Annotated in this window: 51 protein-coding genes and 1 pseudogene (1 of these 52 running past the window's edge); 13 read left to right on the plus strand and 39 right to left on the minus strand. The window is 60.3% G+C overall.

Features of this window, described 5'->3' with window-relative positions; genetic code table 11:
• Positions 1-673: 673 nt before the first annotated feature.
• The 7 genes from C4E04_RS17785 to C4E04_RS17815 all read right to left on the minus strand — a co-directional run bounded on the left by C4E04_RS17785 (position 674) and on the right by C4E04_RS17815 (position 7,836).
• Complete coding sequence (locus C4E04_RS17785) at positions 674-1,651, minus strand: ABC transporter ATP-binding protein (protein WP_174219293.1); 978 nt, start codon at positions 1,649-1,651, stop codon at positions 674-676.
• Complete coding sequence (locus tag C4E04_RS17790) at positions 1,651-2,661, minus strand: ABC transporter ATP-binding protein (protein WP_109599563.1); 1,011 nt, start codon at positions 2,659-2,661, stop codon at positions 1,651-1,653. The genes C4E04_RS17785 and C4E04_RS17790 overlap by 1 nt, the downstream gene beginning before the upstream one ends.
• A 4-nt stretch (positions 2,662-2,665) precedes the next feature.
• Complete coding sequence (locus C4E04_RS17795) at positions 2,666-3,583, minus strand: dihydrodipicolinate synthase family protein (RefSeq protein WP_109599564.1); 918 nt, start codon at positions 3,581-3,583, stop codon at positions 2,666-2,668.
• Positions 3,584-3,606: 23 nt separating this feature from the next.
• Positions 3,607-4,488 (minus strand): ABC transporter permease, encoded by an 882-nt coding sequence (locus tag C4E04_RS17800; RefSeq protein WP_109599565.1) that lies wholly within the window; start codon positions 4,486-4,488, stop codon positions 3,607-3,609.
• Between the two features lie 2 nt (positions 4,489-4,490).
• Positions 4,491-5,450, minus strand: coding sequence for an ABC transporter permease (locus tag C4E04_RS17805; RefSeq protein ID WP_109599566.1), 960 nt, complete (start codon positions 5,448-5,450; stop codon positions 4,491-4,493).
• Between the two features lie 66 nt (positions 5,451-5,516).
• A complete protein-coding gene (locus tag C4E04_RS17810; RefSeq protein ID WP_109599567.1) occupies positions 5,517-7,100 on the minus strand; it encodes an ABC transporter substrate-binding protein in 1,584 nt (527 codons plus the stop codon).
• A 13-nt stretch (positions 7,101-7,113) separates the two neighbouring features.
• On the minus strand, positions 7,114-7,836 hold the full coding sequence (locus C4E04_RS17815; RefSeq protein ID WP_109599568.1) for a FadR/GntR family transcriptional regulator: 723 nt from the start codon (positions 7,834-7,836) through the stop codon (positions 7,114-7,116).
• 116 nt (positions 7,837-7,952) lie between these two features.
• Between C4E04_RS17815 and C4E04_RS17820 the strand changes: the two genes are divergently transcribed.
• The 3 genes from C4E04_RS17820 to C4E04_RS17830 are packed head-to-tail and all read left to right on the plus strand — an operon-like array spanning position 7,953 to position 11,596.
• Positions 7,953-8,924, plus strand: a complete 972-nt coding sequence (locus C4E04_RS17820; protein ID WP_109599570.1) for a Gfo/Idh/MocA family protein — start codon at positions 7,953-7,955, stop codon at positions 8,922-8,924.
• Positions 8,921-9,922 carry a Gfo/Idh/MocA family protein gene (locus tag C4E04_RS17825; protein ID WP_109599572.1) on the plus strand — a complete coding sequence of 334 codons (1,002 nt, stop codon included), beginning with the start codon at positions 8,921-8,923 and terminating at the stop codon, positions 9,920-9,922. The genes C4E04_RS17820 and C4E04_RS17825 overlap by 4 nt, the downstream gene beginning before the upstream one ends.
• A 39-nt stretch (positions 9,923-9,961) precedes the next feature.
• Positions 9,962-11,596 (plus strand): putative N-acetylmannosamine-6-phosphate 2-epimerase, encoded by a 1,635-nt coding sequence (locus tag C4E04_RS17830; RefSeq protein ID WP_109599574.1) that lies wholly within the window; start codon positions 9,962-9,964, stop codon positions 11,594-11,596.
• Between the two features lie 135 nt (positions 11,597-11,731).
• Here the strand turns inward: C4E04_RS17830 and C4E04_RS17835 are convergent, their stop codons facing one another.
• The 5 genes from C4E04_RS17835 to C4E04_RS17855 all read right to left on the minus strand — a co-directional run bounded on the left by C4E04_RS17835 (position 11,732) and on the right by C4E04_RS17855 (position 14,083).
• The gene (locus C4E04_RS17835; protein WP_162559453.1) at positions 11,732-12,058 is read right to left on the minus strand and encodes a hypothetical protein; all 327 of its coding nucleotides are present in this window, start codon (positions 12,056-12,058) and stop codon (positions 11,732-11,734) included.
• Positions 12,059-12,350: 292 nt separating this feature from the next.
• Positions 12,351-12,917, minus strand: coding sequence for a DUF488 family protein (locus tag C4E04_RS17840; protein WP_109599578.1), 567 nt, complete (start codon positions 12,915-12,917; stop codon positions 12,351-12,353).
• Positions 12,918-12,926: 9 nt separating this feature from the next.
• Positions 12,927-13,136, minus strand: a complete 210-nt coding sequence (locus C4E04_RS17845) for a DUF2945 domain-containing protein (protein ID WP_109599580.1) — start codon at positions 13,134-13,136, stop codon at positions 12,927-12,929.
• Positions 13,133-13,552 (minus strand): hypothetical protein, encoded by a 420-nt coding sequence (locus C4E04_RS17850; protein WP_210204582.1) that lies wholly within the window; start codon positions 13,550-13,552, stop codon positions 13,133-13,135. Before C4E04_RS17850 ends, C4E04_RS17845 begins: the two co-directional genes overlap by 4 nt.
• Before the next feature lie 144 nt (positions 13,553-13,696).
• Entirely contained in the window at positions 13,697-14,083 is a 387-nt protein-coding gene (locus tag C4E04_RS17855; protein WP_245416149.1) for a PRC-barrel domain-containing protein, read from the minus strand.
• 499 nt (positions 14,084-14,582) lie between these two features.
• Between C4E04_RS17855 and C4E04_RS17860 the strand changes: the two genes are divergently transcribed.
• A complete protein-coding gene (locus C4E04_RS17860; RefSeq protein ID WP_109599584.1) occupies positions 14,583-15,011 on the plus strand; it encodes a hypothetical protein in 429 nt (142 codons plus the stop codon).
• Positions 15,012-15,519: 508 nt separating this feature from the next.
• Here the strand turns inward: C4E04_RS17860 and recA are convergent.
• Both recA and C4E04_RS17870 read right to left on the minus strand, forming a co-directional pair.
• A complete protein-coding gene (gene recA, locus C4E04_RS17865) occupies positions 15,520-16,593 on the minus strand; it encodes a recombinase RecA (RefSeq protein WP_371682009.1) in 1,074 nt (357 codons plus the stop codon).
• 311 nt (positions 16,594-16,904) lie between these two features.
• On the minus strand, positions 16,905-17,261 hold the full coding sequence (locus tag C4E04_RS17870) for a DUF1801 domain-containing protein (RefSeq protein WP_109599587.1): 357 nt from the start codon (positions 17,259-17,261) through the stop codon (positions 16,905-16,907).
• Positions 17,262-17,385: 124 nt separating this feature from the next.
• On the opposite strand from C4E04_RS17870, the gene C4E04_RS17875 reads away from it, so the two are divergent.
• Positions 17,386-18,036 (plus strand): ABATE domain-containing protein, encoded by a 651-nt coding sequence (locus C4E04_RS17875; RefSeq protein ID WP_109599589.1) that lies wholly within the window; start codon positions 17,386-17,388, stop codon positions 18,034-18,036.
• Between the two features lie 27 nt (positions 18,037-18,063).
• Entirely contained in the window at positions 18,064-18,888 is an 825-nt protein-coding gene (locus C4E04_RS17880; protein WP_109599591.1) for a DUF2066 domain-containing protein, read from the plus strand.
• Between the two features lie 140 nt (positions 18,889-19,028).
• Here the strand turns inward: C4E04_RS17880 and hdhA are convergent, their stop codons facing one another.
• Positions 19,029-19,796: a 7-alpha-hydroxysteroid dehydrogenase gene (gene hdhA / locus C4E04_RS17885; protein ID WP_109599594.1), complete on the minus strand. Its 768-nt coding sequence runs from the start codon at positions 19,794-19,796 to the stop codon at positions 19,029-19,031.
• A gap of 177 nt (positions 19,797-19,973) precedes the next feature.
• On the opposite strand from hdhA, the gene C4E04_RS17890 reads away from it, so the two are divergent.
• A complete protein-coding gene (locus tag C4E04_RS17890) occupies positions 19,974-21,299 on the plus strand; it encodes a serine hydrolase (RefSeq protein ID WP_109599596.1) in 1,326 nt (441 codons plus the stop codon).
• Between the two features lie 14 nt (positions 21,300-21,313).
• Here the strand turns inward: C4E04_RS17890 and C4E04_RS17895 are convergent, their stop codons facing one another.
• The 8 genes from C4E04_RS17895 to C4E04_RS17930 form a co-directional block, all read right to left on the minus strand.
• Positions 21,314-22,405 carry an NADH:flavin oxidoreductase/NADH oxidase gene (locus C4E04_RS17895; RefSeq protein ID WP_109599598.1) on the minus strand — a complete coding sequence of 364 codons (1,092 nt, stop codon included), beginning with the start codon at positions 22,403-22,405 and terminating at the stop codon, positions 21,314-21,316.
• A gap of 31 nt (positions 22,406-22,436) precedes the next feature.
• The gene (locus tag C4E04_RS17900; RefSeq protein WP_109599600.1) at positions 22,437-23,174 is read right to left on the minus strand and encodes an SDR family NAD(P)-dependent oxidoreductase; all 738 of its coding nucleotides are present in this window, start codon (positions 23,172-23,174) and stop codon (positions 22,437-22,439) included.
• Positions 23,171-23,917: an SDR family NAD(P)-dependent oxidoreductase gene (locus C4E04_RS17905; protein ID WP_109599602.1), complete on the minus strand. Its 747-nt coding sequence runs from the start codon at positions 23,915-23,917 to the stop codon at positions 23,171-23,173. The genes C4E04_RS17900 and C4E04_RS17905 overlap by 4 nt, the downstream gene beginning before the upstream one ends.
• A complete protein-coding gene (locus C4E04_RS17910; RefSeq protein ID WP_245416151.1) occupies positions 23,910-24,686 on the minus strand; it encodes a polysaccharide deacetylase in 777 nt (258 codons plus the stop codon). Before C4E04_RS17910 ends, C4E04_RS17905 begins: the two co-directional genes overlap by 8 nt.
• 121 nt (positions 24,687-24,807) lie before the next feature.
• Positions 24,808-26,406 carry an ABC transporter substrate-binding protein gene (locus C4E04_RS17915; protein WP_109599606.1) on the minus strand — a complete coding sequence of 533 codons (1,599 nt, stop codon included), beginning with the start codon at positions 26,404-26,406 and terminating at the stop codon, positions 24,808-24,810.
• Positions 26,407-26,435: 29 nt separating this feature from the next.
• The gene (locus tag C4E04_RS17920; protein WP_109599608.1) at positions 26,436-28,046 is read right to left on the minus strand and encodes an ABC transporter ATP-binding protein; all 1,611 of its coding nucleotides are present in this window, start codon (positions 28,044-28,046) and stop codon (positions 26,436-26,438) included.
• On the minus strand, positions 28,043-28,885 hold the full coding sequence (locus tag C4E04_RS17925; protein ID WP_109599610.1) for an ABC transporter permease: 843 nt from the start codon (positions 28,883-28,885) through the stop codon (positions 28,043-28,045). Before C4E04_RS17925 ends, C4E04_RS17920 begins: the two co-directional genes overlap by 4 nt.
• Entirely contained in the window at positions 28,882-29,853 is a 972-nt protein-coding gene (locus C4E04_RS17930; RefSeq protein ID WP_162559510.1) for an ABC transporter permease, read from the minus strand. The genes C4E04_RS17925 and C4E04_RS17930 overlap by 4 nt, the downstream gene beginning before the upstream one ends.
• Positions 29,854-30,077: 224 nt before the next feature.
• Here C4E04_RS17930 and C4E04_RS17935 point away from each other — a divergent pair, with 224 nt between their 5' ends.
• A complete protein-coding gene (locus C4E04_RS17935; protein WP_245416152.1) occupies positions 30,078-30,869 on the plus strand; it encodes an IclR family transcriptional regulator in 792 nt (263 codons plus the stop codon).
• 28 nt (positions 30,870-30,897) lie between these two features.
• Here the strand turns inward: C4E04_RS17935 and C4E04_RS17940 are convergent, their stop codons facing one another.
• Positions 30,898-33,267 (minus strand): penicillin acylase family protein, encoded by a 2,370-nt coding sequence (locus C4E04_RS17940; RefSeq protein WP_109599616.1) that lies wholly within the window; start codon positions 33,265-33,267, stop codon positions 30,898-30,900.
• A 474-nt stretch (positions 33,268-33,741) separates the two neighbouring features.
• Between C4E04_RS17940 and C4E04_RS17945 the strand changes: the two genes are divergently transcribed.
• The gene (locus C4E04_RS17945) at positions 33,742-34,296 is read left to right on the plus strand and encodes a rhodanese family protein (protein ID WP_109601133.1); all 555 of its coding nucleotides are present in this window, start codon (positions 33,742-33,744) and stop codon (positions 34,294-34,296) included.
• Positions 34,297-34,306: 10 nt separating this feature from the next.
• Positions 34,307-34,519 (plus strand): annotated as a pseudogene (locus tag C4E04_RS17950) (TSUP family transporter); the annotation flags it as partial.
• Between the two features lie 5 nt (positions 34,520-34,524).
• Here the strand turns inward: C4E04_RS17950 and C4E04_RS17955 are convergent.
• From C4E04_RS17955 to C4E04_RS17985, 7 genes are all read right to left on the minus strand, one after another.
• On the minus strand, positions 34,525-36,111 hold the full coding sequence (locus tag C4E04_RS17955; protein ID WP_162559454.1) for a hydantoinase B/oxoprolinase family protein: 1,587 nt from the start codon (positions 36,109-36,111) through the stop codon (positions 34,525-34,527).
• Between the two features lie 23 nt (positions 36,112-36,134).
• On the minus strand, positions 36,135-38,195 hold the full coding sequence (locus C4E04_RS17960) for a hydantoinase/oxoprolinase family protein (RefSeq protein WP_162559455.1): 2,061 nt from the start codon (positions 38,193-38,195) through the stop codon (positions 36,135-36,137).
• A 90-nt stretch (positions 38,196-38,285) separates the two neighbouring features.
• Positions 38,286-38,954 carry a GntR family transcriptional regulator gene (locus C4E04_RS17965; protein ID WP_109599622.1) on the minus strand — a complete coding sequence of 223 codons (669 nt, stop codon included), beginning with the start codon at positions 38,952-38,954 and terminating at the stop codon, positions 38,286-38,288.
• Positions 38,955-39,096: 142 nt separating this feature from the next.
• Entirely contained in the window at positions 39,097-40,263 is a 1,167-nt protein-coding gene (locus tag C4E04_RS17970) for a M20 family metallopeptidase (protein ID WP_109599624.1), read from the minus strand.
• A complete protein-coding gene (locus C4E04_RS17975; protein WP_210204583.1) occupies positions 40,260-41,207 on the minus strand; it encodes an ABC transporter permease in 948 nt (315 codons plus the stop codon). Before C4E04_RS17975 ends, C4E04_RS17970 begins: the two co-directional genes overlap by 4 nt.
• The gene (locus C4E04_RS17980; RefSeq protein WP_109599626.1) at positions 41,204-42,181 is read right to left on the minus strand and encodes an ABC transporter permease; all 978 of its coding nucleotides are present in this window, start codon (positions 42,179-42,181) and stop codon (positions 41,204-41,206) included. Before C4E04_RS17980 ends, C4E04_RS17975 begins: the two co-directional genes overlap by 4 nt.
• A gap of 57 nt (positions 42,182-42,238) precedes the next feature.
• On the minus strand, positions 42,239-43,873 hold the full coding sequence (locus C4E04_RS17985) for an ABC transporter substrate-binding protein (RefSeq protein ID WP_162559456.1): 1,635 nt from the start codon (positions 43,871-43,873) through the stop codon (positions 42,239-42,241).
• A gap of 207 nt (positions 43,874-44,080) precedes the next feature.
• Between C4E04_RS17985 and C4E04_RS17990 the strand changes: the two genes are divergently transcribed.
• Both C4E04_RS17990 and C4E04_RS17995 read left to right on the plus strand, forming a co-directional pair.
• Positions 44,081-45,793 (plus strand): ABC transporter ATP-binding protein, encoded by a 1,713-nt coding sequence (locus C4E04_RS17990; protein WP_109599631.1) that lies wholly within the window; start codon positions 44,081-44,083, stop codon positions 45,791-45,793.
• Between the two features lie 83 nt (positions 45,794-45,876).
• Positions 45,877-47,196 (plus strand): hypothetical protein, encoded by a 1,320-nt coding sequence (locus C4E04_RS17995; protein ID WP_245416153.1) that lies wholly within the window; start codon positions 45,877-45,879, stop codon positions 47,194-47,196.
• A gap of 232 nt (positions 47,197-47,428) precedes the next feature.
• Here C4E04_RS17995 and C4E04_RS18000 read toward each other — a convergent pair whose 3' ends face one another.
• From C4E04_RS18000 to C4E04_RS18035, 8 genes are all read right to left on the minus strand, one after another.
• On the minus strand, positions 47,429-48,670 hold the full coding sequence (locus tag C4E04_RS18000) for an FAD-binding oxidoreductase (RefSeq protein ID WP_109599633.1): 1,242 nt from the start codon (positions 48,668-48,670) through the stop codon (positions 47,429-47,431).
• 67 nt (positions 48,671-48,737) lie between these two features.
• Positions 48,738-49,622: a MurR/RpiR family transcriptional regulator gene (locus C4E04_RS18005; RefSeq protein ID WP_109599635.1), complete on the minus strand. Its 885-nt coding sequence runs from the start codon at positions 49,620-49,622 to the stop codon at positions 48,738-48,740.
• Positions 49,623-49,700: 78 nt separating this feature from the next.
• Entirely contained in the window at positions 49,701-50,726 is a 1,026-nt protein-coding gene (locus C4E04_RS18010) for an ABC transporter ATP-binding protein (protein WP_305777681.1), read from the minus strand.
• On the minus strand, positions 50,723-51,709 hold the full coding sequence (locus tag C4E04_RS18015) for an ABC transporter ATP-binding protein (RefSeq protein WP_109599637.1): 987 nt from the start codon (positions 51,707-51,709) through the stop codon (positions 50,723-50,725). The genes C4E04_RS18010 and C4E04_RS18015 overlap by 4 nt, the downstream gene beginning before the upstream one ends.
• 2 nt (positions 51,710-51,711) lie before the next feature.
• The gene (locus C4E04_RS18020) at positions 51,712-52,590 is read right to left on the minus strand and encodes an ABC transporter permease (RefSeq protein ID WP_109599639.1); all 879 of its coding nucleotides are present in this window, start codon (positions 52,588-52,590) and stop codon (positions 51,712-51,714) included.
• 1 nt (position 52,591) lies between these two features.
• A complete protein-coding gene (locus C4E04_RS18025; RefSeq protein WP_109599642.1) occupies positions 52,592-53,533 on the minus strand; it encodes an ABC transporter permease in 942 nt (313 codons plus the stop codon).
• 157 nt (positions 53,534-53,690) lie between these two features.
• Positions 53,691-55,301, minus strand: coding sequence for an ABC transporter substrate-binding protein (locus tag C4E04_RS18030; protein WP_109599644.1), 1,611 nt, complete (start codon positions 55,299-55,301; stop codon positions 53,691-53,693).
• A 67-nt stretch (positions 55,302-55,368) separates the two neighbouring features.
• Complete coding sequence (locus C4E04_RS18035) at positions 55,369-56,832, minus strand: M81 family metallopeptidase (RefSeq protein ID WP_109599646.1); 1,464 nt, start codon at positions 56,830-56,832, stop codon at positions 55,369-55,371.
• A gap of 655 nt (positions 56,833-57,487) precedes the next feature.
• On the opposite strand from C4E04_RS18035, the gene C4E04_RS18040 reads away from it, so the two are divergent.
• Positions 57,488-57,500 carry the 5' portion of a peroxidase-related enzyme gene (locus tag C4E04_RS18040; protein WP_109599648.1) on the plus strand. The gene runs 566 nt beyond the window's last position, so 13 of the gene's 579 nt are visible here — the first part of the coding sequence; it begins with the start codon at positions 57,488-57,490; the stop codon falls past the right edge of the window.

Consider the following 57,500-nt stretch of genomic DNA (forward strand, 5'->3'; position numbering starts at 1 on the left):
ACTCGCAAAAGTGGTTAAACTCTTGCGATACTCCAGTATCCAGCAATCAGGATTGCTCGAACACTTGCTCAATTGTTACAGAGGAACCTCAGACCCGGCCCGAAGACCTTCGCCCAAGGCTCATGCTCACAATCCGGACTCTTGACGGTCCCGATCCGGCGCAACCGCCAAACCGAGCTCCGAAGAACCCGGCCCTGCGCACGCCTGTTGAGAGTGAAGCTCGCCAGACCAAAATCCGGCGGGGCCGCGGATATGTCCCCGCCCGATCCAATTGTCAACTCCAATCCGCAACCAAAGACGAACAACACAACCCAGACCAGCCAAGGGCCCGCGATAATCCTCGGCAACCATGGAGGAGAGAGGCGCAGCGGAAAGTTGGACGATATTGCATAACCTTGCGGTGTGAGTGCTCTTCGCTGCACGCGCCGTCCTAGCTACTCGCCTCCGCAGTCGGAAGGACGGTACATTCTCTACTGAGCAGGACGTCATCCCGGTTGGCTAGAGACGAGTCAGCATAAAAGATGCTGTCGAGTTTCGAGGAGCGCCCTGGGATTCGCTTTGTGCTGTCGCGGCAAATTCGAGATACCCTGTCACAGGCCTAGTCTGTCCAAGTCTCTTAATCTTGCAGCCTCTCATCCCTCGTCCGGTTCGTCGCATTTAACGACGTGACGCCTTATTGGTCGCCGCCGCCAAGGGACCGGATACAGGCCTTAAAATGCCCCGGCGAAACCTCCTCAAGTGGCGGCACAACGCGTGCGCAGTCGTCAATGGCATGAGGGCAACGGGTCCGGAAGACGCAACCCGAAGGCGGGTTAGCCGGGCTGGGAATATCGCCTTTCAGGATCTGGCGGGTGCGGCCCCGGCCGGGTTCCGGCGACGGAATGGCCGACAGCAGCGCGCGGGTATAGGGATGGCGCGGATCGGCATACAGCGCCTCGCTTGGCGCGATTTCCATGATGCGCCCGAGATAGAGAACGATCACTGTATCGCAAATGTATTCGACGACCGCGAGGTCGTGCGAAATAAACAGCATCGTCAGGCCGAGACGCTTCTGCAGATTGCGCAACAGATTAACGATCTGGGCTTGAATGGAGACGTCGAGGGCGGACACTGGCTCGTCAGCGACGATCAGTTGTGGTTCGAGCGCAAGAGCACGGGCAATGCCGATGCGCTGACGCTGGCCGCCTGAGAACTCGTGAGCATAGCGGTCAAAGGCATCGGCGGGCAGGTCAACAGCCTCTAATGCCTTTTTGGCCCTCCCTACCCGCTCCGCCCGGGTGCCAATGCCCTGTATGTCGAGGCCCTCGGTAAGGATCTGGCCGATGGTCATGCGAGGCGACAGGCTTCCGAAGGGATCCTGGAAGATGTATTGGAGGTTTCGGCGTTGCCGACGCATCTCCGCCGAGGAGAGTTTCGTCAGATCGGTGCCGTTGAAGCGCACTTCCCCGGACGTCGGCTCAATCAGTCTCAGCACCGAGCGTCCGATGGTGGTCTTACCGCTGCCGGATTCCCCCACGAGGCCGACGACCTTGCCGCGCGGAACGTCGAAGGAAATGTCCTCGAGCGCATGCACGACCGGGCCGCGGGAAAAGCCAGTAGGCCTGAAGTGCTTGGTCAATCCTCTGACAGAGAGCAGCGGCTCTTCCATCACTATATCTCCTCCCATCTGATGCACCGGCTCATCTGGCCACCGCCTGTCTCGAACAGAGGCGGCACGGCTGCGCGGCACGCGTCGACGGCATGGGGACATCGCGGGGCGAAGGAGCAGCCTTTAGGGAGCTGGACAAGGCTGGGAACGGAGCCCGCAATGGTCGGCAGCGGGATATCCTGGCGCCTCAGGGCCGTGGCCTCTCCCAGCTTCGGTACCGAACGCATGAGTCCGGTCGTATAAGGATGCCGTGGATGGGCAAAGACCTCAGCGACACGACCGGTCTCGACGATGCGCCCGGCATACATGACTGCCACCCGATGGGCGACCTCCGCGACAACGCCGAGATTGTGGGTGACGAATAGGATCCCCATTCCCCGCTCCTCCTGCAGTTTGCGCAGAAGATCGAGGATCTGGGCCTGAATTGTGACGTCGAGCGCCGTGGTAGGCTCGTCCGCAATCAGCAGGACTGGGTCACAGGCGAGCGCCATCGCGATCATCACGCGTTGGCGCATGCCCCCCGAGAGTTCGTGCGGATACTGCCTGGCGCGCCGCTCGGGATCGGGAATGCCGACATCGGCCAGGAGCTTGATCGCCGAGGCAGCGGCCTCCCTATGGCTGCGCCCAAGATGGATGCGCATGGGCTCTGCGATCTGCTCCCCGACCGTATAGACCGGATTGAGGCTCGTCATGGGCTCCTGGAACACCATTGCGATGTCGTTGCCCCGGATACACCGCAGCGCCTCGTCGCCGATGCTGGCCAGTTCCTGAACGTCGCCGGACTTACCCCGAAACAGGATGCTGCCTTCCTCGACCTTCCCGACCTTCTTCGGGAGAAGCCCCATGATAGAAAGGCTCGTCACGGACTTGCCCGACCCTGACTCCCCCACCAGAGCCAAGGTCTCCCCTGGCGCGATGGACAGGTCCAGGTCCTGGACGGCGGCAACCTGCCGTCCGCCGATGCGGAACACCGTCTTCAGACCTGAAACGGTAAGGATCGGGCGGCTGCTCATAGCGTTAGTTCAGGAGCCCGGCCGCGCGGACGATTTCCTCGATCTTCCCGGCCTCCTCCGCGTTGAGGGTGCGCTGAGGCCGCGCCATGGTGTTGGTGGCAATAACCCCGAGGCGGCGCATGGCGGTTTTGAAAGCACCAACCCCTGCCGAACCGGCGCTGGTACGGGGCAGCGAAACCCAGACCATCTCGAACAGCCGGCAGAGGCGCTCCTGCTCCTTGCGGGCCGCCTCCCAGTCGCCTGACTGGGCATGGTTCCAAAGCTGGACATAGCCTTGAGGGTCCACATTTGCGAGACCCGGTACGACGCCGTGCGCACCCATCTGGAGGGCATTGTCGACCACGATCTCGGACCCAGTCATCAGGAAGAAGTCGGGCTTGGTCTTGAGATCGAGCAGACAGAAACGGAAATTGCCGTCATCGCCGCTCGAATCCTTGAGACCCAGGATGGTTCCCTCATGCGCCAAAGTGACGGTGGTCTTGCGTTCAAGCTTGGTGTGGACACAGACCGGGATGTCGTAGGCGATCACCGGTATGTCGAGAGCCTCGCGCACATAGCGGAAGTGATCGATAACCTCAGGCTGGCTCGTACGGGTATAGAAAGGAGCGGTCACGACAACAGCATCGACACCGATTTCCTGCGCGGCTTTCGCATGGCCGATGACCCGGTCAGTGGTCGGATCGATGACGCCGGCCAAGACCGGCAGGCGGCCATTCACGACCTTTACCGTGTGCTCCAGGATTTTGCGCCGCGTCGCCGCGTCGTGGAAAATCACCTCGCTCGTCGAGCCGAGCACGAAAAGACCATGCACACCACCGGAGATCAAATGCTCCAGGACCCGCGTATAAGACGGATAGTCCACCTCGTAGGTCTCGGTGAGGGGGGTAACGACGGGAGGAACGACGCCGTAGAAGGTAGTCATAGGAAGCCTTTATCGTTGAGCTATTAAAGTTCGGAGCGAGGGTCGAACGCATCGCGCAGACCATCGCCGACGAAATTGATCGCGAGCACGGTGATGACGAGCGCCGCACCCGGGAACATCCACTGCCAGACGTATTGCTCCAGCACGACCGTGGAACGCGCCGCGTTGAGCATATTGCCCCAGCTCGCCTCCGGCGGGGCAATACCAAGCCCGAGGAAGGAGAGGCCGGCCTCCAGCAGGATCGCATTAGCGATCTGGAGCGTCGCATAAACGACGAGGATATCGATGCAGTTCGGGAGGCCATGCCGGAACAACAGGTGGCCCATACCGGCCCCCATGCCGCGCGCCGCGATCACGAAATCGCGCTCGCGCAGCTCAAGAAGGCGCGCACGCACCATGCGCGACAGGACCGGCCAGGAGAGGAGCGAAATGACGAGAATCGTCGGTAGGATGCCAGTGCCGGCGATCGACGCGAGAACGAGCAGGAAGATGACCGGCGGCAACGTCATGGCGAGGTCGACGAGACGCATGACGGCACCATCCACCACGCGTCCGCCGAAGGACGAGACCGCGCCGACAAGAAAGCCGATGATCGTCGAGATCGCGACCGACGTCACGGCAACGAGGAGCGAAATGCGCCCGCCTTGCATGAGTCGCGCGAAAACGTCGCGGCCGACACCGTCCGTACCGAACCAATGGCTGGCGCTCGGCCCCTTGTTGAGGGCCCTCAGATCGATCTGGTTCGGCGCATAGCTCCACCACAAGGGATAGGTCAGAACCGCCGCGACGATGACGACGAGCACGATGAGCCCGACCAGGGCCACACGATTCAGGGCGAAGCGGCCGAGGGCGCGGGCGATGGGGCCCTTGCGGACAACGGTTGCTTGGATTGCTGCTGCGCTCATCGTCAGGCCACCTGGATACGCGGGTCGATCGCCGCATAGACGATGTCGGTGAGGATGTTGACCAGGATGACGCAGGCGCCGATGATCAGCGTCGCGCCCATAATTACAGGGTAGTCCCGGGTATCGACGGCATTCACGAGCAGAAGGCCCATGCCGGGCCAGTTGAAAACGCTCTCTATGAAGATCGCGCCACCCACCGCAATGCCAATGGTCGAGCCGATAAGGGTCACGACCGGCAGAAGCGCATTGCGGGTCGCGTGCTTGATGATAACCCAGAACTCCTTCACACCCTTTGCGCGGGCGGTGCGGACGTAATCCTGGTTCAGAACCTCGAGCAGAGAGGCCCGCATATAGCGCATGATCAGCGCCGCGTGACCGATGGACAGGAGACAGGCCGGAAGAATCAGATGGGCGAGCAGATCACCGACCGTGAACGGCGCTCCGGGCGTCAGCATCCCGCCCGAGGGCGCCCAGCGCAGCACCACAGAGAACATGTAGAGCCCGAGGATCGCCGTCAGAAAGGCCGGGCTCGAAATGCCGAAAAAGGCCGCCACCGAGAGGCCGAGATCGGTTGCGGAATTGCGCCGCACGGCACTGACAATTCCGGCCGCAATGCCGGCCATGATGGCAATGGCCAGGCCTGCCGCCATGAGCAGGATGGTCGGTCCTATGCGCTCGAGCACAAGGGGAAGGACCTCTACGCCATTGCGCTGTATCGAGAAGCCTAGGTCGCCGGTCACAGCGGCACGCAGCCAGGCAAGATACTGGATGGGCAGGGGCTGGTCGAACCCAAGCCTCGCACGCAACGCATCCATCTCCGCCTGCGACATGGCGACGTTCGGGTTGATATAGGCGTCGATCGGATCACCGGGTGCCAGACGCAATAGGGCAAAGACGAGCATGCTCAGGGCAACGAGCATCAGCAGACCAGTGGCGAGGCGCCGCGAGATATATGTCAGCATGAGCACGCTCAAAGAATCTGGGAGGCGGCCCGGCGGGCCGCCTTGTTCAGATGCATGACGGATCGGCTATTTCTCGACCGACCATTTCTCCGGATGGGCGTTATAAGGCCCGCCGGCGGGAGCCGGCACCCAGACGAAGTCTTTCAGCTTCGTCGAGGCGACGCCGTAGCGGTTGGCGACCCACATGGTGGCCCAGGGGAGATTGGCGTTCATCGCTTTGCACACGTCCTGGTAGCGGGCGCTGAGTTGCTTCTGGTCAGTCTCCGCGAGCGCAGTGTCCAGCGCCTTGGTCACCTCCGGCATCTCGATACGCAAAAAGTTCGCTCCAGCCGGGGGCTTCTGTGCGGCGTTCAGGCCGATATTGAGGCCCGAAGGATCGGGTCCGTTCTGAAGGCCTGCATAGACAAGCGGGAACTGGCCGAAATCCGGATTCGCCGCATAGATAATGCTGTTATAGGTCGGCGTGTCGACCACCCGCGGCACCACGTTGATGCCGACTTGCGCGAGCATTGCCTGCACGGCCGCCATCACATTGGCCGCCTGGGGCGTGTTGTAATAGGTGAGCCAAGTGATCGGCTTGGTGCCGTTGACCTTGTCCCAGCCGGCCTCGGCCAGCAGAGCCTTGGCCTTAGCCGGATCGTATTTGTAAGAATCCAGCCCTTCAGGCACGAGCTGTTTGGCGACATAGCCGCAATTGGCAACGGTTGCCGCACCGCCATAAAGGCTGTCGATGATCGCCTGACGGTCGATGGCATGCATCACGGCTTGGCGGACACGAAGGTCTTTCCAGAGGGGGACCTGCTGGTTGAAGCCCAGATAGTTCACGACGAAGGACTGTCCTTCGATCACCTTGAAGGCATTGTTGTCCTTGAAGGTCGGGACATCGTCGGATTCGACATAGGTGAACTGGATCTCGCCTGCGCGAAGCGCAGCTACAGCCGCGGCAGTGTTCTTGAAGTAGCGGTTGATGACTCGGTCGACCTTCGGGCGACCGAGGCGGTAATCTTCGTCCGCGACCAGTTCGACATACTGGTCGGTAACGTATTGCTTGAACTTGAAGGGGCCGGTGCCGATGGGCTTGGTTGCCCACCAAGTGCTGGTCGCGAGCTCCTTCGGCGTGAAGCCAGAGAGCGCATGCTCGGGCAGGATCATTAGCTTCGTTAATGTCGCGAGGAACCCGGAATCGGGCCGCGAAAGCTTAATGACCACCGTACGCTCGTCGGGCGTCTCGACTGCAGAGACGGCTCCAAGACGGGCGGCAAAAACCGTCCCAGTCTCGCCATTTTTGGCCAGATCAACCGTGAACTTCACATCCTTCGACGTGAACGGCTTGCCGTCGTGCCATGTCTCCCTGGCGAGCTTGAAGGTATATTCGGTCTGGCCGGCATTAACGGAGAATTCTGACGCGAGAGCGCCCTCGATCGCGGTCAGATCGGCGTTGTAATTGACCAACGGCTCGAAATAGACGTTGAGCCAAGTGAAACCGCCAGTGGCTGCGAGCGGATTGAAGTTGCCCTGAAAACCGCCGGGACCGACATCGAAGCCGCCTGTGATTGTCTTCTGTTCCTGGGCCGTCGCCGGAAGTGTCAGTGCGGTCGTTCCAAGGAGCGCCGTCACAGCGAGTGCCAGGGTCAAGGGTTTCAGTCGCATCGAATTCCTCCCGTCAGGATTTGTACGGCTGCTTGTTGTTTGCGATGACTTGCAGAATGCCTTCGTAATGTTCGTCGAGCCTCTTACGGGCTCGTTCGACGTCGCGGGCCGCAATGGCTTCGACGATCTCGTGGTGATCGCGCCAGGTCGACAGCGGATCGGAATTGTCCAGATTGGCGAAGTTGGAGGCCTTGTAGAAGGCGCGCCAGAAGACCTCGATCAGCGCGGTCAGCATCCGGTTGTTCTGGCAGCGGAACAGCAGGCGGTGAAACAGCTCGTCCTCTTCGGCGAAGCTCTCGTTGCGCTCGGCGCGCTGACGCATCCGCTCCGTGACATCGCGCAGGGCCGCAAGGTCCTCCTCGCCGATCATCTCGATCGTCTTGTCGATGAGGCCGACCTCGAGAACACGGCGCAGCTCGCGAAGCTCCTCGACGTCCCGCAATGTGTCCCCGAGCCCATAGGCCAAATTGTCGAGCAGCGGTTGGAATGAAAATTCCTTCACGAAGACGCCGATCCCACGGCGGGTCTCCAGAATTCCTAGGGATTCGAGGGCCTTGATGGCCTCGCGCACCGAGTTTCGGCCCACGCCAAGCTGCTGGGCCAGGAACGATTCCGGTGGCAGGGCGTCGCCGGCCTTAAGCTTGTTGACCTCTATATAGCTGCGCAGGCTTTCCTGCACGGTGACATGCAGCGATGGCGGCCGGCTCAAGGGCTTCAGGTCTTTAAAGGCGGACATCCTTCGCTCCCGCTCACCACATCGACCGATCCAGCCAGGACGATCCATGATCTGACTTGTAGCATATCAGCTTGTAGGATATCCTGCAAGGAGACAGGAAGCCTGGACCGAAACCCATGAAGATTGCCCTGCTGGGTGTCAGCCATTGGCACGCTGACATGCATCTGGATGCCGCCATTTCCTCAGGCGGCGAAGTCATTGCCGTTTGGGACCAGAATGGCGAGATCGCGGCCAGATTTGCAGCGGACCACGGTCTCCGCGCCCGATCGAACGTCAGGCACGTCATCGACGACGAGCCCGATCTCGTGGTCGTCATGGGCCATCCCCATGCCGTTCCGGATCTCGCCCTCGAGATCATGGCGGCCCCTTTGCCGATGATATTGGAAAAGCCGGCAATCACGTCCACGGTCGGTCTCGCCCCGCTCGTAGACCAGGCCCGCAAGCGCGACAGCTTCGTCGGAGTTCCACTTCCTAACCGCTTTGGGCCGATCTTCCGGGAGATGGCCCGGCTCGACGCAGCCGAACGGCTCGGCAGCCTTGCCCATGGACATTTCCGCATCATCAACGGCCCACCGCAGCGCTATCGCGACGATGGCGTGAGCTGGCTGCTCGATCCGATGGCCAGTGGTGGCGGCGCGCTGCGCAACCTCGGCATCCACGGCATCGACGCGGCCCTTAGCCTGGCACAAGGAGCCTTACGGGTCACGGCCGCCACAATGGGCCACCGTATTCACCGAGAGCCGGTTGAAGATCATGCCCTTGTCACTCTCGTGGACGAGGCAGGAGCGCTCTTCACGGTCGAGGCCGGCTACACCTATGCGTCCATGGCACCCGGCGGCGATTTCGAATGGCGGATCGCCACCAGCAACGCCTATCTGGTCGACCACGGCGAGACTGCCCGGTGCGCAACGCTCGACGACGGGCATACCCGTGCCCTGGAGCCCGAGCACCCCGCTACACGCTACCGTCTTTTCATGGCCGATACACTCGACAGGCTTCGCGCGGGGGCTCCGCCGACTGTCGGCATCGAGGATTATCAAGCCGCCATGCAACTGATCGATGCAGCATACGAGAAGGCGAATCCATGATCGGTGTGGGAATCATTGGGGCCGGCCATTTCGGCGCGGTCCATGCGCGCGCCATGAAAGGGGTCAAGGAGGTCCGGCTTGTCGCATCTTGCCGTGAGAGCAAAGATGCAGCCGCGGCTTTTGCTGAGGAACATGGCGGCCGGAGTTACGGGGACTGGCGCGCTTTGCTGGACGATCCGACAGTTGATGCCGTGGTTATCGCGACGCCGCATCATCTGCACGAGGAGATCGCCGTCGCGGCTGCACGGGCTGGCAAGCATGTCCTGCTCGAAAAGCCCATGGCCCCTAGCCTCTCGTCCTGCGACGCCATCTTGGCGGCGGCCGATGCGGGTGGCGGCAAGCTGATGATCGGGCATGTGATGCACTTCGCCCTGCCCTGCCTCAAGGCTAAGGAAATTATTGATTCCGGAGCGCTCGGGGCGCCTGTCCTGGGTTCGAGCTGGATGATCAAGCTTTGGATGGAAAGCAACCGGCGCTCCTGGCATCTCGATCAAACCTGTGGCGGCGGCATGCTGATGACGGCCGGCATTCATGCCCTCGATCGCCTGATCTGGCTGATGGGGCAGCCCGTAACCGGCATCACTGCGATGACGGGCACCTATTTTCACGATCAGGAGGCAGACGATTCCGCGCTCCTCGGGTTGCGCTTCGCCAATGGCCGGATCGGCCAAGTCGCCAGCGTCGGCTACCGGGACGGCGCGGTGTCCTTCGCCATGGATCTTGTTTGCGAAAAAGGTACGATCCGTATCGATTTCGATCATGGCGTGTTCGTCGGGCAAGAGGGTGTCTGGGCTCCGGTCCCCCATTCCCTCGAGCCGAACTGGATGGACAAGGCCGTCATGCGCGAATGGCAGGCCATGGCGGCGAGCATCGCTAATGACACCCCCTCCCCCGTCAGCGGCGCTTACGGACGCCATGTCGTCGCCTGTATCGAGGCCGCTTACCGCGCCAATGCCGAGCGCCGCGAGGTACAGATCGTTGACGCTACATTTATGTAACCCGCTCCCCGACAACGACACGAAAATCCGGAACCGGTCATGAACTCGCAGCTGGCGACCGCCGCACTCCTCAACAGGCTAAGAGGGGGCCTCATCGTTTCATGCCAGCCCGTCCCCGGAGGCCCGTTCGACGACCCTGCCTCGGTCGTCCGCTTCGCACTGGCGGCTCAGGCAGCTGGCGCCAGGGGTCTTCGGATCGAAGGCGCGGCCAATGTTGCTGCCATCACTGCTGTCTCTTCGCTTCCGGTCATTGGGCTTGTGAAGCGTGACCTTGCGGATACGCCGATCCGGATCACGCCTTGGATTGAGGACATTAAGGCACTATCCGAGGCTGGCGCCGCGATCATAGCATTTGACGCTACAGACCGGCCCAGGCCCGTCGCGATTCAGACCCTGGTCCATGAAGTGCGTGCGCTCAATCGTATCGCGATGGCTGATATTGCGACGATCTCCGAGGCAAGGAATGCCATCGCACTCGGCGTGGCTATCATTGGCACGACAATGTCCGGCTATACGCATGCGGGGCCGCCTCCCCGCATGCCGGACATCAATCTGGTGAGGGAATCCGGCGCGCTCGGCGCGCCGGTTTTCGCCGAAGGCCGCTACAACGAGCCACGTCTGGCGGCCGCAGCCATGCGGGCAGGAGCAACGGCGGTGGTGGTAGGCTCCGCCATTACCCGTCCGGAGCATATCACGCAGTGGTTCGTCGAGGCTGTCACGGTCGAAACAGCCCCACCGAAACCCGTCCTGGCGATCGATATCGGCGGCAGTAAGACCGCCGTCGCGCTCGTTCTGGAGAATCGAATTGTCGAGCGGCGGCAGGTTCGCACAACGCCTGCCGATGGAGCGGAGGCATGGCTGAGATCGGCCGCGGAGGCAGCACGGGATTGGCATGGTCAATATGCCGGTGTCGCTGCCGCCGTGACGGGCCTCGTGCATGACGGGTGCTGGACAGCCGTCAATCCGGCGACTCTGCCCGTTCCCACGGGTTTTCCGCTCGTGGCGCGCCTGGCTGATCTCTTTGCCTGCCCCGCTATGGCATTGAATGATGCTCAGGCGGCGGCTTGGGGCGAATATCGCTTTGGAGCCGGACGCGGGCGGGACCTTGTCTTTCTGACCGTATCGAGCGGGATCGGCGGAGGTGTCGTTGTAGCTGGGCGGCTCCTGCAGGGATCGAGCGGCCTTGCCGGGCATGTCGGCCAGATCCCGGTGCCAGCTCCCGGGGGCCATTATTGCCGCTTGGAAGATCTGGCGTCCGGATTTGCCATTGCGGCAGCTGCCCAAGCTGCCGGGCGTGCAGCGGATGCCAAAGCCGTTTTTTCCGCGATGGAGGCGGGTGAGAATTGGGCCGAACACATCATCGCTGAAGCTGTGAACCATCTCGCCCTGGCACTCCCGGGATTGCAGGCGCTCCTGGATCCGCAAGTCATCGTGATCGGCGGCGGCGTAGGTCTCGCGGACGGCTTCCTCCCTCGGCTCGAGAAAGCACTGTCCCGCTTTCCTTCTGCTCTCAGACCCTCCCTGGCATCGGCTCACCTTGGGACGGACGCGGGGCTTCTAGGGGCAGCAGACCTCCTGAACAGGCAAATGTCCGAAATTCATGACATGGAAATGGCTGCAGCCCATGGTGCCTCCACACCTATGGGTAGCCACCGTTCGTCTGCAGAGACCTGATATCCGAGAACCGATCTCCCAGAGCGCTTGAGTATGGGCACAAGAATGCTGCGCAAGGCTCGAGAGGCGCCTTAAGTGACCATGTGCAAGCTTCAGTCTCGCACAAGCCTCCTTAAACTAGCCCCTCGGGCGCTCCTAAGGACCCTGTACCGTCTGAAGGTTCAACTCATCGATGATCCTGTCACGGCGATCTTCGCAGGCTCGGGCAGTCGCGGAGATCTGCTCGAGGGTGCTCCGGCCCGACCCATAAAAGCCTGCTCCAGCAAGTGTGGAGGCAATCCCGATCACGAGCACAATAGGCGCTGATCCGAACAGTCCGAAGAGGAGGCCCACGAGCAGCAGAATACCTGCTCCAACCGCGACCTTCGCCACGATCATGCTCTTTCGGCATTGCGTTGCAGCCTCAGACAACGCCTCGATTTCGGCTTCGAGATCAGCGATCTGTTTATGGAGGTCCATCATACCCATGTTCTAAATGCGAAACTCGCTCTCAGAAAGGGGGCCATACCTACCCTGGTCGTCCGTTTGAACGATCGAACCGGAAGGTGTTCTGGCTATACTGGACTGCCGCCTTCGATGGACTTCAAAATTCAAGTGAATTTTGACTGCAATGAGTACGCCTTCGAAGAAGACACCAGGAAGAGATCGTCTCTAAGCTGTCTGAGATCGGCCCATCGACTGAGTTGTGAAAGACGCCAATATCGGGGGGCCCCATTATTGCTGGCATACTAAGCGCACGGCTTTGAGCTGAACCTCAGCTAAGCGTTGCAACTCCGCTTCCCGGTTTATTTCCAGCTGGATAAATAACGCTTCGATCGGGTCGAACGAAAGCACCCTGTGTAAGCCGAGCCGGTTCCAAACGGCCTTTTCCCATAATGTGAAACACGGCATTGTCCCGAGCTATCAGATTGTCGGCTATAAGGCGACGATGGCACCGCCACCATACGGCCTCGGAACACATGATCGCGCAACGCCGCCTATGCCCCTCCTCAATCAGACGTCTAAGTCCTGCCTGAAACGGCTCCGACAGCGCATAGTCGGCATAGTTATGGAAGCTCTTGTTCGTCCACATTCCGTTGACGTCTAGAGGCATGGCTTTGGCTTTCCCGCGAAGACCGCCCAGCTCCGGGATATGCTCATAAGAGATCTGGTAGGCTGCTAGCGCGTGCGGGAGCGTATCCTTGTTGAACTGCGGATTGGCTCTCGACATCGGGACTTTTCTGACGTCCACGAGATGTTCAATCCGGAACTCCTGCAAAAGCTCGACAAGCTCCTCAAGGCTCCGGTTGGAGTGGCCGATGGTAAAGAGTGGCAGCGTCACACGTTGCCTTCACGCGCGATCGAGCGCGCTGCCTTTATGTGCAGCGATATGGTTAGTTCTGTCGCTCTTGATCTCGTACTGAGGGTCATCCTCCGAGGCGTGATGTGTGTATCCTTTGTAATCGAAATCGCGGGTATGGACCTTGACGATTCTCCCGGACACGCGTCCCGCCTCGGAATTCCAACTTACATGATCGCCGACATTGAATTTGTGGGTCATTTTACCTCCGACGCTCCAATTGAAAATGCTCCTCTCAATATAGAGACATCCATTCCTCCATCGAGCATCATGCAGATGCTGCGCTCCGCCGCTTCGCGGATTGCCGGCCAGTTGCGCCGGCTACTTGTCAATACAATACGCTCCGGAGCGATATGCGCGAAGGTCAGGCAGGCCGCGTGAACCGTTTGGGCTTCGATGGGAATGAAAAGCGCAACGATATCGCCATTATATCCGGCGGAGCGGTTGACGTGGCCACTCGGTAAAAGGCTGCCATAGAGTGGCTTGGCCGCGTAGTGCCCCCGGAGCCCGCCCTCAGTTTTCAGCTCGCGGAAATCATGACGATGCAGCGGATAGCGGAAGTAGTAAGAGATCCGCGGGACCCGCCGCAATTCGCCAAGATCAAGATCATCGACCATTACCGCCCGATCTTCCGTCTGATCGCTCGACCCTGGGGCCCGGGCCCAAAGGCAGTCACGGGATATAATCCACTCCTGTCTTTTCTGAGCGGAGAGGCGAAGAAGGCTGACATCATCAGCCTTCGACAGGGACGGGAATCGAACTCAGATGCCCCAGTAATATGGCACCCGCCAGTAATCATGCAGTTCCCGCTCACGCTCCCGTTCCGTCCAGTCGTAGTCACTCCGCTCCCGATAGAATGTAGGAGCGCCACGAAGCTGCTCCTCAGTAATGTCAGTACGGTACCCTCCTAGGCTCGTGTCGTAGGTCAGCTTGCTCCAGGGAATCGTGTGCTCGTCTTCTCCCATACCCAGAAAGCCGCCAAAGCTCATCACTGCGTATGTGACTTTGCCGCTCATCTTCTCGATCATTAGCCGCTTGATTGAGCCGAGGTGGTTGCCCTGCGGATCATAGACGGCGGTGCCCTCAACCCGGTCACTCTCGATCAAGGGTTTCCCGGTCATCACACCCGGAGCATCGCTCTGCGTCATCGTTTCCTCCATTAGGTTCGCATGGCATGCAGGAGCCATCGTCCTCCTGACAGTGAGGTAACTCGCGCTCAAAAGCCTCGTTCCCGTTTGCGGAAGCCGGAACGGTTCGCCTGACCGGAGCCGTGAAGGCCACGCTTGATTCCCGGCGGCTTCGGATGATATTTCATCGAGCCTCTTCGTGTTCCATCCACCCTCCAGCCTTAGTCCTGGATACGGCTTCTGATGTGCGCTCGGGGAGGTGAAAATCACGAGGAAGATTCACTCGCGATCCCAAGATGGCGACGAGGACAGGCTTTTGCTTAGCCCGGAGTAGCCGAGGCGCCTGTTTCCAGCAGTCCGCCGGGAACAGTTCCAGGCCCTTTTAACCTGATCGTCTGATGGGGCAGCTGGCAGGATGAGGCCCTTCCCGCCCGGGACACCTTGCCAGACTCGTAGCGGCGCTGGGGAAGCCCAGGCAGCGCGCCAAGGGATTGCTGTCCCTTGACCTCCATAATGTTCTATGTTTGTTCTCATTCATCTCGAACAGGAAGGTCAACAGACAGTGAGCCGCGCAGGAACAACCCAACGACCAGCGGAATGCCACGACCTCGAACAGCAGTTGAGGGAAGTGAAGAGACTGCTCGCGAGAGCTGAGCAGCAGATCAGGAAACAGCAAGAGAAGGTCGGGAATCAGAAGCAGCAGATTCGCGAGATCCAGGCCCAGGCAAGGCAGGAGGCGAATCTCGCTGCCGAATGTGAGGAGCTGAAAGCAGAGGTCCTTGAGTTAAAGGGCGAGATCCGGGAACTGACACGTGCCAACCGTGAGCAAATTACGAAAAACGAGGCCCTCCAGGCTGAAATCATGAGGTTGAAACTCGGGACCAAAGCTCAGAAGTCGAATGGGATGCGGATCGGAGCGAACCTCCGAGGCTTGCCTGCAATCTCCTGATTGCAGGAGCCCACAAACCCTTCAGGGTCTTCTAGCGGACACAGCCTGAACAGGGAGCGTCTGCGCCGGGGAGTTCGTCGCGATCGCGTCTTGTGGGTTCGAGGCGGGGCCGCATGTCTCAGTTGCTGCGCCCCAACCCACAGATGCTCCTGGTCTGGCATTCAAGGGCCTCGGTCCCGCCAAGGAAGAGGTTGGGCGGGTTTGGCACGCTTGACCCTATCGTATGCGACGGCCGGCACTTTCGCGGGATCGACCTGCCAGTTTATGAGCATGAACCCGGCAGTCTCCCTCCAGCTGCTGGTTGCGATCATCCATGGCTGCCTCCTTCGGATCAGATAAGCCATAAGTCATGTGTCGCAGAGGGGCCGGGCAAGAGCTTAGATGGGGATGGTGAGGTTGGTTTTCATATAACGAAAAGGCCGCCCACATAAGGGCGGCCTTGTTATTTCGTACACAAGCGATCCTATCTGGGACGCTGAAACATTCAGATTTGTTTTTGAGAGACCCCTCAGGCAGCATCCTCCGATGTACTCACATCGTCATTGCCCTGCAGGTCCGCGATCAAGAGTCCGGCATTTTGGCGGATCTTACTCTCGATCTCGGCAGCAATCTCAGGATTGTCCTTCAGAAATGCCTTGGCGTTCTCGCGGCCCTGGCCGAGGCGCTGGCTGTCATAGGAGAACCAGGCGCCGGACTTCTCCACCACGTTGGCCTTTACTCCCAGATCGATCAATTCGCCCATCTTCGAGATGCCCTCGCCGAACATGATGTCGAACTCGACCTGCTTGAAGGGCGGCGCGACCTTGTTCTTGACGACCTTGACGCGCACCGAGTTGCCGATCGGCTCATCGCGATCCTTGAGGGTCGAGACGCGGCGGATGTCGAGGCGCACGGAGGCATAGAACTTGAGCGCATTGCCGCCCGTCGTCGTCTCAGGCGAGCCGTACATGACGCCGATCTTCATGCGGATCTGGTTGATGAAGATCACCATCGTGTTGGCGCGGTTAATCGAACCGGTGAGCTTGCGCAGGGCCTGGCTCATGAGACGGGCCTGGAGACCGGGACGGCTCTCACCCATCTCGCCCTCGATCTCGGCCTTCGGGGTCAGCGCCGCCACCGAGTCGATGACCAGCACGTCCACGGAGCCGGAGCGCACGAGCGTGTCGGCAATCTCGAGGGCCTGCTCGCCCGTGTCGGGCTGGGAGATCAGCAGGTCGTCCAGATTGACCCCGAGCTTGCGGGCATAGACCGGATCCAGGGCATGCTCGGCATCGATAAAGCCGCACACACCACCCTTCTTCTGAGCCTCAGCAATTGTCTGAAGTGCGAGCGTCGTCTTGCCCGAAGATTCCGGCCCGTAGATCTCGACGATGCGTCCCCGCGGCAGGCCGCCGACCCCGAGCGCAATATCCAAGCCGATCGACCCAGTCGAGACCGTCTCCACTTCGATGACCTGATCGCCACCGAGGCGCATGATGGCGCCTTTGCCAAAGGCTCGTTCAATCTGGCTGACGGCAGTCTCTATTGCCTTGGCCTTATCCATGCTCATCGCAAATCTCGTGCTTCGTGAAGGGTGCCCCATCCTAGAGATAGGGGAGCCGATCCACAAGAACAAATAGGGAACATATTGTCGCTGCTCTCACGTAGATAAGCTGAGCTGTTGCAAGCGAAACCGCAAACGGGGCTCGCGTACTGCCCTGACAATCGGATAGGTGGTTGCCACCCAGCGAGAGCGCATGAGACACGTCAGGATCCATCCTATCCTGAGCATAGGGCTCGCCTGCGAATGTCGGATTGCACGAGTCGACATGCCGACTGCCCCAGCCAAGTCTATCTCGCAACCGTTGCAACCGCTGCAACCGTCGCAGAGTCATTGCCTGTCGAATGACGTCCTTATTTTCCGCAGGAAACCAATCGTTGCATCAGATTGCTCAGCTGGGACTCAGCCTGCCTAACATCCTGCATAGATCGTAACTTGAGATACGCCCTCCCCTTTGGTCCTGGCTCGAGCATCGGAAACTGCTCAACCAAGTTGCCGGGGCTGTGAAATATCCAGGCGACACAATCCTTGACCCGAGGATTGATCGATACGAGAGGCTCCACGTGTTCAAAGCTAGGGCCGCCCCATCGGATGGTTTCGTTGATCTCTGGGTGCGAGGACATGATTATGGACCGCACCATGCCGATCTCAGCCTTGAGCGGATGCTCGATTTTCTCAATAAAATCAGTAACGCTGGCCTCTGTTCCCATCTAAATGCCCTGCCCGCAACTGCTCACCTGCCACGTCACCAGCAAAACATGGTTAGATGGTTGACGCAACCGAGTTTACGTGATTTCGTGGAGCATCCTTTAGAAGCCGTCTCCGGTTTTCACCATGCCGAGAGTGTTCACAGACACCCCTTCGCGAGCCGGTTCTCTTCACCTTATTGGCGATGCGCTCGCGCTCGATTTTGCCAACACCTCGAGTGGCAGGGGCGGACCGAAACATCTCGATCATCTCCGCGAGCCAAGACATGTGGTGGACTGGTCTGAACATGCGGGCATTCTCGACCGGAAAACTGCGGACCAGGTGCGAGTACTGATCGGACAGGACGATCCAGATTTTACCGATCTCCTGGCGCAAACGGTCACGCTCCGCGAAGCCATTCATCGCATTGGTGCCGCCATCGCGGCCGGCTCAACGCCATCGAAAGCGGATCTTCAAACCATTAGCACAGCCTGTGCACGGGCCGTTGCAGGAGCAGACCTGGTTCCTGACGATCGAGGGTTTCGGTGGCAGTGGCCTGTCGATCCACCGACGGCACAAACTATCTTAGGGCCCATCGCCCTGTCGGCGGCAGGGCTGCTCAGAGAGGGCGACCTATCTCGCTTGAAAAAGTGCGGAGGGGAGCATTGCGGGTGGCTGTTTTTCGACCTTACGAAGAACAACAGCCGACGCTGGTGCGATATGGCCGTGTGTGGGAACCGCCAAAAGAGTCGACGTCTTCGCCAGAAGAGAACCTTTGTCGCCACCGAAGAGACCTGACATCGCTTTCTTCTTTGGAGGAGAAAAATGCGCGCTGCCCCGGCCGGCTTGCTTGTGCTTCTCATGCTCGGCTTGAAAGGCGAGCTTTCCAACGCAGCTGAGATTGTTCCGAATATCTATGTCGGAAAGACCATCACGACCGGGACTTCAGAGGAACACCGGCCAGCCGCACTGGCAAAATGCTTTATCGACGTATTGGTTAAAGCATCAGGCGACCCTCGTCTCGCCACCAATGGAAGCGCAGCGGCTATGGCAGAGCATGCTGCGACTTTCGTCAAGAGCCTTCGCTATCGAGACCGGCTCGAAGGCCGCCCTATCCATGATGAACAAGGCACTCGCGACCGCCCCCATGATCTGACCGTCGAATTCGAACCAAGTCAGATCGATGGCGCTTTGCAATCGCTCGGTAGTCGGCCCTGGACAGCCGAGCGTCCAAAAATCGCAATGATTGTCTTTGTCCGTTTCGGAGAAGCATCCTACATCCTCACGCAGAGCGAGCCTCGCGGCGAGAATCAGCGTGAGGCGCTGCAAGCTGCGTCTGACCGGATCGGTGTTCCGGTAGCGCTTCCACGGCTGACAGGCATTGCAAGCAACAATGCCCCTATCGACCCAACCGCCGCATTGACTTTTAAAGAGGCCGAAGAACTCGCGAGCACGCTGGGGGTCGATCGTGTTGTCACGGGCAGTATGATTTTCAGCGATGAGGCGCAGGGCTGGATTGCGAAATGGCGCCTTCACGAACCAGCAGGTACTGCTCAGTGGCAGGTTACAGGCGTGAACTACGATGAAGCATTCCGGGTCGCGCTTCGTGGCGCGGCACAGATCCTTTCGGGGAACGGCCGTCCACTCTAGCTTTTCATCCTACGAATTGCCTTCGCGCCGTCCTTGAGAGATCACTGGCTCGGCACGAGTGTTCGCCGCATGCCACCTTTGGACGTCAGAACCGAAATTTATGGTTCGCCGCAAGAGGTCTTACCGCGTCTTCCGATATGTCAGTCCAGCTCCTGGACGCCCCCACCTGAGACGGTGAGAACCTGGCCACTGATCCAGGACGCTGCTGGCGAACAGAGAAACAGGGCAGCATTGGCGATATCCTCAGGCTGCCCCAGGCGCCCAAGCGGGGTGTGACGCAGCATCGCCTTCTCGGCTTCGGGCGTCAGTACGCTTGCCAGGGCGTCCGTGCGGATCGCACCGGGCGCGATGGCGTTGACGCGAATACCCTGTGGGCCGAGGTCGAAGGCCATGTTTCGTGTCAGGTGATTCACCGCCGCCTTGGATGAACCGTAAGACGCCATCCGCACATTCTTGTTCTCGCCTGCCATGGATGAGACGTTGAGGATTGCGCCGCGGCCCTTCCCGGCCATATGCGGTGCGGCCAGTTGCGACAGACGGAAAACTGAAAATAGATTGAGCTCAAATGCCCAGCGGAAATCTGCCATCGGCATGTCGAAGGGCTTGGGACCGCCGCCACCGGCGTTGTTGACGAGAATTGTGGGCCCCCCAAAGTTGTCGGTGACAGCCTGCATCGCGGATTGCAGGTCCGCGTCCTGAGTGACGTTGCAGCCGATCCCAACCGCCCGGCCGCCGGCGCGCGTGATCTCGGCAGCTACCTTTTCGGCCGTCTCTGCCTTGAGGTCGCTGACCATCACAGCCGCGCCAGCCTCGGCAAAGACCTGAGCGATGGCCCGCCCGATACCGGCACCTGCTCCTGTGACAAGAGCCACTTCATCATCAAGGCGGAATTGCTTGGGATCATACATGCCAAAGCTCCTTCACGGGGCGTACCTCAGGCTGCGGCTCCTGAAATTGTCAGGTCAGTCAGAGAATTTGCTCCCAAACTTTGGGCATCTTAAGGCACCCGTATTGGGGCCATAGTGCCATGCGATCCTGGCCACACTGACGCGGCTCCGAGGGTGCAGCATGGAGGACGGGCGGCAATGTTTCTCCCAAAGTGTAAGCGGCGCCTGTTCGCCCTCATTTTGGCAGTCGCCATGAGCGGTCCAGCGCACACGCTGGCCCAGCCGGGCTGGACAGCCAAGGCGTCCGATCCGGTTACTCTGGGCTGGATGCAGGGCTCTCCACCGGCTCCGGACCGGATTATCCGTTTTGCTGATGGCACCTATCGGTCCTTCCCGCAGTGGCGCTGGACCGTCTGCCACTTTCAGCAGCTGGAGCCGACGATACCGGTCTCGCGCGGCCTAGGACCGCCACGTCCGCTCGAGAGGGCGGAGCGGGCTGATATTGAGAGCCTTCGCTTCACTCCGCTGGGCGCGTCAGAGCCGATGACGTTCATGGAAGCGTTCGACAGGAACTTCACCGACGGGATTATCATCCTGCACGAAGGACGAGTCGTCTATGAACGCTATGCCGGATGCCTGTCGGAGCAGAACAGGCACGCGGCAATGTCGGTCACAAAATCGCTCATCGGCCTGCTTTCGGAAATCCTTATCGCTGAAGGCACGCTCGACGAAAACCGCCGGGTCGACTCCTATGTTCCCGAGCTTGCATCAAGTGCCTTTGGAGATGCCACGATCCGACAGGTCCTCGATATGACCACGGGTCTTGAGTTCAGCGAAAATTATAACGACCCCGCAGCCGATGTGTGGCGCCACGCGATGGCAGGCAACCCGCTGCCGAAGCCGGACGATTACTCGGGCCCCCGCACCTATTATGAATACCTGACCACAGTCCGCCGAAGCGGTCCTCACGGTGCTGCTTTTGGCTACAGGACTGTGAATACCGACGCCATGGGATGGATCCTCAGCCGGGTGACCGGCCGGCCAGTCAGCGATTTGCTGGCGGAGCGGCTCTGGAGCCGGATCGGCGCTGATCTGGAAGCCTATTTCACGGTCGATTCCATCGGCACACCATTTGCCGGAGGCGGCTTCAATACAGGCCTCCGGGATCTCGCACGCGTCGGGCACCTACTCCTCGATGACGGCATGATCGACGGTACCCGGATCGTACCGGAAGCAGCAGTGAACAGCATCAAGCGCGGCGGCAGCAGGAGCGCCTTTGCACAGGCCGGGTACTCTCAGCTCTCCGGATGGAGCTACCGCAGCATGTGGTGGGTAACTCACAACAAGAATGGTGCGTTCATGGCACGCGGCGTGTACGGCCAGTCTCTCTATATCGACCCGACTGCCCGTACGGTGATTGCCAGGTTCGCCTCGCATCCAGAAGCAGGGAATGCCGCCAACGATCCGACAACCCTGCCCCTCTATCAAGCCATTACAGATTTTCTGATGAGCTCGGTTCAGTAGTATTGTGGTGCCAGCTAGCGCCCGAAGGTCGGGCGATACTGGTTGGTCGCACCGAAGCGGTAGGGCGCAACGACGTCAAGCTTGACCCCAAGTTCCTCTGCTGCATGCCAGGGCCACCGTGGATTGTTCAACGCTACTCGCCCTAGCGCAACAGCGTCAGCGTCGCCCGTCGCGATGATCGCCTCTGCATGAAGCGGCGAGCGGATCATGCCTACCGTGAGCACCGGAATACCGACCTCGCGCTTGATCCGAGATGCGAAGGGTAGCTGATAGGCGGGCCCGACCGGGATCTTCGCCATGCCGTTGCCACCGCTCGAGATATCGACATAGTCGCACCCATGGTCGCGCAGGGCGTGAGCAAGGGCCACGGCCTCGTCCGGCACGATACCGCCCTCGAGCCAATCCGTGCCGTTCAGACGCATGCCGACCGGAAAATCCGACGGACAAGCTGAGCGGACAGCATCGAACACGGCCAGCGGCAAGCGCATCCGGTTTTCCAGCGAGCCGCCCCATGCATCCTCACGTCGGTTCGCGATCGGCGACAGGAAGCTTGACAGCAGGTAGCCATGGGCGCCGTGGATCTCGATCGTATCGAAACCAAGGCGCAGCGCCCGCTTCGCGGCTGCGGAGTAATCCGCAATGACCTTTTCTATACCAGTCTCGTCCAGCGCTAGTGGGGTCTGCCATCCTTCGGCGAAGGGAATGGCCGAAGGACCGACCACTTGCCAGCCGCCCGCCTCTGGCGCGACATGACCACCATGCCAGGGGCGCGCGGTCGAGGCCTTGCGCCCGGCATGGCCGAGTTGCAAGCCAAAAGGCATGTCGGAGAACTGCCGCGCGAAAGCCAGTGCTGAAGCCATGGCGGCTTCGGTTTCGTCATCCCAGAGGCCGACGCAACCCGGCGTGATGCGGCCTTCAGGCGAAACACCCGTAGCCTCGACCATCATCAGACCTGCACCCGAAAGAGCATAGCTGCCCCAATGCAGGCGATGCCAATCGGTAGCACGGCCAGCCTCCGCACTGTACTGGCACATCGGCGAGATGACGATACGATTGTGCAACTCCAGCTTGCCCAGCCGGAGCGGTGAGAACAGGGTCGTGGTCATGTAGTCTCCTTGGCCCCAGAGGACCAATGTTTCAATTGTTGTTGCGCACGCGCGCAGCCGTCCAGCCGCCATCGATCGCGATGGTCTGGCCGCAAATGAAGGCTGCTTGATCCGAAGCAAGGAAGGCGATCAGATTGGCGACATCGCCAACCTTTCCGGCTCGTCCAACCGGGGTGCCTTGCAGGATCAGTTCGCGATAGACCTGATCGGTCAACAAACGCTCGGTCATGGCTGTAAGAATCAGGCCTGGGGCGACCGCGTTCACTCGGACTCCCTTAGCGGCGTAGTCCGCGGTCATCTGCCGGGTCAGCCCGTCGATCCCAGCCTTCGAGGCGGCATAGGCCGCGTTGTTGCGCCAGCCTATCAGGCCGAACATCGACGCGACATTGATGATCGAGCCGGAGCCGCGCGAAAGCATGTCAGGAAGCACCGCCCGTGACATCCGGAAGGATCCGGTGAGGTTGATCTCGATGATACGCGACCAGCCGGCGTCGTCGGTTTCGTGCACGGCGCGCGCGCCGCCCACCCCGGCATTATTGACCAGAACGTCGATCTGGCCAAACCGGTCAAGGGTGGCCTGCACGATGCGCGCGGGCGCTGATGGATCGGCCAGATCTTCGGTCAGATCCAGCCGGTTCTCATGCCCTGGCGCTTCCCCCTCGGCGCGGTCAACGGCGCAGACACGAAGCCCGTCGGCCATAAGCCGCGCGACCGTCGCGGCGCCGATCCCGCCTGCAGCACCGGTGACGATTGCAACAGGTCTGCTCATGCGAGCCTCCCGCCATCGACCGGCAGCATGACCCCTGTGCAATAGGAAGAGGCCGGTGACGCCAGATAGACCACCGCCTGCGCCACTTCCTCCGGCTGGCCGAGCCGACCGAGCGGATGGATCGAGATCATATGAGCACGGTCGGCCTCGGCGCTGGCGGCATCGAGCGTGCGGTCGAACATCGGGCTATCGATGGATCCCGGGCAAACCGCGTTCACGCGGATTCCGGACGGGGCCAGCGAGATCGCGAGCGACCGCGTCATCGACACGACTGCCGCCTTGGAGACGCCATAGGCTCCGAGCCGGGCGGATCCCACCAGACCGGCCGTCGAGGCGATATTGACGATGGCCCCTTTGCCTGCCGCCTTCATCTTCGGCACTGCAGCCTGAATGCAGTTCAACCCGCCGAACAGGTTGATGTCCATCACCCTGCGCAGGTCGGCGGGAGCACAGATCTCCAGACCGCCTCGCGGCCCCTCGATTCCGGCGCTGTTCACCAGAATGTCGCAGACAGGGATATCCGCGAAGGCGGTGTCCACTGCCGATGCATCGGTGACATCCACCACATGGCATGCGGCGGCTGAACCGAGGTCCTTGGAAATCTCACCAAGGGCCGCCGCATCACGGTCAAGGAGCACCAATCTGGCTCCAGCTTGGGCAAGCGCGTAGGCCGAGGCGCGTCCCAGGCCAGAACCGGCACCGGTCACAACGGCGGTTTGACCACCGAGAAGCAGATCATTCATTTCTTGCGGCCCATTCCGAGGCCACTTGATGGCCTGTAGCGAACCATACGCCGGGCTTCGACCGGATGTGCTCGATGATCCTGCGCAGCAACGGCAGGCGCATCGGCCGCCCGATGAACTGAGGATGCATTACGAGATTGAAGAGACCGTTCCATTCATGAATCGTGTCAAACTCGTCGCGCCAGTTCTCGAACACCTGCTGATTGGTGAACTGCGGTCGCCAAGCCTGCAACGCGAACATCATGTAGGGCGCGTCGTCGCATCCCCAGTGCCACGGCAGTTCGAGCGGTCCGGCCTTGCCGTCCGCCAGCGTATGGCGATAAGGCACGACGTCTGCCATGAGCGAGCTGTCGTATAGGATTCCCTGCTCGTGCAGCAGCCCCATCAGGGTAGGCGTGGTTTCGCCTGCCGGCGAACGGTAACCGGTCGGGCGCTTTCCTATCACTTTGTCAAAGGATTCAAGGCCGCGCAGGATGGACTCGCGTTCGGCATCCGGCTTGTCGGGGTCGACGCGCTCATGCAGATAGCCGTGATGCGCGATCTCGTGCCCGCCTTCGAGGATCGCGTGGATGCGGTCCTGATACTTCTCGATGGTCCAACCGGGCGTGAAGAAGGTCGCAGGCAGATTGTATTCGCCGAGAAGCTTGAGGATTTCCGGTACACCGCGCTGGGCTCCGTAGGTCCCCATAGACAGGACGCCAGGGCGGCGGGCATTTTCTGGGTCGCGGGCGAGCCATAGCGTCTCAGCGTCGAAGTCGAAAGTCAGCATGACGGCGCATCGCGCCCCATTTGGCCAGTTCATGGCGCTCTCTCCCGGCAATGCGGCAAGGTACCTCGCAGGACCGCCGCAATATCGAACCGGGCTGGCCTGGCGGCCAGCCCGGCCATCATCAAGCGGCCTTGCGAACCGAGCGGAACGTTTCGTTCACGCCGATTGCGGTCGAGGTGATATTCTTGAACTTCGGATTGTAGATCGTCGGGAAGTCCACCTCGACGAGCCAGGCCATCGGCACTTCCTCGACGAGGATTTTCTGGACCTTCGAATAGGCAGCCTGGCGATCCTTGTCGGCCACGCTGCGCGCACCCGCCGCAAAGGCCTCGTCGACCTCGGGGTTCGAGTAGCCGGTGCAGTTCGAATAGGCGAGGCCCTGCTTGATATTGCTGGACAGGAAGAACCGAGCGACGCCCAGAGCCGGATCGCCATACTGATAGGGATAGTTCGAGGTCATCTCGAAGTCCCAGTTGCCATAGCGCTGTGTCCAGGAGGCCGGATCCGACGGCTCGATCTCGACACGAATGCCGATCAGCGCGAGCTGCTGCTGCACCAGTTCGGCAAAGCGCGCCCAGGTCTCTCCCCACGGCAGGCGCATGAATTTGACGGTGCGGCGCACGCCGTCCGCGCCCGGTTTCAGACCCATCTCGTCCAGCAGAGCTTTCGCCTTGTCGAGATTGTAATCGTAAGCCTTTACATCCGGCTCGTAGAAGCGGGTGCGATAGCTCACCGGCCCCGTCGCAGGCTTGCCCAGGCCGAAGAAGATCATGTCCGTGAAGAGCTGCTTGTCCAGCGCGTAGCAGATCGCTTGGCGGAAGCGCACGTCGTTGAAGGGCGCGACGCGGGTGTTGAACTCGATCCGGGCGACCGGCGCCATCAGTTCATAGCCCTTGGTCTCAAGGGCCAGATGGGGCAGGCTCGCAATGCGCTTCACATCGAACATTTCGATATCGAAGGAGCTCGACAGGTCCGCCGTGCCCTGCTCCAGCGCCACCGCGCGCGAGGCACCGTCGGGCAGGATGTGGAAGATCAGCTCGTCGAGATGCGGCTCACCCTGGCCATGGTAATCGGGGTTTTTCTCCAGCCGGATGAACGAGCCGCGGCGCCATTCGGCGAGCTTGAACGGGCCCGTGCCGATCGGGGTATTGTTGGCCGGATTGGTACGGAAGTTGGTGCCCTTGTAGAGATGGGCGGGGATCATCGGAGCCGACGAGAATTCGAAAGCCATAATGAAGGGGCCAAAAGGCTCGCGCAGGGTGAAGCGCACGGTATGGGCGTCAAGCGCTTCGATGCTTTTGCAATAGCCGAAGTTCACTCGGGCGCGGGCATGCATCTCCGTGAGGAAATCCTTGCAGGTGAAGACGACGTCTTCGGCCGTGAAGGGCTTTCCGTCATGCCATTTGGCATTCTCAACCAGATGGAAGGTGTAGACGAGACCGTCATCCGAAATCTCCCAGCTTTTTGCCAGGCCCGGCTTCGGCTTGAAGTCGAAATCATAGGTCAGCAGACCTTCGTACATCTTGCCGCAGACCAGCTGAACCTGGGCATTCTGCTCGAGTCCGATGAAGAGCGTCGCGGGCTCAGGATTGCAGATGATGTTCATCGCATTGCGGCCGCCCGCCTGGCCCCAGGCCATCTGAGGCAGGAAGGAGGCCATCACCCCCACGGCGGTGCCGGCTTTCAGCAGGGCCCGGCGTGTCGGTTGGAACTGGGTCATGGATCGGTCCTCTCTGTTCGATTTGGTCTTTATGCTGGTTCATGCCAGTGACGCCCTGGCACGGCATCGATCAGGCTACGGGTATAGGCGGCTTGCGGGTTGCCGAAGACGGCGGAGACTTCGCCTTCCTCGACGATCTTGCCGCGATGCAGAACGATGGCGCGATCGCAGATCTGAGAGGCGACGCGCAAGTCATGCGTGATGAAGAGCATCGCCAAATGCATCTCGTCACGGATCTCGCGTAGCAAGTCGAGCACCTGCGCCTGCACCGAGACGTCCAGCGCCGAGACCGCTTCGTCGGCGATCAGCAGATCAGGTTCGACTGCAAGTGCCCGCGCGATGCCGATCCGCTGGCGCTGTCCACCTGAGAACTCGTGCGGATAGCGCGCGGCGGCAGCGGGCTCGAGCCCCACGCGGGCCAGCAGCCGGTCCATTCGCGCCTTGGCGATCGCCGGATCTACACCCTGCGCAAGCGGCCCGGTCATGATCGAACGACCTACCGTGTGGCGTGGGTTGAGGGACGCGAAGGGGTCTTGGAAGATGATCTGCGCCTTGGCGCGGTAGGCTTTGAGTTCCTCGCCCTTAACATGGGCGATATCCTTGCCCCCAAAGAGGATGCGCCCTCCATCGACCGGGAACAGCCGCATGAGGCACTGCCCGATCGTGGACTTGCCCGATCCGGATTCGCCGACGAGCCCAAGCGTCTCCCCCCTTGCGATAGTGAAGGAGACATTATCCACCGCCACGAACTCGCGCGTGGGCGAGAAGAAGCCACCTTGGGTGTGATAGACCTTGCGGAGCCCCTCGACCTGAAGCACCGGCTTTTCGACGGTCTCGGGCGCGGGCTCCTCGCGAAAGCGCGGCACGGCGGCGACCAGAGCCTTGGTATAGGGATGCTCGGGATGGCTCAGGATCCTCTTGGCCGGTCCCTGCTGGACGATCTCGCCCTTGCGCATCACGACCACGTTGTCGGCGATATCTGCAACGACGCCGAAGTCGTGGGTGATGAACATCACTCCCATGCCGCGGCTGCGCTGCAGATGGTGGATCAGCGACAGGATCTGCGCCTGGGTGGTCACGTCGAGGGCGGTGGTCGGCTCGTCGGCGATCAGGATATCGGGCTCCAGCGCCAGCGCCATAGCGATCATGACGCGCTGTCGCTGCCCGCCCGACAGGCGGAACGGGTACCGGTCGATCAGGTTCTCGGGGTCGGGCAAGCCCACTGCTTCGAGAAGCGCGAGCACCTTGGTCCGGTGCTCCGCAGCGGGCACGCCATGGGCCTCCATCACCTCGGCAATCTGCCGGCCGATCTTCATGACCGGGTTGAGCGAGGTCATGGGTTCCTGAAAGATCATCGCAATGCGCGCCCCGCGCAGCTTGCGAAGGGCGGGTTCGGGCAAGGTCAGCAGATCCTGCCCGTCAAAGAGGATCCGCCCCGACTGCACCTTCAGGCTGTCGGGCGGCAGAAGCCCCATGATGGTGTTCGCGGTGACCGACTTGCCCGAGCCGGATTCACCAACGATGCACAGGATCTCGCCCCGGTCGAGGGTGACCGAGACATTGTGCACCGCGTGACTGCGATCCCCCGAGGAGGGCAGAGCCACCGTCAGGCCGCTGATTTCAAGCAGATGCCCGGTCATTGGCGGCCCTTTCTGGAAAGGCGCGGATTCAGCACGTCGTTGAGCGCATCGCCGACAAGGTTCAGGGCCAAGACCACAAGCAGAATCACCATTCCGGGGAAGAAGCTCATCCACCAGGCCTGGCGCAGCACGGTGCGGGCGGCACCGATCATGAAGCCCCAGCTCATGCGGTTGGGGTCACCCAGGCCAAGGAAGCTGATTGCGGCTTCGGTCAGAATCGCCGAGGCCACCATGAGCGAGGCCATGGCGATCACCGGCGAGAGCGTGTTGGGCAGGATTTGCCCCCAGATGATCTGCCAGTTGCTCTGGCCCAACACCTCTGCGGCGCGCACGAATTCGCGGTTGCGCAGGCTGGCGAACTCGGACCGCACCAGACGCGCGACCGGCGGCCAACTGACGATGCCGATGGCAAGCGTGATCGACAGAATCGAAGGCGACAGGATGGCCACGAGCAGTAGTGCGAAAACGAATGTCGGGATGGTCTGGAAGAACTCGGTGATACGCATCAGCGCGTCGTCGATCCAGCCGCCATAAAAGCCTGCGAGCATGCCGAAGAGAAGCCCGAAGATCAGCGCCACCAGTGTGGAGGTCAGTCCGACAAGGATCGAGACCCGCGCCCCATGGATCAGTCCCGTCATGATGTCCCGTCCCATCATGTCGGTGCCGAAGAGAAAGCGCGCGTCCTGCATCGGGGGCAGGAAGGGACGGCTCGCCATCTTCCACGGATCGCCCGGTGCAATCAGCGGCGCGAAAATGGCTGCGAGCACGGCGAGCAGCAGAATTGTCAACCCGATGAGGGCCTTGGGATTACACAGGAACTGCTTCAGCGACTGGTTCATGCGCTGGCTCCGATCCGAGGATCGACCACGCGATAAAGCAGGTCGGTCAGAATATTGAACAGGACGACCATGATCGAGGTGATCAGGAAGACGCCCATCAGCACCTGATAGTCACGTTGCACCAGCGCATCGAAGGCAAGGCGCCCGATGCCCGGCCAGCTGAACACCGTCTCGGTCAGGATCGCGCCGCCCACGAGCTGGCCGGCTTGGATCCCCGCCAACGTGATCACCGGGAGGATTGCGTTGCGCAGCATGTGGCGGCGCAGGATGATGTTTGGCGCAAGTCCTTTGGCCCGAGCTGTGCGCACGAAGTCCATGTCGCGCACTTCCAGCATCGAGGCGCGGGTCATCCTGCTGTAGACCGTCATGTAGAACAGTCCCAACGTGAAGGCCGGCAGCACCAGATGATGCGCGACATCGAGGACATAGTCCCAACCCTGCAGATTGGCTCCCACGGTGATCATGCCGAAAGCAGGAAACCAGCCCAGCCAGACTGAGAAGAGCAGGATGGACATCATGCCGATCCAGAAAAGTGGAGTGGCATAGAAGACCAGCGACAGGATCGACACCACCAGATCCGGCATCTTGCCTGCCTTCGCGGCCGCGATGGACCCGAGCACGATTCCGGCCAGAAGCGCGAAGATGAAAGCGCTGCCGGTCAGCAGGAGTGTAGCCGGCAGGCGCTCTGCGATCAGGTTCGCGACCGACATGCCCTGACGATAGGAATAGCCCAGATCGCCCTGCAGGACGTTCCCGACGTAGAAGATGAACTGCCGCCAGACTGGCTCATTCAGCCCGAACTGTTCGCGCAGCTGCTTCATGAAAATCTCGTCCGCGACGCCGGCCTGACCGGCCATGACCGAGGCCGGGTCGCCAGGCGCCAGACGGATCAGAAGGAAATTCAGCGCCACGATGGCGAGAATGACGCCGACAGACTTTCCCGCGCGGAGCGCGATCGCGCGCAACAGCTTCATGACCGGAGCGCGGTCGTGACAGCCGCGTCGCTGGCGGGTCTGGTGGAGGCCATCAACTCTTCATCCCTCTCATGATCTGCGGATTAGTGTTCTTGCTTGCCGCAACCATCGTATTGGTATACAATTCGTCCGGTTTGTATTATGGCCATCCTAGCATTCGGCCGTTTGCCGTCAATAGGTTTCAGCCCAACTGCGACTTCCAGCTCGAGGAGCCATTCTTGAACGACAGCCCCCCAGCCCCCAAACCGTCGCCCGAAATCGACGACAGGCTTTATCTTCAATCCGTTGCGCGAACCTTCCAGGTGCTGGAGGCCCTTGCAAACGTGCCGAGGCCGCCCTCGCTGCGTGAGCTGGCACAGCTGTCAGGGCTCGACAAAAGCGCGGTCCAGCGCATTGCCTACACGCTGCAGTGCCTGGGCTACATGGAGCGCGATTCACAGAGCGGCGGCATCGTTCCGGGGCGCCGTCTGCTCGACCGCAGCTTCGATTATTTGCGCAGCAATCCCCTGATCGCGCAGGTCACGCCGGTTCTGTCGAACCTGCGCAAGGTGACCGGAGAGCGGGTGGATTTCAGCCTCTTCGATCGGCACACGACGCTGTATGCGCTCCGCATGCAGAGCAAACGCGAGACCTTCTTCGCCACGTTGATCGGGCGCAGGATCCCCTCCTTCGCGTCCTCAGGTGGCCGGGCCTGTCTGAGCCATCTGCCCGAAGAAGAGGCCCGGCTGATCATCGAGACCTCCGACCGCAAGCCCATCACTCCCCGGACCCTGACGGATCCTGATCAGATCATGGCGCGCATCGCGGAAGCGCGCGAGGCAGGCTATGCCTGCGCCCTAGAGGAGAGCCTTTTGGGCGAGGTCGTGATCGGGGCCGCAGTGCTGGATCAGCAAGGCAGACCAGCAGGTGCTATTCACATTGCCGGATCTCTCGCCGAGTGGGACGAACAGAGATTCCGGCGCAAGTTCTCGCCCCTGCTTCTCGAGGCGACCCGGGCCCTATCGGGCTGAGGGCCTCGAGGAGCTGACCGGCACGCGATCAGCGTGCCGGAAATAGACGCAGCACGGCCTCCGTCCCCTCGTCGATCGCATCGCGCGAAAAGCGCAGCGGGTGGTAAGCGCCCCTACGCCAGTCTTCGGCCATGTCGCGGAAATGCAGCGAGGCCGGATCGCCCGACTGACCCGGCAGAGTGACGAACCGGCTGTTGTCCCACGCCCCCACATCCATCACGAGCCGTAAAGAGGGGCCGGTGATGATGCCGAAATCGCCGGCGCGGTAGGGGGCATAGTTCGGGCTCGAACCGCCACCGCCGACGGGGAGTCGCGGAATCGAGAGCCGTTCGGCTTGATCCGGGAACAACCGCGCCAGCGGATGCACCAGCGTCAGCGCGTGCAGATCTCCCCACTTCCAGCCTGCGCTGTCCGGCCCGAGCTGCGCCGAGAGCCCTTCCCAGGCAGCCGCCAGCGTGCCTGCGAGCAGTGCATCACGCTGCGCCGTAGGGTCGGCATCAAACCAGTGCTGCGGTGCTTCGATCACCTCCGCAATGCTTTGAACATCATAAGGCATCAGCAGCGAATGGACCGCCTCGTCCGCGCCAAAGGCCTTGCCGAGTTGAGGCTTCAGGTAACGGGTAAGCCAGAATTCGAACAGGGCGGCCTGCGCGCTGTCGACGGAGGCCCAGCCATTCCAGCCGGATAGAAGGACACGGGCCTTCTCGGCCTCACCCTCCATGGCGGGAAGTTCGGCCAGAACCGTGCAGATCCGCTTGGCGATCTCGGAATGAACGTCGTTTTGTAACCGGCAGGAGCCATCCAGATCGTGACCTTTTGATTCACCAAGAACCGCGTGGATCCGATCGGACCGGCTCCGGTCGAGCCACTCGAAACCGATCGCGGCTCCGGTCTCCTGCCAGCCCTCGGGCAGATTCATCTCGTTCGCGGTTGCGATGAAACCGCATTCCGGATTTACCTCAACGGGTTGCTCGCCTGGGGCGAGGAATCCGGCCCACTCGTAGCGTCCGTCACCCGGCACAGGCAGCAGTCCGTTCCAATTCGGCCGGATCGGCACGGCACCCGAGGGATGCCAGGCGATGGTTCCGTCGATGCCTGCAAAGACATGGTTGACTGAAGGCGTGCCCCAGTTCTCCAGGGCCTTCACATAGCCCGCATAGTCCCGCGCCTGCATGACCTTGAGGCTGGCCATATAGGGCGCCATGCCCGGCTCGGACCACACGGTGCGCAGCGCGTAGGCACGCCCGCTGCCCGGCTCTTCGGCAATCACCGGGCCATGCTGGGTATATCGCAGGGTCAGCGCAATCGGCTCGTGACCACGGACCTCGAAATGCTCGACCTGCTCGCGCATCTCTTCCCAGCCTGCACCATAGCGGTAGCGGTTCGGCGCGGCGGGATCCGTCTCGTAGACGTAGACGTCCTCCTGATCGCCGCCAAAGATCGTCAGCGAATAGGCAAAGTGCTCGTTATGCCCCAGCGAAATCCCCGGCACGCTGGGTTCGCCCATCCCGATAACGTCGAGCCCGGGCATGGTCAGATGCACCATGTAGCGCAGTGATGGCAGCGCATGGGCACGGTGCGGATCCGAGGCCATGATGGGCCGCCCCGTTGCGGTCAGCGCACCAGAGATTGCCCAGTTGTTTGAACCTTCCGAGTCACCGGCCCGCAGGACATCGCCGAGCGGAGTCACCTTGCGCCAGCGACCGGCCTCGGCGAGGGTGGCGGCAAGTCGCTCGTGGCTGAAGGTGACGGGCGCTGTGGCCAGCGCGAAGGTGTCCAGCACCGACAGTGGGATGTTGGAGATGTCGAGATCTTCGGCGTGGGTTGGGGAGACCTTGGGCTCAATCTTACGGCGCAGGGCATCAAGCCGGTCGCCACCTTTTGAGACGACATGGGCACGGATGACTTCGGACAGGCCGTTGCGGGTCAGGCAATGGCTGCGGATGCGCACTACGTCCTCGGGCCGCCAGCGGGCCGGGCGCGTGCCTAACAGCCCGAACTCTTGGGGTTGGGGGGCCTCGCCAGCTTCGATTTGGGCAATGCGGGCATTGATCCCCGCTACGAACGCGGTGCAGATCGCCTCCGAATCTGGTCCGTAGGCGGCCCATTCCGGCTCCATGTCGCCATGATAGAGAAACAGGCGCGCCGCACGATCCTGCTCCAGATATCCGGGGCCGAAATCGGCGGCCAGAAGGCCCAGACCCCGCTTGCGCCACAGGTCTATCTGCCAGAGCCGATCACGCGCTGCGTTCCAGCCCTGGGCAAAGAACAGGTCGTCTCTGGTTTCAGCCCGAATGTGAGCTATGCCCTGTCGGTCGATAGCGATTTCGACCGGTCGCTCCAGGCCCGACAGCACGAATGAGATGCCAATGTTGTTCTTCTCGGCGTCGTGCCCCATCCCGATCCCCTGCCCATTCCTGTTTGCTTGAATCGCCGTTGACCATGCCGAAGGCATACTCACTAATCAACCCGAGCGCATTGCCAGGAAATACTACCGTCGCTATTTTTGGGACTTAGTTATTGTACAGGGCCGTGGTGGGGCTGAGCCAAGGACAGACAGGTCATCGCTTCTTGCCATCCTACCCTGCAGGTCTGGCGCACCTTTAGGATTCTGCTCCCGGGCCTGATCGACCCTGCCGGGAGCGACGGAAGAGCTTGCAATCCACCGCAGAGCGAGCCGCTCTGCAAAATCGACCGGGACATCAAGGCCCTAACTGATCTCTAGAGCAGGCTTCACCTCACACGGGACCAGATGCCGGCCACCACGCCGCATCACCGGCGCGAGGAATGGGTTGACTTTAAATTAGAAGTCACTAAATAAGACTTATCTAAATTAAAGACCTGTTCCACATTCCCCATGTCAGAGGTGACCATGTCCCTTCCCGTCCTCACACCTGCCGAAGCCAAGCTTAGGCTCGACCAGGGCGCCGTTCTCGTCGACATTCGCGAGACGGACGAACACGCTCGTGAGAAGATTCCCGGCGCCCACCTGATGGCCCTATCCCGCCTGGACGAGGCCAACCTGGGCCAATGGGACGGGAAACCCATGATCTTCCACTGCAAGAGCGGAGCCCGCACCAAAGCCAATGTCGGCCGTCTGTCAGCCAAGGTTGGCGGCGCCTGCGAGGCCTTTATCATTGACGGAGGCATCGACGCCTGGAAGACGGCCGGCCTGCCCGTCACGGTCGATCGCCGCCAACCGCTGGAGTTGCAGCGCCAGGTGCAGATCGGGGCCGGCAGCATGGCGTTCCTCGGAACCCTCCTGGGCGTTCTGGTGTCGTCCTGGTTCCTCTTCGTTCCGGCTTTGGTGGGCGCGGGTCTGATGGTGGCCGGCATCACCGGGTTCTGTGGCATGGCACGGATCCTGATAAAGGCCCCCTGGAACCGGAGGGTCTACGCTCCGACCCAGAAGGCTTCCATGGCCTAAGGACATCATGATGGACCTGTCCCTCACCCAAAGCGTCCTTGGCCTGGCCTCGGGCTCGCTTGTCGGCTTCACGCTCGGCCTCGTGGGCGGGGGCGGCTCGATCCTGGCGGTGCCGCTGCTGGTCTATCTCGTCGGCGTGTCCAACCCGCATCTGGCCATCGGCACGAGCGCGATTGCGGTGGCGGCAAATGCCGCCGCCAACCTCGCCAACCATGCTCGCGCGGACTGCTATATTTCCAAGATATGTCGGTGCCCGCAAGCCTCACCCGCTTTCGCATGTGCTCGTCCATAGCCACCGCCGCCTGGTGTTAACACATCGATGACGTCACCCGTTTCAATCTGGTGCTGCGCCTTGGGATCAATTGGCTTGCCATTAATCCAGAGCCCACCGACAGCGCCAGCGCTGCCTCCGGACAACCCGGGCGCGCCGATTTTCGTGCGTTCAGACAGGAAGCTAACGACGGCTCCAGGCTTACCGGTATAGGCAAAGCGGATACGTTGGCCTCTTCCACCATGGAACAGGCCCGCTCCGCCGCTGTCGCGCGAGATCGATTTCTCCAGCACTCGTAGTGGCGCCGTCGCCTCGATGACTTCGCTTGGCGTCGAGGAAATGTTTCCAGGCCAACTCATCACGTCGAGGCCATTGCGCTTGGCTGAAGCGCCCATGCCTCCATTGAAGAAGAACAGATTGGTCAAGGGCCGCCCAGATGCGTCGATAGAAGCCAGATTTAGGCACCAGATCGGTGAACCGGAACCAGCGATGATGTGCTCTGGCACGATTTCGCCGAGCGCCTGGAAGACCAGGGTCGGCAGGAAATGCCCGATCAGAACGCGCGAACCGCCGGACGCTGGGAACACCGGATTGACGATTGAGCCTTCCGGCGCGGTGACTTCAATTGGCGCAATAAAGCCGTCATTATTCGGGATTTCCGGCGCCAGGATACACTTCAACGCATAGGCGGTCATGGAATAGGTGTAGTTCATGGCGCAGTTGATGGCCTTGTGAACCTGTGGCGACGAGCCGGTATAATCCACATGCAGGCAATCGCCGGAAACGATTACGGCTACCTCGAGCCTGATCGGTTGATCCGTTAGGCCGTCTGTCGAAAGCTCCGCACGATAGGTGCCATCAGGCAGCTCGCTGATCGCCTTGCGCATGGCAGCTTCGGACCGGGCTCTAACCTGCATGGAAAAATCCTCCAGGTTATAGAGTCCGTACTCGCCCAGCACTTCGTTGATGCGGGCGTCAATCAGCGCAAGCGTATTCAACTGGGCCATCAGGTCACCCTCAACTAGCTCGGGCACCCGGACATTCTTTCGCAGGATGGCCATCAGCGTTTGGTTGATGACACCGGCCTCAGCCAGTTTCATCAGCGGGATCTGAAGACCCTCCTCGAAGATCTCCCTTGGCTCCGGTGAGCGGATCTTACCTCCAATGTCTGGGGCATGAGCCGTCGAGGCCGCAAAGCCGATCAGCACGCCTTGATAAAACAGGGGGCGCACCACAGTAATGTCCGGCAGGTGACCGGTGCCTGCGAACATGTCATTAGTGATCAGGATATCGCATTCGACCAGGGTTTCCTCGGGGAACTTCTGCAGGAATGACCTGACAGTCCGCGGCAGGGTGCCGATAAAGGACGGCAAGCTATCGCTTGCCTGGACCAGTGAATTGCCGCGACGATCGGTGATGATCACCGAAAAGTCATAGGAATCGCGCACGACCGTCGAGAAGGAAGTCCGCACCAGAGCTGCCGCTCCCTCATCAACGACGGCTATCAGGCGCTTCCAAATGGTTTCAAGAGTGATAATGTCCATTTTCTCGCGTCCCCGGTACGCGCTCAGGCCAGATCGATGATCAGCGTGCCATCCGCAGTGACGGTGACGCTGCATTCGTGGCCAGCGACGATCGTGCTGTGCTTTTCTTCAATGAGGATTGGCCCATCATGGCAGCCGAAATCCAACGCCTGCCTGTGGCATACTGGCACCCTGCGGGACGCCATGCCCTGCTGCATGACCAGCATACGCTCGCTTGTCTGGCGCGCCTCGCCGGCCTCTGTCAGGAGATTGACTGGTCCGCTATAGCTTGGTGACGTGGCAACCACGCGGATCATGCTGATTTCGATAGGCTGGCCGGGCAAGGCGCGGCCAAAATGGTGCCTGTATGTCTCGTTGAACAACCGCTCCCACTCTTGAAGCGCGACGGTATCAATCGTTCCACCGGGAATGCGCAAGGTCAAATCGGTGCCCTGGCGGCTGTAACGGATGTCGATCAGCCGTTCAGTCTCGCAACTGCCCTCGACGCTGCGCCTAACCACGGCGCGCGCTTCTTCCTCCAGGACGGCGAAGCGGGCTTCGATCTCTGCCGGAGAAATCCTGTCAAGCAAACGGCCGACAGGCTGACTGCGGTCGCTGCGCGCCGGCGCGATCAGCAGACCAAGCGCCGAGGCGACACCGGCCGCGACCGGAACGATCACCCTGGCAATGCCCAATTTCTTTGCCACGTGAACAGCATGGACGGGTGCCGCGCCACCGGTCGCATAGAGCGTGAAGGTTCTGATGTCGCGCCCATGCGAGGCGACATGGACGCGCGCGGCCGCCGCCATGTTTTCGCAGACAATATCATAGACCCCAAAGGCGACTTTTTCTCCGTCAAGCAGCAATTCAGCCCCAAGACTAGCGGCCGCCTCACGTGCCTTGTCGAGCGCAATCGGTATGTCTCCGCCGGCGAAATAGTCGGGGTTCAGCGCCCCGATCAGGAAGTCACTGTCGGTTACAGTAAGATGGCTACCGCCTAGGCCATAGACCACGGGCCCTGGGTTGGACCCAGCGCTCTGCGGGCCGACCTTGAGCAGACCGAGCTTATCCTTGTGCGCTAGGCTGCCGCCGCCCGCGCCGATCTCGATCAGTTCGACCGTTGAAATGTGCATCGGCAGGCCGCTGCCGCGCGCGAAGCGTTTTTCCGGGGCAGCCTCGAACGCATAGGCCAGCTTAGGCGTCCCTTTCTCAACCAGGGCGAGCTTGGCGGTCGTGCCGCCCATGTCGAAAGCCAGAATACGGTCCTCGTCGAGGCGCTGCGCGAAGCTCGCCGCTGACAGGACCCCCGCGGCAGGACCGGATTCCAGCAGGCGCACAGGAAATGCCATTGCCTCGTCGACATCGGTCAGGCCGCCATTGGAAAGCATCATGCTCAAGGGAGCGGTGATACCCGCTTCTAAGAGCGCGTTTTGTAGGCGACCTATGTAAGAGCGGGCCAGCGGCTGCAGATAGGCGTTTGCCGCGGTCGTCGACATGCGCTCGAACTCGCCGATCTGGGGCGCCACCTCGCACGACGCAGTCACCGCGAGATCGGGGAACCATTCCCGTATAGATTCAAAGGCTGCCTTCTCGTGAGCAGAGTGAATATATGAATTCTGAAAGCATACGGCGAGTGAATCGATCTGCTGGTCGCGCAATTCATCCACCGCCGCACGTAAATGCGTCTTGTCGAGCGGTCGGTGGACTTGCCCATCCGCGCCGATGGACTCTACCACGCCGCGGCGCAGTACCGCTGGGATGACAGGGGCCGCTATCGACAGATGCAAGTCGTAGATATCGTATTTTTTCTCGCGGCCGATAGACAAGGTGTCCTCGAAGCCGGCTGTGGTGATCAGGCCAGCGCGGGCGCCGCGCCTTTCGATCAAGGCATTGGTGAACAGCGTAGTGGCATGAACGACTCGAGAGATTTGGTCGACCGTAACCACGCCTCCCATCGCCACCTGCACGCCTTCCATGGCGCCCCTTACTGGATTGTCATGGGTGGTTAGTACCTTCCCAGTGCGGACAGTGCCATTCGAGCAATCCAGTAGAGCGATATCTGTGAAGGTACCACCAATATCTATGCCCAAAGCGTGATCATGCATGTCCTTGCCGCTCTTCATAATTTCGCATGCGCGTCACCGATCGGCCGGACGGGTCAGCGTCAGGCCGCCTTGAAACCCTGGGCTTCACCGTCAGAGAATTACGTTTTCAAGCTCTTTGGTGTAGAATTCGCGTGCGTTACGGATATGCAGGCGCGCCAATTCCGCGGCTGTCTGATGTGAGCCCTTTTCGATCGCTGACAGGATTTCCTCGTGTTCTTCAACGATCTGTTGGGAACGTTCGGATCGCTCCGGAACGAGGCGTCGATATCGCTCGATGCGGATCATCAACTGTTCAAGGATGCGGTCCACAACGTCATTACCCGAAAGCGCCCGCATTTCAGCGTGAAATTCCAGCCCTGCACTCAGCAACAGGTCGACATCATCGATCTCCGCCAACGCCTGCATGCGTCGGTTGATCTTGCGCAAAGAGACTACCGAAATTTCACCGCGCGCGAGCCGCTCTGATACTTGCATGGTGACCATGCCCTCGAGCTGCTCGCGTGTATAGGAGAGGTTCTCCATATCCATCTTCGACAGTTTGGGTAGCTCAATGGGACGGTTCGGCTCGCGGCGCACGAAGCCGATCATCTGCGACTGCTGAATTACCTCACGCATCGGCGTGCGGCTGACTTCAAAAATGTCGATAAGGGTGTTCTCTGTGACCTGCAGCCCATCCTTGAACTGCGGGTCACACGCCCAGGTTACGAAACGCTCGAACAAGGACGACCCCCGACCCAGATAGGTCGAGCTGCTGATCATGGCCAAAGCCTTTTTCCAAGTAATTCTCTTAAAGCCGCTCTGCCATCCCGGCCTTCATGAGGGGATAGGAGGGCGGATACAAAGCATTTATTCTTAAAATATGGCGGCATTGTATGCAACCTCCTTTCAGGGCAAGTCCGGCTCAGCGCAACTCGAGGTAAAGCCGCCGAAGGAGTTCAGTACGCTCTTCAAGTTGCGTTACGTCGATCCACTCCTCAAGCGTATGCGGTCCGCCGCCGATCGCGCCTGTACCGTCAAGCACCGGAAGCCGATCAGCCACAAGATTCGCATCACTACCGCCGCCGCCGGGTGATTTCGGCAACTCAAAACCGATCTCAGCGGCAATGCGGCGTGCCTCCTCGTAGAGCGCCGTGATTGCCTGCGTTTCCTTGAAGGGGCGGCGCCAGACGCCACCCACGAACTCCACTTTGGTGTCGGGGTCGACGGGGCGAATTTCGGCGACCATGGCAAGAATTTCGTCTATCTGCTCCGGCTTAGCAATGCGGATATCCACGCGCGCCGTCGCATGCGCAGGAACAACATTCTGCTTTCCGCCGCCACTGACGATGCCAACATTGACCGTGATGTCCTTGTCATAGTCCGTCTTCCCCTCGATATTGATAATCTGATGGGCCAGTTCGACGATGGCAGAACGCCCGTCACGGTGGTTTGAGCCCGAATGCGCCGGACGTCCGGTCACGTTCAAGTCAAATTTCAGGGAACCCTTGCGTCCCGTTACTACGGATCCGTCCGAGCGCGCCCCTTCCGGTACGAGGACGTATTTGGCATCTTCGGCTAGTTCTGCGATAATTTCGCGGCTGGTCTGGCTGCCGATCTCTTCGTCAGGCGTGAAAAGCAGCGTCAGGGGGAGATGCGGCGACGGGTCGGTACCGAGCAAGCTGCGCATAGCCTCGACCGCCATGCAGCCGCCGGACTTCATGTCGTAGACGCCGGGTCCGTAGAGCCTGTCGCCCTCCTGCCGCACAGGAAGCTGCTCCAGTGTGCCAATCTTGTGCACCGTATCCAGATGGGAAATCACCAAGATGCCCTTCTGACTGCGATCTCCCCAGGGGGCCCGCACGATTAGCTTGTCACCTCGGCCGCCATATCCCTCGCGACGCTCCACTTCGAGCCCGAGCGCACGGTGATAAGCCTCGACATAGTCGACGAGTTGATTGACCGCCTCAGGCTTATCGGTCGGTGTCTCAATGCTGACCCATGTCTTGATTTGCGTCAGCAACTCATCGAAGGAGACGCACCCCACACCAATATTCTTCGATTGCCGAGTATTCACCGCTTGGATGTTCATTTTTTAAGCCTTGGGTTGAGGATATCGCGCAGCCGGTCACCGACGAAATTGACGCTCAGCACAGTCATAAAGAGGACGAGACCGGGGAAGAAGCTGATCCAATAGTCGCCACTCAGCATAAAGTTGAACCCGTTAGAGATCAGCAGACCCAGCGACGGCTCGGTGATCGGTACGCCAACACCAAGAAAGGACAGGGTGGCCTCCAGCGCGATCGAATGCGCGATCTGCATCGTTGCCACAACGATGACCGGTGGCAAGCAGTTGCGCAGCAGGTGAATATAGCCGATCTGCAGCCCGGTCAGGCCCTGGCACACCGCCGCATCGATATACTCCTTGTTCCGCTCCACGATGGCGGCGGCCCGGACGGTGCGCGCATAATAGGCCCATTGCACGACGACCAGCGCCAGGATGACCTTGTCCACTCCGCGCCCAAACAGGGCCAGCAGGATGAGGGCGATCAGGATGGTGGGAATGCCAAGCTGAAGATCGACGATGCGCATCAGCAGGGCGTCGATCCAGCCGCCACTATAGGCAGCGCACAGGCCGACGCACAGGCCGATGGCGAGGCTGAAGGCAGTAGAGGTGAAGCCGACGAGGAGGCTGGTGCGCAGCCCGTAAAGGATCGCGCTAAACACATCGCGCCCCTGCTCGTCCGTCCCCATCACATACAGTATTCCGTTTTCCCGCGCCATCGGCGGCAGCATACTGTTCATGACGTCGACTTGCATCAGGTCATAGGGGTTCTGCGGTGCAATATAGGACGCGAAAACTGCCATCAGCACGAAGGCCGTGAACACGATCAAGCCGATTATGGCGCTTTTGCTCTCGCGCAGTTCATTCCAAATGCGCAGGTACGGGTTCTCGGAAATGCTGGCCTCGGGACCAACCTTGACTGCCATGTTATCCATGGTCGCGGTTGAGCCTTGCATATATGTGTCGGTCATGATGAGCTTTTCGTGAAACGGACGCGCGGATCAAGTGTCGCGTAGAGGATGTCGACGATAAGGTTGATGACGACGAAGAGCACTGCGGCAAACATCAGGTAGGCGACGACAACCGGCCGATCGAGATTGTTGATACTTTCGATCAGCAGGCGCCCCATGCCCGGCCAAGCATAGATCGATTCCGTCACTGCAGCGAAGGCGATGACCGAGCCAAACTCCATACCGATCACGGTGATGATAGGGATGAGGATATTGGGTATCAGATGGACTCGCACCGCGTACCAATGGCCCATGCCCTTGGCATAGGCGAAGCGCATATAATCCTGCAGCATCGCTTCGCGCGTTCCTGCGCGAGCAAGGCGGATCACCAGGGCTAGCTTGAAGAGCGCCAGATTGGTCGCCGGCAGAATGACATGCTTGAAGCCGTCCCAGGTAAATATGGCCAGCTCAACGCCGAATACCGACACCGTCTCGCCGCGCCCGTTGGCAGGCAGGAGACCGAGATTGACGGCAAACACCATGATCAATAGCAGGCCGAACCAGAAGCCCGGCAGGCTGAAGCCAATGACCGAGATGCTCATGATTGCACGGCCGTACCAGGAATCGGGCTTCAATCCGGCAAGTACTCCGAGCGGCAGGCCGACGATGATGGCGACGGCCATTGCGGTTACGGCCAGCTCAAGCGTGGCGGGGAACTTCGACAGGATCAGCTGCAATGTCGGCTGATTGAAGACGAAAGACGTGCCGATATCGCCCTGCAGGGCTTGAAGCGCAAAGCGCCCATATTGCACCAGCAAGGGCTGGTCGAGCCCGAGCCTTTGCCGCGCCATCTGGATTTCCAGTTCGGTCGCGGTTTCCGGCACGAGCATGTCGATCGGATCGCCGATAGCATAGACGCCAAGGAAGACGATGACCGACATGGCGACGATCACCAGCGCGCCCTGAAGCAGGCGCTTTGCGACAAAGGAGAGCATCTGAGGTGTACCAATAGAGATGGACAGGCTTTAACGGCCTGTCCATCGCTTCACTGTTCAGGGCTTGGGCGAGAAGCGCGAGGCTACGGTGCGCTGGTCCGCGGAGGGCTGCACGGCGATGTCCGCACTATGGGCCCAAGTGGCCATTTCATAATGCAGCGGCAGGATTGCCTTCTCTTCCTTCACGATCTCGGCGATCTTGCGGAACAGTTCAAGGCGTTTGCCCTCCTCGTTCGTCCTTTGTGCCTCGCGCAGCAGGTTGTCGACCTTGGCATTGGAGAAGCGTCCGCGATTGGACGAGCCCATGCCTTCCTTAGTGTTGCGGGTCGCCACTAGCGAGCGGAAGGTATAAATGCCCTCACGCGAGCCATTGCCCCAGCCGCCGAGATAGGAGCTGAACTGGTACTTGTTGCGCTTCTCCGAGAAGATCGAGAAGTTTGACGCATCCACCGACGTCTTGATGCCGACGCGGGTCAGCATCTGCGCCAGCGTCTCGGCAATGCGCGCGTCGTTGACATAGCGGTTGTTCGTTGCGCCGATGACCAGTTCGAAGCCGTTTGGATAGCCGGCCTCGCTCAGAAGGGCCTTAGCCTTTTCCGGATCATAGGAATCCGGGGCGAAGCCCGTCTCGAAATAGCCGAAGCTGCCGGGCGATAGAAGCTGGCCGGCTGACTGAGCCTGGTCGCGCATCACCTTTTCAACGATGACGTCGCGGGAGATGGCGTGGGTGACGGCTTCGCGCACGCGCTTGTCCTTGAACGGGTTCTTGCCATCAGTGCCCTTAATGCCGGGCGTCGGCTCCTGCTCGACATCGAAGGCCAGATAGATGATGCGCTCCGATACCGTGCCTGTCACGGCCAGCTTGTCGTTAGCCTTGATTCGGCTGAGATCCTGGAGTGGCGGGCGTTCGATGAGATCGACCTCGTGGGAAAGCAGGGCGGCAACGCGCGCCACATCATTAGGAATGATGCGCAGGGTCACCTTATCCCAGACCGCCTTTCCCTCGCGGTATTTGTCATTGGCGACCAGGTCGATCTTCTCGCCGGGAACGAAGCTCGTATATTTGAACGGGCCTGTACCGACGGCAAGGTCAGTCGAATTGTATTTGTCAGTCGGCCCCTCGACGAAGCCGTTGCAGCCTTTCAATCCGAAGGTGACTGCGCCCGCGCCGGCCGTCTCGGCCGAAACGATCATGACGTCAGCGAGGTCGACCGGAAGGATGGGATAAGGCCCCTTCGTCGTGATGCGAATCTGATGGGGACTCAGCGCCTCGATATTCTCTACGGCCTGGATCTGGCCCATGAACGAGCCGGGGCTGTCCTTGATGGTAGGAATACGGCAGATCGAATAGATTACGTCATTGGCCGTGAAGGGCTTGCCATTGGAAAAGGTCACGCCTTCGGCGAGATTGACGATCCAGGTCCTCTCGTCCGGCGCTTCCCAGGATTTTGCAAGGCCGGGTGCGGCGCGGCCGGATTTCTCATCAATTCGGAACAGAGGCTCGAACACATGCATGCTCAGCGCACTGTTGGGCGTCAGGTTGTGAAAATGCGGATCTAGCGTGGTTGGCGGGCTCGACAGGGCGATACGAATTGCATTTTCCGCCGCCGCCGCTGCGCTCGTTGAGAAGATCACTGCGAGGGCAGCACCCTTCAAGGATGCAGACATAGTGCGTCCGTTAGTTCGCGTCATTCTCATACTTCCTCCCACCGGATTTCCGTCAATTGCACGGAGAACTTAGATTTTTTTTACCTTACGCAGGCTGGCATTAGTCGGGCCGCCGATATGGAATCGGTATACGAGTATTCTTGTATACGCAACCCGATTATGCTGATAGGAGAGGAAAATGGGAGCGCGGCAGTGACCGAATGTCGACCGACTGCAGGGAGTGAGAGCCAAGTGAATCTGCTTGAAATTGAAAGCCTGGGCGTTGCATTTCCGCTTCGCCGAAAGTCCGTCCAGGCGATCGATGGTCTTTCGCTTACCATCGCTGCCGGCGAAGTAGTCGGCGTTATCGGCGAGTCGGGCGCCGGCAAATCGACGGTGGGCCGCGCCATCATCAACCTTATTGACGTCCCAGGTTACGTGAGCGGCGGCAGGATCAGCTTTCAGGGCAGAGATCTGCTGAAACTCGGCGAGACCGAGCGAAACGCAGTTCGTGGCCACAAGGTCGGCTACATCTTTCAGAATCCGCTGACCTCACTGAACCCGGTGCTGAGCATCGGCCAGCAGATGATCGAGACGATCGTGCGATTGCGGGGCCTGTCCATAGCCGAGGCGCGTAAGGAAGCCATCGGTCTACTCGAACGGGTACAAATCCCTAATCCCGCAGAGAGACTGGAGCAGTTCTCGCATCAACTGAGCGGCGGCCAGCGTCAGCGCGTGGTAATCGCCATCGCAATCTGCGGCAATCCGGCCCTGCTGATCGCCGACGAGCCGACCACAGCGCTGGATGTGACGATCCAGGCATCGATTCTGTCCCTGATCAAGGAACTATGCGTCGAGCGCAACATCGGTTGCCTTCTCATCACGCACGACATGGGTGTCATCGCCACGATGGCCGACAGAGTCTATGTGATGCTGAACGGGCGTCTGGTCGAGCAGGGTACGGCTCAGCAGGTTATTTCCTCGCCCCGGGAGCCCTACACGAAGCGGCTGATCTCAGCGATTCCGCCTATGAGCCGTCGTCTGCATCGGCTTTCAGCACCTTCGCTGGTCAGTGCAAACCCAAGCGGCGATCTACAAAAAGCAATGGACTATCTGCAGGGCGGCAAGAAGGCAGAACGCAAGGCAAGTCAGGAACCGGTCGTCGAGGTCCGTAACTTGTGCAAGACCTTCATGCGTAAGAGCGGCTTTCTGAGCAAGCCGGCGCCACCGTTTCATGCCTTGAGCGATATTTCCTTCGTCGTGAACGAGGGCGAGACGGTTGGCATCGTTGGCGAGAGCGGCAGCGGCAAGTCGACGATCGGGCGCATCATGCTAGGCCTGCTGAAACCGACGTCGGGAACGATCCTCTATCAAGGCGTTGATGTGAATGCGCCTGCCTCTGCCAGAGATGCAATGCGGCGCAGACTGGACATGCAGATCATCTTCCAGGATCCGTCCTCCTCGCTGGATCCCCGCATGCAGATCGGCCGCTCCATCGCCATGGGCATGAAGATCCATGGGCTCGTGAAAAGCAATGCTGAACGAGAAGCCATCGTGCGCGGCCTCCTAGAGCGGGTCGGCCTGCCGCCGAATGCTGCCGAATGCTATCCGCACCAGTTCTCTGGCGGACAGCTTCAGCGCATTTCAATTGCGCGCGCGCTGGCGTCGCGCCCGAGATTCATCTTCTGCGACGAACCCACTTCGGCCCTCGACGTGTCCTTCCAGGCCCAAGTTCTGAACCTGCTGAAGGACTTGCAGGACGAACATGGCTTGACCCTGCTGTTCGTCAGCCATGATCTGGCCGTCATCCGCCAGATGTGTGACCGCATTATCGTCATGGAACGCGGCCGCATGCAGGAAATCGGCGGTAACGACCAAATTTTCCATGATCCGCAGAGCCCTTACACACAGGAGCTACTGCGCGCCATGCCTACTGTGGACAGGGTTTTAAGCAGTCTGACCTGACCAATCCCATCCCGGAATACCATCCAACAAGGTGGCTGTAGAAGCAGGCACCTTGAATTTATAATCTTCAGGAATGACAAGAGATGACCGTTCTCGCCAAGATAGCCATGCCCGCCGGCCAGTTGCCGAGCCTCGATTGCCAGGTGCAGCGCATCGGCCATGGCATGGAGCACCAATTCTTTGGCTATTACAACAAGACCCCCTGGGATCCCAGCGGACGCTACCTCCTGTGCCAGCGCGCGCCGATGATGACTGGCGACCTAACGGGAAAGGAGGTTGCCCAAATCATCTGCATCGACAGCGCGAACAATTATGCAATGCAGGTCGTGGGGGAAACCACGACTTGGAACTGGCAGATGGGCGCGCAACTTCAGTGGCTGGAGGGTCTGCCCGGCCGCCAGATCATATATAATACCCGCGCTCCGGACCGCCGGCCGGGAAGCTTTAACAACAGCTTTCGTGCAACGATCACTAATCTGGACGACGGCGAGACTCGGCATCTGCCATTGCCCATCTACGTCATTGCCCGCGATTCCAGCTTTGGGCTGTCGATCAACTACTCGCGGCTCGAGGTGACCCACAAGACGATCGGCTATCGCGCCACGGGACCGGAGCCGGAACTGGCTCTGGCTCCGGAGGACGACGGGATCATCTGGATGGATCTCGCGACCGGCGAAAACCGCCTCATCGTCTCCCTGGCCCAACTATGCAACCACCAGCCGCGCGCTTCGATGGACAAAGCGATCCATTGGGTCACCCATCTGGAGATCAATCCTTCGGGAACCCGGTTCCTCTTCATCCATCGTTGGACCGAGCGGGTCGAGGATGAGACCTGCTTCCTGCATCGCCTCTATAGCTGCAATTCCGACGGCAGTGACCTGCAACTCCTGGAATGCAGCGACCACCCACTCCCTCAGTTGGCAGACGATTTCGATCCTTCGACCGTAGGTACCTTCGACTACGAGAAGTCGGAATACCAGATTTCACATCCGCTCTGGCGGGATGATGACACGCTGATCGTCTGGGGACCGCACATGGGTGAGATCGGCTATCATCTCTACGATGTCGTCAGCGGCGAAGTCACCCGCATCGGTCGTGGCGTCCTGACCGAGAACGGTCACATGACCTATTCGGCCGACGGAAAATGGCTGCTTTCGGATACCTACCCTGACTCCAAGACCAATATCCGCAAGCTCCTGCTTTGGGATGCGGAGAAAGAAGTCTGCCATTGTGTGGGGGATTTTTACACCAGTCCGGATCTTGGTAAGCACAATCGTTGCGACCTACATCCCCGCTGGAGCCGAGATCATCGTTTCGCCTGTATCGACTCTGTGCATGAAGGGCTCCGATCTATGTATTTGGTTGACCTGACATCGATCATAAGCTGCGTGTCAGAAGAGTAGGAGACTATGCCCTTACGCGCTTCGATCTATCTCAATTCGACAGGCTATTCATGTGGACTGTACTAGCCTTGCACCCTTGAGGAGTCATACACAAACTAGCCACCGGTTGTGGCGCTATCGACGCAAATGCCACGTAGAAGTGAGCGGCATCCATGCATGGTTAGAGGGACGTACCATGCTGCCAGGCACCTTCATATGAGGATACTTCGTGAAGCTCGACCGTGCGCCTGTCTCAGAAGCGGTCCGCCGCGAACGGCCGCGCATCGGCGAAGGTCGGCTCCCCTGTGATCATTTCGGCCAGCAGCCGTCCGGTCGCCGGGCCGAGCGTGAAGCCATGGTGGGCGTGACCGAACGCGAACCACAACCCTTTGTGACGCGGCGCCTCCCCGATGACCGGACGCATATCCGGAAGGCATGGCCGGTTGCCGAGCCAGGGGGTTGTCTCGACGGCCTCGCCCATCGGAAGAAGTTTCCGCGCGATGGGTTCGAGGCGGTTGATCTGAACCGGCGTCGGTTTTGAGTCGCGCGGCGCAAACTCGATTCCGGTGGTCAAGCGGACGCCCTGCGTCATCGGAGCGAGAACGTAGCCATATTCGACGTCGACGATGGAATTGCGCAGACCATCCGTTTCCGCCTGCCGGAAGTGGCGGTGATAGCCACGCTTGACTTCCAGAGGAATGCGATAACCGAGCGGCTTAAAAATCGCATCGGACCAAGCGCCGAGGGCAACCACCACGTTACGAGCATGAACCGGACCATCGCGATCTTGCAGCGTCCAGCCTTCTTTATCCCAACTGAGAGACCTCGCGTCACCGCTCAGTATCGCACCGCCTTGGCTCTCAAACAGGCGCGCATAGCTTTGCGTGATGGCGCCAGGGTCCGACACTGTCCAAGGGTCTTGCCATTGAATTGCGCCGGCCGCCTCTCCCCGCAAGCCCGGCTCAAGCTGCTTCAGGCTCTCCCAACTCAGAACCTTGGATTTCAATCCGTACGGATTGAGGAGATGGCGCGTCTCGACCGCTTGGCGAAGAACGCTCTCTGACCTGAAGAGCTCAAGCCAGCCGTCCTTGCGAACCAGATTCCCGACGCCCGCGGCCTCGATCAATGGCTGATGCTCGACGATGGAGTTCTCGATCAGAGGCAGCATGGCGCGGGTGGCATCGGCAAGCCGTTGAGGCGATGACTGCCGCCAATATTCGAACAGCCACGGCGCAATGCGTGGGAGAAACGACCAATGAAAGCGCACATCCAGGCGCGTGTTCGTGGCATATCGAAGAAGCGCCGGCATCGAACGCGGAAACGCATAAGGGATAACACTGGACCTCTCAATGAGACCCGCATTCCCATAGCTGGTTTCTTCGCCTGCACCGCGCCGGTCAAGCAACGCGACCGCGCGACCGCGCGCCTGGAGATGAAGGGCGGTACTCACTCCAACGATACCCGCGCCGAGCACGACAGCATCAAAACGCTTCACAATAAACTCCGTATTCTGCCTGCCGCGCTCACGTCGTCATGCCGGTTCGCTCAATTGCGGGTATAGTCTAGTCGGTAGGTTGGAATGGCGGCGCATTCCGCCCCACGTGGCCGACAAACTGCCCGTAGCTGCGGGCAATTTGGTTCAACCGATCTTCAATGCCGGCGCCCAGTTCGACAAAGACTGCGTTCACCAGAAGATGCACGAAGGTCACGATACAGGCTGAACTCGCCCAAAAAAGATTGAGCTCGGTTGGAATATAGAAAGCTTCGCTCGAGCAATCTTTCGCCCAGCCATTATACTCATCCGTGATAATGGTGACGGGCACATCGAGCTCATGAGCCTGGCGAGCCAGCAATTCGGCCTGCTGCGAATAGCGACGGTTCTCAAAGATCACCAAGGCCATTTTCTGCGGATCCCCGAGCAACACCTCGGCGAAGTGCCCGGAGCCGACATCGACCAATTGCACGCCATCTCGCAGATATTGAAGATGCAGTGCCATCATCATGGCGTTACTGCGCTCGGTCTGGAAGCCTGCGATCAGGATCTGTTTCCGAGTGGCAATCCGCTTCGCTACGGTCGCCATCTCACGGCCCTGCGCCAGCTCGTACACCTTTACGAGGCCTTCGATATGCAGCTCAAGGGAGCGGGGCAGTGTCTGACCAGTGCGTCCGTTGCGCTGGAACTCCTGAAGCCGCTCACCGAGGCGCCAAGGGCTGTCGCTCAGATCGTCGCGCAATTCGGCCTTGAACTCTTTGAAATGCCGATAACCGAGGGAACGGCAGAACCGGCCCACCGTGACCTCGCTGACACCGATCTTCCGCGCGAGGGACGCCGAGCTTTCAAAGGGCAGATACCGCAGATTGGCGAGGATATATTGCGCGATCGCCCTTCCTGAAGGAGTCGTGTCGGCGAGCTTATCTTCGAGGACTTTTCGAATACTCTCGCTCACGTCACTCTCCGTATGCTGTAAGGGCGTAACATATCCGTCCCCGATCGGAACTCCTTGTCAAGTAACTCTGTTCAAAAGTCAGACAGCACCCTCATCCAGATGGCAGGCCATCTGCTGGCCCACGCCCACGTCTCGCAGCACCGGCTCCTCGCGGCGGCAACGGTCGAACGCGAATGGGCAGCGCGTATGAAACCGGCAACCCGGCGGGGGATTCATCGGGCTCGGAACGTCCCCCTGCAAGATCATCCGCTTCGCCTTGTTTCGGGGATCGGGCACGGGCGCCGCGGACATGAGCGCGCGCGTATAGGGATGGCGCGGCGTGTCGAAGATCGCATCCCGTCCACCGATCTCGACCACGCGGCCGAGATACATCACGACCACCCGGTGCGCGATATACTCGACGACCCCGAGATCGTGAGAGATGAAAAGGTAGGAAAGGCCCAGCTCCTCCTGCAGGTCCTTCATAAGATTGAGGACCTGCGCCTGTACCGAGACGTCGAGCGCCGAGACGGGCTCGTCGGCGATGATCGTGCGTGGGCCGAGCGCCAAAGCGCGCGCGATTCCGATACGCTGGCGCTGCCCCCCGGAAAATTCATGCGGAAGCTTATCAATCCCTTCGGGACGCAAGCCCACTTTCCTGAACAGTTCCGCGACCTTTTCCCGCCGCGCAGCACCGGGGAACATGCCGAAATTCTCCAGTGGCTCCGCCACGATCTGCCCCGCCGTAAGACGGGGGTTGAGACACGCGAAGGGGTCCTGAAACACCATTTGAATCTGCTGGCGAGCCAGGCGCATTTCTGCCCGTGACAGCGCCGTGATATCCTGCCCCTCCAGAATGATCTCGCCGGCCGTCGGCTCCATCAACCGCATAGCAAGTTTACCAACAGTCGACTTCCCGCATCCGGATTCACCCACAATGCAGAGGGTTTCGCCGCGGTTGAGCGCGAAGCTCACCCCGTCCACTGCCCGCACGTGTCTTTTGGCGCGGCGCAGAAGGCCGCTTGGCACGGGGAAGTGCTTGGTCAGATTGCGGACTTCCAGCAGCGTTCCCGAGGAGGCCACGTTCATCGCGTTGCCGGGCTTAGAGTTGGGAAGTGTCGTCATCCGGGCATGACCTCCGATGCGTGGTGGCAAGCTGCAAGGTGTCCAGCTCCAACATCCCGGATTTCGGGTGTCTCGGTTCGGCAGAGGGCGGTCGCATGAGGGCAGCGAGGCGCGAATGCGCATCCTACGATTTCCTCACGCAATGATGGGACGACGCCGGGAATTTCAGTGAGGCGCTTATGTCCCCGCCCTCCGAGCCTCGGCATCGAAGCCATGAGCCCTCGCGTGTAAGGGTGAGCGGGACGATCGAACAGCTCTTCGACCGTGGCTTCCTCCACCTTCCGACCCGCATACATGACGATCACGCGCTGGCAGGTTTCAGCCACCACCCCGAGATCGTGAGTGATCAGAATCACGGATGTGCCGGTGCGATCCTTGAGGCTACGGACAAGGTCCAGGATCTGCGCCTGAATGGTGACATCAAGTGCGGTCGTGGGTTCGTCGGCGATCAGGAGTTTTGGATTGCATACCAAACCCATGGCGATCATGACCCGCTGGCGCATGCCGCCGGAGAACTGATGCGGGTAGGAATCGAGGCGGCTCTTGGGCTCCGGAATCTGCACGAGCCGGAGCATCTCCAATGCGCGAGCCCTGGCCTGCGACTTGGACACTCCCTCATGTATCCGAACAGCTTCGGAAATCTGATGGCCCACCGTCATCAATGGATTGAGGCTGGTCATCGGCTCCTGAAAGATCATCGCCATGCGCTGGCCGCGCAGACCGCGCATATACTCCTCGTCTCGCCCGACCAGTTCGTCGCCTTCCAGGCGGACAGAGCCGCCGGTCACGCGGACGCCACGGGTCGGCAGCAATCCCATGATCGAGAGCGCGGTCACGCTCTTGCCACAGCCGGACTCACCCACGACTCCGACGGTCTCGCCCTTGTGCACGTCGAAGGATACGCCGTCGACGGCGCGCACGACCGCATCCTCCAACAGAAACTGGACCTTGAGATCCCGAACAGACAGCAAAGGGGCGGTCATGATCACATTCTCCGGGCCATGCGGGGATCGAAGCGGTCTCTGAGACCGTCGCCGAGGAGGTTAACCGCCAACACCACGAGCCCTAGGGCCAGCGCAGGGCAGAAAATGGTCCACGGCGCACGCCCCAGATACAACCGGCTGGAGGCTATCATGTTACCCCAGGTGGGAACATCAGGCGGCATACCAGCGCCGAGAAACGAGAGGGAAGCCTCCACCAGAATGGCGGATGCACACACATAGGTCGCCTGAACGATCAGCGGTGCAATCGTCGAAGGCAGGATGTGGCGCACAAGGATCTTTCCCGTACGAGTTCCGGTCGCTACGGCCGCTTCGACATATTGGTTCTCACGGGTGGAAAGGGTCACCGACCGCACCAGACGAACAACACGCGGAATTTCCGGGATGATGATCGCCAGCATAACGACGCCGAGGCTGCTCCCCATCAGCGCTACCATCGCGATAGCCAGCAGAATCGACGGGATGGCCATCAAGCCATCCATGACGCGCATGATCGGCGCATCCAGGCCGCGGAAATAGCCGGCCAGCAACCCCAGAACCATTCCGATGAGGACCGACACGGCAGACACGGACAGTCCCACGATCAGTGACACACGCGCGCCGTAGATAGTGCGGGCGAAAACGTCGCGACCCAGATGGTCCGTTCCGAACAGAAATGTCTCCGATGGCGGAAGCAAGCGGCGGCTGGGCTGCATCGTTACCGGATCACCAGCTATCAGTGGCGCCGCAATGGCGGTGAGCGCCATGAGGATCAGGATCAGCGCACCGACGAACATGAGTGGATTGCGGCGAACGGCACGAAAGAGCCGGGCAATGGCCGGCTTGGCGGGTGCGGCGTTCCCGATTGCGATAGTGTCCGTCATGTCAATACCTGATCCGTGGGTCGATCAGCGTGTAAAGCACGTCAATCAGCAGATTGATCAGCACGTAAACGCCCGAGAAGATAATGATAGCGCCTTGAATGACCGGGTAGTCACGCTTGGCGATCGAGTCGACCACCAGTCGGCCGACGCCCGGTAGGTTGAACACTGTCTCGGTGATCACCACCCCGCTGATCAGCATTGCAAATCCAATGCCGATGATCGTGACGATCGGAACTCCGGCATTACGCAGAGCGTGACCGATCAACATGCCTCGGGCGCTCACGCCTTTGGCACGTGCCGTGCGCATGTAATCCTGCGACAGGATTTCCAGCATCGATGCGCGGGTGATCCGAGCAATCAGCGCCACATAGGAGGTGCCAAGTGCGATGGTCGGCAGGATAAGGCCCTTCGCCCACGGCAAGACACCTTCTGCAATGGGTGTATATCCCTGAACCGGCAGCCATTTGAGCTGCATGGAGAAGATGTAGATTAACACGTAGCCGACGACGAAGACCGGCAGCGAGAATCCTACGATGGCGCCGCCCATGAAGACCTGGTCGATCCAGCTTCCGGCCTTCCAGGCCGAGACGACGCCAATCGCAACTGCAACCAATGCAGCGAACAGAAGCGTCGTGACGGCCAGCGATACTGTCGGCTCCAGCCTCTCGACAATGAGATTGATCACCGGTGCCTGCGTGAAGACCGATATGCCAAAATCACCCTGGAGAACCCTCAGACTCCAATTCATGAACTGAACCAGGAGCGGCTGATCGAGCCCGAGGCCTTTGCGGATCGACTCAATCTGCTCTGCGTCAGCATTGTCTCCTGCGATCAACGTCGCCGGATCGCCAGGAGAAAAATGCAGGAGTAGGAAAACGAAAACACCGACAAGGACCATTACCACAAAGGTGCTGATCAGGCGGCGGACAACATATGCGAACATGGGGCGTGTACTTCCCGCTCTGGATAAGGCAAGCCGCCGGGACTGGCCCAGATAGGTGCATACGCAGGAACCGGTTTCCGGACCTGTGCGCTTTCGGCATATCGCCGCAGTTGGCTCCGGAGCGTCGCTGATTGCTGCGACGCTCCGGTTGATGCATTTACTTCTTTTCCATGTTCCAGAACGGCACGACCTCGGGAACGCCGATCACACCCGTGACGTTCTTGCGCCAGGCCGCCGCGCGATAGAATTGTCCGAGATACATATGGGGCACGAAGTTCCAAGCATTTTCCTGGATCTCTTGTGCTACGGCCTTCTGTCCCTCAAGGGTCGGCGTCCGCGCCCATTTTTCACGCAGGGCCTCCTGCTTCGGGTCGTTGGGCCAGCCGAACCATGCAGCCTCGCCATTGGTGGCATGGCCGGATGCCGTCACCGGGTTTGACAACGAATGTCCGGTCGCGGCGGTAAAGAAGATGCTCCATCCGCCCTCTGTGGGAGCCGCCTTGCTGTTGCGACGTACCAGCATCGTACCCCAGTCGCTGGTGGCAAGCTCCGCATTGACGCCCGCCTGCTTCAGCCATTGCACGGTAAGCAATGCCGCCGGGTTCGCGAGGTAATGCGTGGTCGCATGCAGAACCACAACTGGCCTGCCGTCATAGCCGGCCTTCTTGAAGAGTTCGCGCGCCTTCTCGATGTTCTGGCCGCCTTTCAGCCAGTCGGTGTTTACGTCGCTCTCCATTGCGGTGTCGCACGCAAGATACGCGCCGCACTTCTTCCAGAGGTCAGAGCTGCCGAAGGCAGCGCGCATGATCTCCTGCTGGTCGATCAGATAGAGCATTGCCTGCCGGGCATAGACGTTGTCGAAGGGAGGGTGCAGATGGTTGACACGCATCCATCCCATGTGCCCGGTCTTGTTCAGAACCTCCACATTGAGGTTATTGTCGCTGCGCAGGACATCCAGAAGATCCTGGGGCGGCATTTCCATGAAATCGATCTCGCCGGCCTGCAATGCGCTCATGGCCGTCTGTTCGTCGGCCATGTTCTCGAATATGACCCGCTCAACCTTCACGACCTTTCCGCCCGCCGTGCCTGAGGGCGGCTCTTTGCGCGGCACGTAACCCGGATTGCGGTCATAGACATAACGATGACCGAGCTGGGTTTCCTTCTGATTGAAGACGAAGGGGCCGGAACCGATATATTCCGTGATCTGCTGGTTCGGATCAGTCAGCGCCTCTTTCTTGCGCATGATGACCGTTCCATTCTCGGCCAAAGCGTTCAGCACAAGGCCGTACGGCTCGCTGAACACGATCTGGAACGTCTTCGCGTCAACGATCGGCATATCCTTGACGTACTGCATCATATGCTTGCCGGCATTGTTGCGGGCGCCCCAGCGGCGGAGCGACGCGACGACGTCTTCCGTTGTCACGGGGCTGCCATCGGAGAAGGCAAGCCCGTCGCGCAACGTGAACGTGTGCGTCAGCTTGTCGTCCGAGACCTTATGCTCGCCGACCATCTGCGGCTGCGGCACGTAATCCTTATCGAGACCAAACAGCGTGTCATAGATCATCGCGCCGTGGTTGATCGTGATGTTGGCTGTCGTCCAAACCGGATCCAGAACACGCAGGTCGGCATGCATGACAGCGCGGATCGTGTTCTTGCTGTTAGGTGCTGCAATTGCATGCCGAATGCCCGGCATTGCGGCAGCCGCAATGAGCGCAATGCCGCTTAGCAGAATTGTGCGCCTGAAAATCTTGGTCTTCGTGGTCGACATGCCGTTCCCTTTGTTCTCTTGATGGAAGGTGGTTCTTGTGATTGCGCAGCTCTTGCGGCGGCGCTCCTCAGATCAGCTTGTAGCCATCCGAGATGTCGTCCAGCGGCCAGATGGGGCGCTGGATCTTCTGATAATTGAGCATGTTCTTGTCGCGCCGCAGCGGACCGTCCGCCTGGGCATAGATGACCTCGGTTCCAACCTTGGAGTAGGAGGCATAGAAGTGCTGCGAGGACTTCACCACAATGATCTGCTTGGAGGCCAGATCGACACCGAGATTGGTGAACAGATCAGAACCCATCGCCTGCGCGCGGGTCGAAATCAGCGCCACGTCGATCCCGTTGAACCGGATGGCGGCCGCGTCTCCCACGGGAACTTTCGAGCCCGCGAAAGTCTGCCAGGAATTTTTCACGCAAGAGACGATTTCGACCTCGGCGTCGATCGGCAACCCGGATTCAACGGCGCATTTTCCACCGAACCGCAGCATCATCCTGGCACCCTCGCCGGCATCGAATGCGAAGCGGACCGCCATGGGATCCCAGACCGGCCCTATAGCGGCCGACTCGACGCCACGCTCCATCAGGCGGCGAATGAACGTGGTGTTGTCGGACGGAGCGCCGCCACCAGCGTTGTCACAGGTATCGGCGATGATGACGGGCCCCGGTCGTGACAGTGCGTAATCGATCGCTCCATCGACATCATAATAAGCAGGCTGTGCCGACTCGCGCATACCGATGAGCTCTCGCCCCAGCTTTTGAGCGAGCTCGTCACCATAGTCCTTGGCATCATTGGTAATGACGAGAATGCGGGCAGTTGTCTCTGGCACGTCACAATGGGAGAAGCTGTGCCCAACCGAGATCGAAAGGATGCCGTTCTTGCCTTCCATCCCCATGATGCGGTCCACGTAGCTGCGCATTGGATCAACGGACGTGGGAAAATTGGCGAGCGTACGGCAATCCCAAACCGACTTCACGGGCTTGATTTCCCCGCGGATAGCCTGCTGCACCAGGGTGAGCAATTCTTCGCCCCGCTCGACGAAATCAGTATGCGGGTATTCCTTGAACAGGATGATGATATCCGCGAGCGCACAACGTTTGACGGTCAGAGCACAGTGCGGATCGAGTTCGATCCCGATGACGCAATCCGGCCCGACGATGGCGCGAGCGCGCTCCAGCAGATCACCCTCGCAGTCATCATAGCCTTCGGCGACCATTGACCCGTGCAGCCCGAGCACGACGCCATCGACCGGCATCGCGGCCTGCAGCTGACCGAGAATTTCGTCGCGCATGGTTTCATAGGCATGACGCGTGGCCTTGCCGCCGGGCTGGGCCGCGTAGCATGTCCCCTCGATCAATTCGAATCCGTCCACTGCAGCGCGCCGCCGCGCCACCCATAGCGGGGCAGTCTGATGGGATGGCGTCTCGGGATGTGTGCCGGGCGGATAGTGGAGCTTGTCGAGAAACGACTGGTACGAAGTGGGCAGAGTCAGAAACGTATTTGCTTCCAAAGCCAGTGCTGCAGCGAAGATACGCATGACGAAGTTGTCCCTCGATAGACACTCTCAATGACGCGAAGTTTAGTCTCGCTTCTTAGACATCACTTCGGCAAACCTCCGGACTGATGCCACGAAACTCGCTTCAACATCGGCGGGAATTTAGGATCTGGCAGCCGCGTGATTGCAGCTGACCATCGTCGAAGCGACCGCCCCAACTGGGCCATGGTTGTGCCAGCTTTCTGTCATCTTATCAAGAATGCTTGTTTTGGTACCTTCATTGCTGACGGTGAGATGCTTTCTGAGGACGGCCTAGAGGTGAGCGTTAAACATGCTCGTGGGCGATCCACCGGAGAACTCATGTTTGCCAGACTTACGGAGCGCTGTTCGAACCGTGGCTGTCTCGGCTGTTGAGCCAATCTCTGCGGGTCAGGTACCAGGCGTCTTCGCAGAGCCGTTCTGAGGATCAGGCCCCTAGGCCGTTCCGCGACGCCCCCTGGGTTGCGGGCAAGCCCCGTCATGCGGCTCGCGTGTGTAGCGTCTTAGGGCGCAGCAATTCCTCGCTCCTGGGGACAGGCGGGGAACGCTAAGGAAGTGCACATCGCCTCAGGGTTGTTTCTCTCGTGCTCGCACGGGGCGCCAAGCCCTGCCGTGCAGGGCATACTGCTACCAGCTACAGATCCCAAGGAGCGCATCAATGGCGACCAAAG

Origin of the sequence: Microvirga sp. 17 mud 1-3 (assembly GCF_003151255.1) — a bacterium.
Classification (GTDB): domain Bacteria; phylum Pseudomonadota; class Alphaproteobacteria; order Rhizobiales; family Beijerinckiaceae; genus Microvirga.

Coding starts and splice junctions, on each gene's coding strand:
- hdhA (WP_109599594.1), bottom strand. CDS start 19,796: ATGTATGATCCCAAGCAATTCCGCCTTGATGATGAAGTGGCTCTTGTC.
- C4E04_RS18015 (WP_109599637.1), bottom strand. CDS start 51,709: ATGACCGCCCCTTTGCTGTCTGTTCGGGATCTCAAGGTCCAGTTTCTG.
- C4E04_RS17875 (WP_109599589.1), top strand. CDS start 17,386: ATGCCGAGAGTGTTCACAGACACCCCTTCGCGAGCCGGTTCTCTTCAC.
- C4E04_RS17910 (WP_245416151.1), bottom strand. CDS start 24,686: ATGCTGACTTTCGACTTCGACGCTGAGACGCTATGGCTCGCCCGCGAC.
- C4E04_RS17955 (WP_162559454.1), bottom strand. CDS start 36,111: ATGGACATTATCACTCTTGAAACCATTTGGAAGCGCCTGATAGCCGTC.
- C4E04_RS17860 (WP_109599584.1), top strand. CDS start 14,583: ATGTTTGTTCTCATTCATCTCGAACAGGAAGGTCAACAGACAGTGAGC.
- C4E04_RS17880 (WP_109599591.1), top strand. CDS start 18,064: ATGCGCGCTGCCCCGGCCGGCTTGCTTGTGCTTCTCATGCTCGGCTTG.
- C4E04_RS17835 (WP_162559453.1), bottom strand. CDS start 12,058: ATGATGGACCTCCATAAACAGATCGCTGATCTCGAAGCCGAAATCGAG.
- C4E04_RS17965 (WP_109599622.1), bottom strand. CDS start 38,954: ATGATCAGCAGCTCGACCTATCTGGGTCGGGGGTCGTCCTTGTTCGAG.
- C4E04_RS17795 (WP_109599564.1), bottom strand. CDS start 3,583: ATGACTACCTTCTACGGCGTCGTTCCTCCCGTCGTTACCCCCCTCACC.
- C4E04_RS17920 (WP_109599608.1), bottom strand. CDS start 28,046: ATGACCGGGCATCTGCTTGAAATCAGCGGCCTGACGGTGGCTCTGCCC.
- C4E04_RS18030 (WP_109599644.1), bottom strand. CDS start 55,301: ATGTCGACCACGAAGACCAAGATTTTCAGGCGCACAATTCTGCTAAGC.
- C4E04_RS17870 (WP_109599587.1), bottom strand. CDS start 17,261: ATGGGAACAGAGGCCAGCGTTACTGATTTTATTGAGAAAATCGAGCAT.
- C4E04_RS17855 (WP_245416149.1), bottom strand. CDS start 14,083: ATGACGCAGAGCGATGCTCCGGGTGTGATGACCGGGAAACCCTTGATC.
- C4E04_RS17905 (WP_109599602.1), bottom strand. CDS start 23,917: ATGAATGATCTGCTTCTCGGTGGTCAAACCGCCGTTGTGACCGGTGCC.
- C4E04_RS17845 (WP_109599580.1), bottom strand. CDS start 13,136: ATGACCCACAAATTCAATGTCGGCGATCATGTAAGTTGGAATTCCGAG.
- C4E04_RS17890 (WP_109599596.1), top strand. CDS start 19,974: ATGTTTCTCCCAAAGTGTAAGCGGCGCCTGTTCGCCCTCATTTTGGCA.
- C4E04_RS17830 (WP_109599574.1), top strand. CDS start 9,962: ATGAACTCGCAGCTGGCGACCGCCGCACTCCTCAACAGGCTAAGAGGG.
- C4E04_RS17970 (WP_109599624.1), bottom strand. CDS start 40,263: ATGAACATCCAAGCGGTGAATACTCGGCAATCGAAGAATATTGGTGTG.
- C4E04_RS17800 (WP_109599565.1), bottom strand. CDS start 4,488: ATGAGCGCAGCAGCAATCCAAGCAACCGTTGTCCGCAAGGGCCCCATC.
- C4E04_RS17815 (WP_109599568.1), bottom strand. CDS start 7,836: ATGTCCGCCTTTAAAGACCTGAAGCCCTTGAGCCGGCCGCCATCGCTG.
- C4E04_RS17790 (WP_109599563.1), bottom strand. CDS start 2,661: ATGAGCAGCCGCCCGATCCTTACCGTTTCAGGTCTGAAGACGGTGTTC.
- C4E04_RS17820 (WP_109599570.1), top strand. CDS start 7,953: ATGAAGATTGCCCTGCTGGGTGTCAGCCATTGGCACGCTGACATGCAT.
- C4E04_RS17915 (WP_109599606.1), bottom strand. CDS start 26,406: ATGACCCAGTTCCAACCGACACGCCGGGCCCTGCTGAAAGCCGGCACC.
- C4E04_RS17975 (WP_210204583.1), bottom strand. CDS start 41,207: ATGACCGACACATATATGCAAGGCTCAACCGCGACCATGGATAACATG.
- C4E04_RS17940 (WP_109599616.1), bottom strand. CDS start 33,267: ATGGGGCACGACGCCGAGAAGAACAACATTGGCATCTCATTCGTGCTG.
- C4E04_RS17805 (WP_109599566.1), bottom strand. CDS start 5,450: ATGCTGACATATATCTCGCGGCGCCTCGCCACTGGTCTGCTGATGCTC.
- C4E04_RS17980 (WP_109599626.1), bottom strand. CDS start 42,181: ATGCTCTCCTTTGTCGCAAAGCGCCTGCTTCAGGGCGCGCTGGTGATC.
- C4E04_RS17925 (WP_109599610.1), bottom strand. CDS start 28,885: ATGAACCAGTCGCTGAAGCAGTTCCTGTGTAATCCCAAGGCCCTCATC.
- C4E04_RS17810 (WP_109599567.1), bottom strand. CDS start 7,100: ATGCGACTGAAACCCTTGACCCTGGCACTCGCTGTGACGGCGCTCCTT.
- C4E04_RS18020 (WP_109599639.1), bottom strand. CDS start 52,590: ATGACGGACACTATCGCAATCGGGAACGCCGCACCCGCCAAGCCGGCC.
- C4E04_RS17995 (WP_245416153.1), top strand. CDS start 45,877: ATGACCGTTCTCGCCAAGATAGCCATGCCCGCCGGCCAGTTGCCGAGC.
- C4E04_RS17900 (WP_109599600.1), bottom strand. CDS start 23,174: ATGAGCAGACCTGTTGCAATCGTCACCGGTGCTGCAGGCGGGATCGGC.
- C4E04_RS17945 (WP_109601133.1), top strand. CDS start 33,742: ATGTCCCTTCCCGTCCTCACACCTGCCGAAGCCAAGCTTAGGCTCGAC.
- C4E04_RS17985 (WP_162559456.1), bottom strand. CDS start 43,873: ATGACGCGAACTAACGGACGCACTATGTCTGCATCCTTGAAGGGTGCT.
- C4E04_RS18035 (WP_109599646.1), bottom strand. CDS start 56,832: ATGCGTATCTTCGCTGCAGCACTGGCTTTGGAAGCAAATACGTTTCTG.
- C4E04_RS17825 (WP_109599572.1), top strand. CDS start 8,921: ATGATCGGTGTGGGAATCATTGGGGCCGGCCATTTCGGCGCGGTCCAT.
- C4E04_RS17960 (WP_162559455.1), bottom strand. CDS start 38,195: ATGCATGATCACGCTTTGGGCATAGATATTGGTGGTACCTTCACAGAT.
- C4E04_RS17850 (WP_210204582.1), bottom strand. CDS start 13,552: ATGGTCGATGATCTTGATCTTGGCGAATTGCGGCGGGTCCCGCGGATC.
- C4E04_RS17895 (WP_109599598.1), bottom strand. CDS start 22,405: ATGACCACGACCCTGTTCTCACCGCTCCGGCTGGGCAAGCTGGAGTTG.
- recA (WP_371682009.1), bottom strand. CDS start 16,593: ATGGGGCACCCTTCACGAAGCACGAGATTTGCGATGAGCATGGATAAG.
- C4E04_RS18025 (WP_109599642.1), bottom strand. CDS start 53,533: ATGTTCGCATATGTTGTCCGCCGCCTGATCAGCACCTTTGTGGTAATG.
- C4E04_RS18010 (WP_305777681.1), bottom strand. CDS start 50,726: ATGACGACACTTCCCAACTCTAAGCCCGGCAACGCGATGAACGTGGCC.